Below are 43,991 nucleotides of genomic sequence, written 5' to 3'. Positions count from 1 at the left end.
GGGGGCGGCCCTGCTGCACGTCGGGGGGGGCGCCCCCCGCCGCGGGTTCCGCGGCGGAGGCCGCCCGGCCCGTGTTGCGCACCAGCCGGGTGAGGTGCTCCGTCTCGGCCGCGTCCAGCCGCAGGGCGGCGGCCACGGCGCCCACGACGGCCTCGGAGGCGTTCTCGGCGCGGCCCTGCTCGAACCGGGTGTAGTAGTCCACGCTGACCCCGGCGAGCTGCGCCAGCTCCTCCCGGCGCAGGCCCGGAACGCGACGGCGGCCACCGAAGGAGGCCACTCCCGTGTCCTCGGGGCGGATTCTGGCGCGGCGCGACCGCAGGAAGTCGCCTAGTTCTGCCCTGGGCCCTGTCCGGTTCATGTAGCAAATCCTATGCACGTCGAGGGACCGCGGACCCTCCGGGACCGGTCGGTCCCGGACCGGAGCGCGCCCTCCCACGACCATCCCCCTCCTGCCCTCCGCTCACCCTGCCGGCCCACCACACCACGCCGCTCCCGGCCGCCCCGCCCATGATCGGAGGAGCGGATCCGCGGCTCGGCCGGGCTCGCACGGTGGCGGAGGGACGGTGGCGGGTGGCAGCACCGGAACACGGGGCCCACGCGACGGGGGCGACCGAGCACGAGCACGAGCCGCCCGCCCCGGGCGGCCGGTTCGCCTTCCCCAGCGCACTGACCGTCCTGGCCCTGGTCACGGTGGCGGTGTGGCTGCTCGCGTTCCTCGTCCCGGCCGGTCAGTACACCCGGGGCAAGGACGGCGCCCCGGTCTCCGGCACCTACCACCGGGTCGACGACACCCGGAGCCTCACCGACCGGCTGAACGACCTCTTCCTGGCCCCCGTCAACGGCCTCTACGGCATCCAGGACGCCACCACCGGCGAGGTCGGGCCGAGCTTCACCGGCGCGCTGTACGGCAGCGCCGGCGTCTTCCTCTTCGTCCTGGCGATCGGCTCCTTCATCACCGTCGTCTTCGCCACCGGCGCCCTCGACCGCGGCATCGCCCGCCTGGCCCACCGCTTGCGCGACCGCGGCGCCCTGCTGATCGCCGCCGTGATGGTGGTGTTCTCCGTCCTCGGCACCGTCGAGGGCTTCGCAGAGGAGACCCTCGGCTTCTACGGCCTGCTGGTGCCGATGATGCTGGCCCTGGGCTACGACCGGCTCGTCGCCGTCGGCGCCGCGATCCTGGGCGCGGGCATCGGCGTGCTCTGCTCGACCGTCAACCCGTTCGCCACCGGCGTGGCCTCCTCGGCCGCCGGTATCTCCCTCGGCGACGGCATCCTGCTGCGCTCGGTGATGTGGGTGGTGCTCACCACCGTCACGGTCCTGTACGTCATCCGCTACGCGCGGCGCGTCCAGAAGGACCCCTCGAAGTCCCTGTGCGGGTTCCTGCCGGGCGACCGCATGCAGAAGGCCTCGGCCGACTCCGCCGAGGAGCCCGAGCTGTCGCGGCTGCACAAGGCGGTCCTCGTGCTGCTCGTCCTGGTCTTCGCGTTCATGATCTTCTCGGTGGTGCCGTGGTCAGGCGCGCTGACCGGCAAGGCGGACGCCCGACCGTACTCCTGGGAGCTGGACTGGTCGTTCCCGGAGCTCTCCGCGCTCTTCCTGTGCGCGGCGGTGCTCGTGGGAGTGGTGGCGCGGATGGGTGAGGCGCGGCTCAGCTCCACGATCATCCAGGGCGCGGCGGACTTCATGTCGCCGGCACTCGTCATCATGCTGGCGCGGGGCGTCACCGTCATCATGAACAACTCGAAGATCACCGACACCGTCCTGCACTCCATCGAGGGCGTGGTGAAGGGGACCTCGTCGAGCCTCTTCGCGGTGATCGTCTTCGTGGTCAACCTGCCCCTCGCCTTCCTGATCCCCTCCACCTCCGGCCACGCCACCCTCGCGATGCCGATCCTGGCCCCGCTCGCCGACTTCGCGGGCGTGTCCCGAGCGGTGGTGGTGACGGCCTGGCAGGCGGCCAGCGGCTGGATGAACCTCTGGGTGCCGACCACGGCCGTCACCATCGGCGGCGTCGCCCTCGCGAAGGTCGGATACGACAAGTACCTGCGCTTCGTCTGGCCGCTGCTGGCGATCCTCTTCGCCCTGATCTGCGGCTTCCTCGCGCTGGGCGCCGCGCTGTGAGCCGGGTCGGGCGGGCCCGTGGGCCCGCCCGCTCCCCCTCGTCGGCCCCGTCCGTCAGCCTCCGGCGCGGATCCCGGTGACGACGGCCCGCCGCGGTGTGCCGGTCGGACCGGAGTACTCGACCTCATGACCGACGGCCTGCCACATGAGGGCCCGGCCCAACGGCGAGGAGGGCGAGATGGTGGTCTCCTCCCCCGCCGCCAGCTCCGCCACCACGTAGCGGGAGCCGTCGTCCTCCCCGTCGAGTTCGAGGGTGAGCAACGCGCCCGGGACGACGAGCTGCGGCTCCCCGGCGTCGCCGTCCATCGAGACGGCGTCGAGGAACGCCTGGAGGTGGGTGACCCGGCGCTCCCGGCGGGCCCGCCGGTCGTTCTGCGTCTTGCGCAGGAAGACCAGGTTGGCGGCGTCCGCCCCGGCGGGCGACTCGTCCGGCCGCGCCAACTCGGCGCGCAGGAGCTGTAGTTCGACCAGTACGCGGCGGTAGCAGGCGGGCGCCACCGACCGCACCGGGAAGGACGAGCTCTGACGGTACGTCATCGCCCTGCCGAGCTTCGCGGGTCCTGGCACGGCGGGCGCGGGCGGCTCGGCATGCACGGCCGGTGCGGCCGGCGCGGCCGGCGCGGCCGGATCCGGCCACAGCACCTCCGCCCGCCCGGGAGCCGGCGGCTCCTCGGTCGCCGACACGACCGCCGACACGACCTGCGGCCGGTCCTCCGTCGCCGGCTCCGGCCCCACCGGCTCGGGCTCCGGTTCCGCGGACTCCGGCCCCACCGACCCGTCGACCGGCCCGGTGGTGAAGGCCGGTCCCTCACCGGACGGCGCCACGACCCCGCGCCCGGCCTGCGCCGGCTCGTCAGGTACCGGCTCGATGCCCAGCCGTACGAGGGCCTCCCTCAGCGGGGCCATCGCCTGGTCCCGGTCGAGGTGGAAGCGGCTGCCCCGGACGCGGACGAACGTCCAGCCCACCCGCTCCAGGTCCCGCTGGCGCTGGGCCACCGTCGAGGCGTTCTCGCCCTCCGCGAAGGTGTCGCCGTCGCACTCGACCGCCAGCCGCTGCGTGCCGCCCTCGACGACGAGGTCGATCGCGTGCCGACCGACCCGGTACTGGGGCCGCACCCGGTAGCCCTCGGAGACGAGCTCCCGGTACACCCGCTGGTGGAACAGGCTCTCGAAGGCCTCGTGGCGCTGGTCCGCGGTGACCTCCCCGACGAGCTCGGCCTCCGCCTCCTCGGCGGGCCGCGACAGGTGGTCCAGGTACTCGCGGCGCAGGTCGTTCTCGTGGAACGCCTCCGGCTTCGCGCTGTGGAATACCCACACCTGGTCCCTGGCCCGGGACGCGGCGACGTTGATGCGCTGCTCGTAGTTCTTGCCGCTGTACCCGCCGGGGACCCGACCGGACTCCGTCGCGGCGGAGTTGACGCAGGAGATGAACATGACATCGCGCTCGTCGCCCTGGAAGCCCTCGGCGTCGGCCACCCGGATCCGACGCGCCTCGCGTTCCTCGTAGGAAACGGAGGTGGCCAGCAGGTTCTCCAGTTCCTGCGTGTGCGCCTTGCTCGCGCGCAGGCTGATGACGCCCATCGTGCGGCCCGCGTAGGCGGGGTCCGCGCAGCATTCCACCAGCGCGTCGACCAGGGCCCGCGCCTCGGCCGTGTTGACGAGCTTGGTGTTCAGGCCGGTGGTCGCCCCCGCCTCGACGTGGATCCGGCGCATCGGGGGCAGCCGGTCCGCCCCGTACTGGCGCAGCGGCAGCAGGGCGCCGTTGTAGCAGAGCTGGTTGGAGAAGCCGATGATCTCCGGCATGCAGCGGAAGTGCTCCTTGAGCATGAGCGTGCCGCGCCCGGCGGCCAGTGCCTCCGTCAGGTCGAAGAAGCTGCTCTCGGGCCCGAAGAGACCCTTGCGGGCCGGGTCCAGGCCGGTGAGGAGCTTGTCCTGGAGCTTGAAGTACTCGTCGTGCCTCAGGCCGATGTTGGACGGGCTGACCTGCTTGCTGTCACCGACCACGACGATCCGGTCGGCGAGCCAGGTGAGCAGCATGGCTTCCAGACCGGACTGGCTCGCCTCGTCGACGATGACGACGTCGAACAGGCCCGGCCGGTCCATCGGGACCGTCTCCGCGACCTGGTGCAGCGGCATGATCCAGGCCGGTACCGCGCTCTGGGCCTCGCGCAGGGCGGTCTGCGCGTCACGACGGTAGCGGTGCTGGTACTTGCCCTTGATCCGGCGGACGGCGTTCTGGTACGCCTTCAGGGCGGTCGTCCGGTCACCGGTCAGCAGGGACAGCGACCCGTGCCAGGCCCGGGCCGCCGCCAGTTTGCTGAGCGTGATCCGGATCTCGTCGTCCGCCTCGGCCAGGCCCAGGGTCAGGGTGCGCTCGGCCGCGGGGTCCGTCAGCCGTTCCATCCGCTCGCGCCACGCGGACCAGGCCCAGGCATCGGGCAGGTCGGCCAGTCGGGGCTCCCAGCCGGCGTCCTCGGCGCTCGCCACGATCCGCTCCGCGAGCGCGGGGAAGGCCGCGTCGACCCGGGACCTCGCCGCGACCTGGGCGGAACGCAGGCCGGCCGCTTCCCGTACGTCCGCGAGTTGTTCGCAGGCGGCCCGGTACGCCGCGCGGTCGCGGACGCGGACCGCCTCACGGGCGGCGACGAGCGCGGGAGCGGCCGCCGGCCGGTCCGTCCACCGGCGCAGCAGCTCGGCGGCGGTGGTGAGCAGGCGTCGCGGGCGTTCGGCGGCCCGGAGGGTCTCGCCCACCCGCAGCAGGTTGCGCACGGCGGATTCCGTGGCCGGCTCGTGCCAGGCGGCGTGGGCCAGTTCGGGTACGACGGCCGCGGCGGCGAGCACGTCGGCCCGTGCGGACACCACCCGCATCAGTGCGCCGAGGAACTCGATCTCCTGGCGCAGCGCGGCCAACCGGGGGGCCTGCCCGGTCCAGGGCGCCCGGGGCCCCGACCAGTCCCCCTCGAAACGGGCCAGGCGCAGCTCCAGCCGTACCCGGGCCAGGACCAGTGCCGCGCCGTCCACGGTGTCCGGGGCGCGCCCGTCCACCTGGACCTGCTCGACGAACGGGCCGACCGCCTTCGCCAGTTTGGTGCGGATCCCCAGGGGCCCGCGGAGCTTCTGGCCCTGCCCGAGGGCGTCGTGGAGGGTGGTGGCGAGGCTCAGCGCGTCGGCGGGCGCGAAGCCCTCGATCCCGGACACCAGCGCGCTCCCGAGGACGCCGAGGGCCTCCTCGGCCGCCGTCAGGGCCTCGGTGGCGGCGGCGTGCCGGGAGCGCACCTCGTGGTCCCGGCCGCCGAGCACGTCGGCCAGGGCGGCACGTCCCGGGTCGCCGAGGGCGCCGGACTTGGCGACGGCCTCGCCCCGGGCGGCCGCGAAGGCCCCGAGCGCGTCGCCGAGGCGCTGCTGTTCCGCGGCGGTGAGGCCGTTGACGAGGCCGTCGTACGCGGCGGCCACCGGTTCGCCGCGCACCGCCGCGTACGCCTCCTCGGCCACGCGCACGCCCTCGACGGCTTCGTCGAAGTCGCCCGGTGAGGGGAGTTCCTCCGGCCCGGGAACCTCGGCCGCGAGGGCCTGCTGCGCGGGGGTGTAGGCCCGGGTCGCACGGAGCAGGGTGAGGACCCCGGCGGCCGTGACCTCGGGCCGGTTCGCGGGGACCGGGCCGATCCACTCGTAGCGGGGAGCCTCCGCGGCCAGCCGTTCGGCGATCTGCTGGAGGCTGCCCGTGTAGTCGCCGATCTCCGGCGGGAACTGCCGGGTTTCCTGGTCGCGCAGGACGCCCAGGTCCTCGATCAGGGCCGTCTGTCGACGCCGGGCCTTCGCCAGCCGGGCCGCGAGCCGGTCGATCTCGTCCTGGGCCGCCCTCGGGTCGTAGCCCGCGAAGCGGTGCAGGATCGTCTGGACGGAGGCCTCCAGCTCCCGCTGGGCACTGGTGCCGTCCTCGGTGCGGCTGACGCACAGGTCCCTGACGGATTCGGGGAGCTTGTCGCGGACCACGCGCAGGGCCCTGGGGGTGTGGCTGGTGATGAGGACGCGCTTGCCCTGCGCCAGCAGGTCGGTGACGAGGTTGGCGATGGTGTGCGTCTTGCCGGTGCCCGGCGGCCCCTGGACGACGACGAGACGGTTGCCGCGCAGCCGCTCCGCGATGGTGCGCTGCTCCTCGTTGGCGGGGAGCGCGAAGTACAGCTCGTGCGGGGTGCCGTCGGCGGCGGGTTCGTCGCCGGCGGTACGGGCGCCGTCGCCACCGGCCACGTAGCGCAGCAGTTCGGTGGGGCGCGCACCGGCGTCCACCTGGCGGGCGATCGTGTTCAGCGCCTCCAACGTGGAGCGGCGGGTCCGTTCGCGCAGGACGAGGGCCGGGGTGAACCCGACGACCGGGACGGCGAGGGTGTGCGGGGTGACCCGCTCGTCCCCGGGCAGGTAACTACCGGCGCTGTGGGCAGCGTTGACCCAACTGCGCAGGGCGGTTTCCAACTCGTCCAGTTGCTCGGGTTCGGTGGCGTCCGCGGCGCGTTCGAGGGCTTCCCGGATCTCCTCCCGGACCAGGCCCTGGACGTGCTGCTCGGCGTCCAGCATGCCCTCCTCCAGCTGGAAGCCGGGTGCGCCGGTGTCGGGCGCGGCCGAGAGGGTGCCGGTACCGGAGTCCATGCGCAGGACGGCGCGGTGGGTGAGCAGGTGCCGCTCCACGCGCCGGCCTTCCGGGGACTGCCAGGTCAGGCGCCCGAAGCCGATGACGAGTTCGTAGGATTCGCCGAGGTTCGCGGCGTCCTCGTGCATCTTGTGGAGGCGGTCGTAGAGCCTGACGCCGGGCTCGGCCTCGCGGCGGCGATCGGCCCATTGCCGCCAGGCGGCCTCCCACGTCCCGTACTGCTTCTCGATCTTGTCCCGGTCCGGGTGCGAGTCGAGTTCGAGGTACGCCTTCCGGAGCTGGATGCCGCCGGCGGCACGCTGGGCCGCGGGCTCGACGCGGCGACGCAGGTGCGGGGGGTGTTCGGCCGTGAAGTCCCGGATCCGGTCTGCCGGAACCCAGGGTTCGAGCAGCTTGGACGGCAGGGGCGGCTCGGCGCGCTGGGGCCGCCGTACGGTGAGCCAGGCGGCCTCGTCCGCGGCCACGGGGCCCTCCAGGACGGAGGCGATGCCAGGGCCGTCGGGCAGGTCGGCGAACCACACCGTCCCCTGGGCCCCGTCGAGGGTGCGCACAGCCCGGGTGCGGGACTCCTCGGCCGCGGCGAGGAAGCGGAAGATCTGGCGGACCTTGTCCTGGTCGGACGCCGTGGCCGGCGCGGTCCCGGCCGGCACGCCGCGCACGGGCGTCGGTGCGGCGGTCGCTTCCGCGAGGGGCGCGGGGGTGACTGCGGGGGCGGGCGCGGGGACCTCGGGCGCGGGGACGGTGACCGGGACCCTGACGGGCTCGGGGCTCGACGCCGGCGCGGGGGCGGGCGCGGGCTCGGGAACCGGCGCGGGCGCCGGGACCGGCCCGTAGGCCGGAGCGGATCCGTAACCCGAGAACGGAGCCGGGGCCGAAGCATGAGCCGGGGCCGGCGGCGCGGCGGGGTCGTTGACGGGGGTCTCGGCCGGGGCAGGAACCGGAGCCGGGGGCGAGCCGTAGGCCTCGGCCGGAGCAGGAACCGGGGCCGGCGCCGGGGCTGCGGGCGCGGGCGCGGGCGCGGCGGGATCGTCAGCCAGGGCCGGAGCCGGGGCCGCGGGGTCATGGGCGGGAGCCGGGGGCGAGCCGTAGGCCGGGGCCGGGCCCGAAGCCAGGGGCGAGCCGTAGGCCGTTACCGCCGCGCGGTCATGTGCGGGGGTCTCGGCCGGAGCAGGAACCGGCGCCGGGGCCGGGGCTGCGGGCGCGGGCGCGGGCGCGGCGGGATCGTCAGCCAGGGCCGGAGCCGGAGCCGAGGGGTCATGGGCGGGAGCCGGGGGTGAGCCGTAGGCCGGGGCCGTGGCGGGGTCGTAGGCGGGGGCCGGGGCGGCTTCGTACGTGGGAGCAGGTCCGAAGCCCGGTACCGGTCCCGTGCCGTGGGAAGGTGCGGACCCGTTCCCGGGGGCCGGTGCCGGTGTCCATTCCGGGGGCGCCGAAGCGGCCGGCGGCGATGCCGGCGGCTCCTGTCGGGGCGCGGGCACCCAGGGGCCCGCAGCGGTGGCCGCGACCACCGGGGGTGCGCCGGTCGGAGTGGGCGCGGGATCACCGACCGGGACCACGTCGGGTTCCGCGGGCCCGGCCGACGTCTGCGTCGCCGCCCGCAACGGCGCCTGCGACTGCGACTGCGTCACGGGATCCGTCGTGAAGGTGATGCTCTCCCGTTCGAGCCGGGACGGGAAGCACACCTCGATGTCGAGCAGGCCCGCCGTCCCCGGGGGGACGCTGTAGGCCCACGTGGCGGACACCGTGCGGCCCGGCCGCAGCGTGCCCGCCAGGTTCTCGTCGAGCACGGCGGAGTCGTCGTCCAGGATCCTGCGCGCGGCCTTGCCGTTGGCGCCGCAGCGGATCACGAGTTCGATGCCGGAGAGGTCGAACGCGGCCGGGGTGCCGTTCGTCAGCGACACGGTGCAGGCGACGACGTCGTCGTCGGCCCGGAGTCCGTACACCGATTCCGGGTCCGCCGGCCGGTAGGGGACGACGTCCCCGACCCGGACGCTCAGTCCGTCACCGTACTCGTGGGCCGAATCGACCGGTCGGATACCGTCGTCGATCGACTCGACGTCCCAGGAACTCACACGTCACCCCATGGAAGCTGCTCGCCGCTGCGTGGCAGGCCGGAGGTCTCCACGCCGCTGCCCGGCGAGCCGGCACCCCGACCCCCACGACCCCACTCAGCAGCGTGTGATCCAGCACACGAGGGCGACCCTAGCAGCGCCTACAACCGACATTTCGCCATACCCCCCTACCCGTCGGTCACCTACGGACAGCCGTTGACGGGCCCTCCCGGGCCGGTTCTTGAGGCGTGCCGACCAGCCCGGACCGGGCCGTCCGCCCACCTCCGGCCGCTAGCGCCGCCGCTGGGAACGGAGTTGCCCGCCGACGGCGCGAGCGCCGCCGATCGACGCCGCGCAGCGCCCGTACGCATGCCCATGCCCATGCCCACGCCCACGCCCGACCGCCCCGCCGCCGCCTGACCGAAAATCAACCACCGTCCCCACCAGGCAGCTTCGACCGGCGAGCCGCGCGCCCCCGACGGCCCCCGGTTCGGCGTGCCGCCCCGCCGCCGCGTACGTAGGCTTGCTCCAGCCCGCTCCACATCGCCCGCACAGAGGAGTCCCATGCCCCGGCTCGCCATCTCGGAGGAGTTCTTCGACGAGTACGACGGTCTGGAGAAGCACGTCCGCTCCGCGGTCCGCGACGCCGTCCGCATGTTCCAGCAACTCACGGTCGCGCAGCTGCACGCGGGCAAGGGGCTGCACCTGGAACAGCTGCGACATCCCCGGGACCCGCGGATCAGGACGATCCGGATCACCCAGGCGTACCGGGGCGTGGTGTTGGCCCCTGACGACGGCAGCGACACCTTCCTGCTGGTGCGGGTGGCCCACCACGACGACGCGATCGCCTGGGCGCGCAAGCGGGCTTACTCGGTGAACTCGGCCACCGGCGGGCTGGAAGTGCGCAACGTGGCGGCGCTGGAGGACATGCGGCCGTTCTTCGAGCACAAGGCGGAGACGGCGCCGGCCCGGCTGTTCGCCGCCCATTCGGACACCGTGCTGCGGGACCTCGGCATCGACGAACAGACCCTGCGCCTGGCCCGGTTGTGCGTGGACCGCGACGACCTGCGGCTGGTGGCGCCTCCCCTGATGCCCGCGGACCAGCACGAGGTGCTGGACCACCTCGCCGAGGGGTTCAGCCCCGAGGACGTGTGGGAGCAGCTCATCGCGGCCCGCCGGCCGCCCGCGACCGGCTCCGGGGCGTGGCAACCCGCCGACCTCGCCGAGGCGATCCGCAGCACACCGCACCGCATCGTCGACGTCTCCGGGCCCGACGAACTGGACCGCGTGCTCGCCGACGACTTCGCCCGCTGGCGGGTGTTCCTGCACCCGGCGCAGCGACGCATGGCCTACGTGCCGAGCTATTCCGGGCCGGCGCAGGTCACCGGTGGTCCCGGCACGGGGAAGACGGTCGCCGCCCTGCACCGGGTACGGCACCTGCTGCGCGGCGGTGGCCGGGAGGACGTCGGCCGGATCCTGCTGACCACGTACACCAACGCCATGGCGGAGACGCTGCGGCAGAACCTCGCGCTGCTCCTCGGGGAGGCCGACGCCCCCCTGCTGGCCCGTGTCGACGTGACGACGGTGGACTCGCTGGCCTCCCGCGTCATCCGCGAGGCACGGGGCCGCGTCCCCAAGCCCCTGGGGACCGCCGCGGAACGCAGTGTGTGGGCCGGCATCCGCAAGCGCCAGGAGCTGCCCTGGTCGGAGCAGTTCCTCTCGCAGGAGCTGCGGCACGTCGTCATCGCGCAGGACGTCCGCACGGCGCAGGAGTACCAGCGGGTGCCGCGCAAGGGGCGAGGGACGCCCGTCGGCCCCGTGCAGCGCGAACAACTGTGGTGGGCCATGCAGGAGTTCGCGGCGGTCGTGTCCTCCCGGGACACCGCGACGTACACGCAACTGTGCTCCATGGCCGCGGACCTGATGGCCGCCTCGGCCCCCCGGTACGCGCACGTCGTCGTCGACGAGGCGCAGGACCTCCATCCGGCCCAGTGGCGGGTGCTGCGGGCGAGCGTCGCGGCCGGCCCGGACGACCTGTTCATCGTCGGGGACCCGCACCAACGCATCTACGACTCCCGTGTCTCGCTGCGGTCCCTGGGGGTGCACGTCACCGGTCGTTCCACCCGACTGCGGCTCAACTACCGCAGCACGGAGGAGATCCTGGTGTGGTCCTCGTCGTTGCTGCACGGCCGGCACATCGGGCGGCTCGGCGAGGACGACGAATCGGGCGCGGCGGACAGCCTCGCCGGGTACCGTTCCGAACTCCGCGGCAGGGCGCCGTCGGCGCGCGGCTGGCGGAGCCAGGAGGAGGAGCTGACCGCCCTGGTGGAGCAGGTCCGCTCCTGGATCGAGGCGGACGACGTGGCTCCGTCCGACATCGCGGTGTGCGCCCGCTTCAACACCCTGGTCGACGCGGTGATCGGGCGGCTGCGGCGCGACGGGATCGCGGCGGTCGCCGTGAAGGACGCCACCGGACCGTCGGTGAGCGGGGTGCGGGTGGCGACGATGCACGCCATGAAGGGGCTCGAATTCCGTTGCGTGGCCGTCGTGGGCGTCGCGGAGGGGGTGGTGCCGTTCCCGCCCCAGGTCACGCCCGCCCAGGTGGACCCGTTGCAGCACCAGAGCGACCTGACCGCCGAGCACTGCCTGCTGTTCGTCGCCTGCACGAGGGCCCGTGACGCGCTGGCCGTCTCCTGGCACGGGACACCGTCCCCCCTGCTGGCCGCGGCGGTTCCCGACGCGGCCGTCCGCGCGTAGTGGGGTCCGTGGAGGAGGACTCCCTCGGTGACCCGCCCGTCGCCGTGTGGGGTGCGATGCGGCGCCCTCTCGCGTTCCTCGGGTCGTGGTGGCCGTGGCGCTGCTGGGCGTACCTCGGGAGCGGGGCCGTGCTCGGCTACGTGGTGCTGTTGGTGCTGGCGGCGCTCGTGGGGCTCGGGGTGTTGTTGTCCGTGGTCGGGATCGGGCTGGTGCTGCTGGTGGCGGCCGTGGCGGGCGGGGTCCCGCTCGGGGAGTTGGAGCGCCGGCGCCTGCGCTGGGTCGATCCGGCCCCGGTCGCGGATCCGCACACCTCCCTGGGCGGGGCCGGCGCGCCCGCCTGGCTGCGGACGCGGCTGCGGGAGCGCGCCACCTGGCGGGAGTTGGGGTATGCCGCGCTCCTGGGGCCCCTGTTCGGTGCGGCCGGCTTCGGGGTCATCACGCTGCTCGCGGGCTCGGCGATCCTGGTCGCCACGCCGGTCATCGTGTGGGCCATCGCCCCGGACTCGGTGATGCTGGTACCCGGCCGCGCGGTGGCGGGTCCCGTCGAGGGTCTGGCCGGTACCGCGGTGGGTCTGGTGGGGCTCGTGGTCGCCGCGTACGCGGGCGCGCTGCTCGCCGGGGCGCAGGTGAGGGTCGCCCGGTCGCTGTTGGGACCGCGCGGGGAGGACGGCAGGGTGCTGGAGCTGACGCGCTCCCGGGTCCGCCTCGTCGACGCCTTCGAGGCGGAACGGCGGCGGATCGAACGGGACCTGCACGACGGGGCGCAGCAGCAACTGGTCGCGCTGAGCATGACGCTGGGGCTGGCCGAGATGGAACTGCGCGGGGTGCCCGGAACGGCCTCGGCGGCGGCGCTCGTGAGCCGTGGGCGCGGCGAGGCGAAGCTCGCCCTGGAGCAACTGCGGGATCTGGTGCGGGGGATCCACCCGCAAGTGCTGACCGACCACGGCCTGGCGGCGGCCGTGGCCGAGGTGGCCCTGCGCCATCCGGTGCCGGTGACGGTCGACCTGCCGGTGCCCCGGCTGCCCGAACCGGTGGAGACCACCGCCTACTTCACCGTCACCGAGGCGCTCGCCAATGCCGCGAAGCACAGTGGTGCCTCGCACGTCGGTGTCGCCGGTAGGGTCGAGGACGGCCGGCTCACCCTCACCATCACGGACGACGGCCGCGGCGGGGCGGATCCCGGCGCGGGGGCGGGCCTGGCGGGTCTCGCGGACAGGGTGGCGATGTTGCAGGGCAGGCTGATGGTGTCCAGTCCGGAGGGCGGGCCGACGGAGCTCCGGGTGGAGGTGCCGTGCTCCGCGTGATACTCGCCGAGGACTCGGTGCTGCTGCGGGCCGGGTTGTCGGAGCTCCTCACGCTGGGCGGCCACCGGGTCCTGGCGGCCGTCGGCGACGCCCCCGAGCTGCTGCGGGCCGTGGCTGCCGAGCGGCCGGACGTGGTCGTCACCGACGTACGGATGCCGCCCGGCCTGCGCGACGAGGGACTGCGGGCGGCGCTGGAACTGCGTTCCCGGGACGCCTCGTTGCCGGTGCTGGTCCTGTCCCAGTACGTGGCGACGGCGTACGCGACCCAGCTGTTCTCAGCCGGTCCGGCCGCCGGGCTGGGATACCTGCTCAAGGACCGGGTCGGCGAGGTGACCGAGTTCCTCGACGCCCTGCGACGGGTCCACGCCGGGCAGACGGTCATCGACCCGGAGGTGGTCCGGGTGCTCCTCGCCCCCGCGCCGTGGGACCAACCACTCGGCCGTCTCACCCCGCGCGAACGGGAGGTGCTGGCGCTGATCGCCGAGGGGCTCAACAACCAGACGGTCGCGGAGCGCCTCTTCATCACGGAGGCGTCGGTGGTCAAGCACGCCGGGAGCATCTTCTCGAAGCTGGAGCTGGACCCCACCGAGGGCAACCGTCGTGTCCTGGCGGTCCTCGCCCACCTCCGCGACTCCGCCGGGGCCTGAGCCCGTTCCTCCGGAGGCGGCCGGCCGGTGCGCCGATCGGGACGGCGCGGGCCCTCACCGCACTTCGGCGGGCTCCACACGCGTTCGGGAGCGGGCCACCACGCGGGACGCGCCCGCCGGGACCGCCGAGCGGGCCCAGGCCACCAGCAGGACGGGCAGCGCCAGATAGCCGAAGCGGCCCGCCGGGGCCAACAGGAAGGCCAGGGTGAGGCCGAGGGCGAGCCGGTGGGCGGCGGCCACGACCGTACGCGGCGGGCGCACCACCAGCGAGACGGCGACGGCCAGTCCCCCGAGCGCCAACAGGCCCACCGTCAGGTACCAGCCCCAGGGCCCGGCACCGGCCAGCAGGTGCCCGGGCAGCGGGCTGCTCGCCGGGGTGGGTACGTCGGCGCGGCCCGTGGGGAAGGCGAACACCTGCCGCCACAGCTCCGCCGGCTGGAGCAGCAGCCCCGGCAGCACCAGGGCGGTCGTCCCGACGGCGGCGACGGCCGCGCAGCGCACGGCGGCCCGCGCACCCCGGAGGGAGCCGAGCAGCGCGACGGCCACCGCGACCGCGGGCAGCGCGGTCCACTTGAGGGCGCACGCCGCGGCGAGCGCCAGCCCGCAGGCCCCGGGCCGCCCGGATCCGGCCGCGGCGAGCGCCAGGCAGCACAGGCCGGCCAGCGGCAGGTCGACCCCGCTCACCACCATCGGCAGCGCCACCACCGGGGAGGCCACCAGCACCGGCAGCAGGGGCGAGCGGGTTCCGCCGAGGAGTCCGCGGCAGGCCCACAGCGCACCGAACAGTACGGCCGCGCACCAGATCCGGGCGTCGCCCAGCGGTCGCACCGCCCAGCTCCCGCCGGCGCCGAAGGCACCGTCGAGCAGGGCGCGGGGGACGCCGAGGAGCGCCATGCCGGGGAGGTAGGGGGTGTACTCCTCGACTCCGGCGGGCCGGTCGACGTAGACGTGTCCGGTCCGCAGCAGGAGCCGCCCGGCCCGTTCGATCACGCCGACCTCGGATTGTCCCTGGCCCGTCAGCACCAGGTACACCAGCGGTACGGCGACCGCCCCGAGCAGGGCCGCGCCGAGCGCCGCACGGCGCCGGCCGAGGACCGTGGCCCCGGCGGCCACGAGGTACCCCGCGCCGGCGCACCAGCCCCACAGCCGGTGCGGCCCGAGCGAGGAGAACAGCGGGAACGAGAACGCCCAGACGGCTGCGAGCAGCCAGCCGGCGGTCCACCGGGCGGTACGGGAAGGGATCATGGGTCCATTCCAGCCGCGCGACCCCCTTGGGGTCTGCACGCCCAAGTGGCCTCTTCGTGGTGGGGTTTCCCCTACCTCCCGCCGCCGCCCGGACGCGCCGGAGGAGCGCGTCCCGTGTCGGGACGCGCCCCTCCGGGCGGTCGTGCGCGGGGCCCTCGGGCCCCGGTGCCTCAGGCCTCCGGGAAGCCGCCGAAGCGCTCGCGGTAGGACTCCAGGTCCTCCTCGGTGATCTTCGCGAAGAGCACCGGCGGCACGGTGAACGGGGTTCCGGCCGGTACCGCGTCCAGCGCCTTCGCCTGCTCCGGCGTCACCCACGTCGCGGTGTCGTCGGCGAGGGAGAACGCGGAGCGCATGGCGTGCGCCGAGGCGGGGATGAAGGGCTCGGAGACGACCGAGTAGAGGTGGATGAGGTTCATCGCGGTGCGCAGGGTGAGCGCCGCGCCCTCCGGGTCGGTCTTGATCTCCAGCCAGGGGGCCTTCTCCTCCAGGTAGGAGTTGCCGGCCGACCACAGGGCGCGCAGCGCGGCGGCGGCCTTGCGGTACTGGAGGGTTTCCATGTGGCCCTCGTACTCGGCCAGCAGTTCGGCGATCTGTCCGCCGAGCTTCGCCTCGGCCTCTCCGGCCTGGTTGCCCGCGGGGACGTCGTCCCCGAAGCGCTTGCGGGAGAAGGACAGGACGCGGTTGACGAAGTTGCCGAGGGTGTCGGCGAGGTCCTTGTTGACCGTGGCGGCGAAGTGCTCCCACGTGAAGGACGAGTCGTCGGACTCGGGGGCGTTGGCGATGAGGAAGTAGCGCCAGTAGTCGGCCGGGAGGATGGCGAGGGCCTGGTCGGTGAAGACGCCGCGCTTCTGCGAGGTGGAGAACTTGCCGCCGTAGTACGTCAGCCAGTTGAAGGCCTTGACGTAGTCGACCTTCTTCCACGGCTCGCGGGTGCCCAGCTCGGTGGCCGGGAACATCACCGTGTGGAACGGGACGTTGTCCTTGGCCATGAACTGGGTGTAGCGCACGTCCTCGGCCTCGTACCACCAGGACTTGTAGTCGCGCTCGGCCGGGTCGGCGTCCGCCCACTCCTTGGTGGAGGCGATGTACTCGATCGGGGCGTCGAACCAGACGTAGAAGACCTTGCCGTCGGCGGCCAGTTCGGGCCACGTGTCGGCCGGGACGGGAACGCCCCAGTCGAGGTCACGGGTGATCGCGCGGTCGTGCAGGCCCTCGGTCAGCCACTTGCGGGCGATGGAGGACGCCAGCTGCGGCCACTCCTCCTCGTGCTCGGCGACCCAGGCCTCCACCTCGACCTGGAGCTTCGACTGCAGGAGGAAGAGGTGCTTGGTCTCGCGGACCTCCAGGTCGGTGGAGCCGGAGATGGCCGAGCGGGGCTCGATCAGGTCCGTGGGGTCCAGGACGCGGGTGCAGTTCTCGCACTGGTCGCCGCGGGCCTTGTCGTAGCCGCAGTGCGGGCAGGTGCCCTCGACGTAGCGGTCCGGCAGGAAGCGCTCGTCGGCGGGCGAGTAGACCTGCCGGATCGCCCGCTCCTCGATGAAGCCGTTCTCCTGGAGCTTGCGCGCGAAGTGCTGCGTGATCTCCGCGTTCTGCCGGGAGGAGCTGCGGCCGAAGTAGTCGAAGGACAGCGCGAAGCCGTCGTAGACCGCCTTCTGGGCGTCGTGGGCCTGCGCGCAGAAGTCGGCGACGGAGATGCCGGCTTCCTTCGCGGCGAGTTCGGCGGGGGTGCCGTGCTCGTCGGTGGCGCAGATGTACAGGACGTCGTGGCCGCGCTGGCGGAGGTACCGGGAGTACACATCCGCCGGAAGCATCGACCCGACCATGTTGCCCAGGTGCTTGATCCCGTTGATGTACGGAAGCGCGCTGGTGATCAGGTGTCGAGCCATCCTCGGATGCTCCATTTCGTTCATGCGGTGACGATGTGCCGGTGACGGATTGTGATGGGGTTCATCGTATCGAACCGCCGAAAGGGCACGCGCCGCATTTTGTCGGGGTGGACGTAACGCAAAAGCGAGGGTCGTGACCTCTCCGTCACGGCCCTCGCGATGGGCCCATGCTACAGGCGGTGGACCAGGCCACCGACCGTCGTCCGGGAGCCGGACGGCCGCGACCGGGGCGCCGGCGGACACCCCCGGCCGGACGCCCCGGTCGGGCCCCCGCCGGCATCCGGTCGTACCCGGCGTCTGTGCCTCAGTCGCGGCCGCCCCCGGCGCCGTCGAGTGCGGTAATCCGGCCGCCGCTCAGGAGCCGGGCCGTCAGGGAGACGGGGGCGCCCTCCGCCGCGGCCGGGGCGGTCAGGGTGCGGCCGTTCGCCTCCGCGCGGACCGCGCCGGACGCGGTGATGCCGGCGACCTCCCGGCTCCCGGCGGCGATGAGGTACCAGCGGCCCGCCGGGGAGCGCCAGCGGGTGCCCGCGAGGAGGTGTTGGCCGAAGCGTCCGCAGGCGGCGGTGGACCGGGCGCGCGTGACGTCCTGCGGCGGCCCGGCGGGCAGCCGCAGCTGGACGAGGACGTCGCCCGGTCCGGCCCATCCGGAGGCGCGGGTGCAGGTCCACACCGCCCGGCCGGCGCCGTCGGGGAGTTCCGAGGCGGCGAAGTCCCAGACGTTGACGGCCCGTACGCCGCCGCCGCGCAGTTCCCGCAGCCGACAGGCCACGGGCGCCCAGGCGGCTCGGGCGGCGGCGCCGGTCGCCTCGCGGGGCTGGCGGGCGGCGACGGCGCCGGGGCCGTCGGGGAGCGGGGTGTAGGTGAGGTGGACGGGTGTCGGCGTGCCCAGGTCGGCGAGGACGAAGGAGTGCTTCTCCACGATCCGGGCGGAGGAGGTCAGTTCGAGCGCGGGCCAGGCGTCACAGCTCCCGACGGTACGGGGCACCGCGGCCGGGGCCGTGACCCCGTCGGCGCCGACGGCCAGCGCGGTGGTGCCGTCCCCGGGGCGGAGCAGGTCGCGGGTGCCGGCCGTGGCGATCCAGGGGGCGAGCAGGTAGCGCGCGGGCTGCCCGTCGGTGGTCGGCCCGAGGGCGAGGGCGGCGGCGGTGGTGACCCCGGCCTCGTCGGTGCGGGCGAAGTCCAGGGTCCGACCGCGGGGGCCGGCCGCGGCCTCGGTGTAGCGGACGACGCGGTCGCCGTCGAGGAGCAGCACCACCGTCCGGCCCGGCCCGGCCCCGGCGTCCGGCACGTTCCCGGCGTACAGCAGTTGGGGGTGGTGCGCCGGCGGGTCGGTGACGGTGCCCGGGGCGGCGGAGACGGTGACGCCGCCGGGCCGGGCCGCCCAGGCGCCGAGGGCCCGGGCGAGGAGGGACCGGTCGGCGGTGCGCGCGCCGCGGGCGGGCCAGGCGGTGAAGTCGACGCGGGCGGTGTCGGCCCAGGCCTCGGCGGGGACCCGGACCAGTCGGGCGGGGTCGAGCACCCCGGCGGCGACCGGTCCCGCGGCGGGTGCGGTCGGGGTTCCGGCCGGGCTCCCGTCGGCGACGAGGACCCCGCCGGTAAGGGCCAGTGCCGCCACCGCGGCCCACCCGGCGCGCACCCTGCGGCGGCGGCGCAGCAGGTCGGTGGGTCGGGTGCTGACCACGCCGGCGTCGAACTCCGGTGTGGTCAGCGTCCGCAGGAGCGTCTCGTCGACGGGCACGGCCAGGGCTTCGCGGAGCCCGTCGGCCGCGTCGCCGGCGCCGGCCGCGCCGAGCAGCCGGACGACGGCCTCCTCGGGCAGGCCGTCCAGGCGGTGCAGGACGAACGCGGCCCGGACGGGCGCGGGCGCGCCACCGAGCAGGCGGGCCACCTCGTCGATCCCGCCGGCCGGGGGCCAGAGCCGCAGCCCCCAGACGAAGGGGGGCGCCGGCGGCCAACCGACCCGGACGAGGAGTGCGCGTGCCCGCCCGGCGGGGGCGAGGGCGGCGCGCAGCACCCGGACCCGTACGCCGCCCAGGGGGCCGCCCGGGCTGTCGGGGCCGCCGGGTCCGCCCGGGTCGGGGCCACCGCCGGCTCGGGGCAGGGCCCGTTGCACGACCCGGTGCGCCAGGAGCACCCGGGCGTGTCGCCCCAGGGAGTCGGGGAGGGTGACGTACGCGAGGCGGACCAGATGGGGGTAGTGCTCGACGAGCACCGCCTCGGCCTGTTCGACGGCGGTGGAGCCGGATCGCTGTGAGGTGGCCACGCTCAGACAAACGAGTGAATCATGGGATGGTCACACGCTGTGGGTGTGCCGTTGGAGGACCCCCGGAGTCGGGATCGCATCCGGCATATGCGTATGCGCTGGTCAGGCCGCCACGCGGTCAAGGTCGATCAAGAATCGATCATCACCGAACGTAATATTTCCAGGTTTCTTCTCTGCGCCCTCCGAGTGCGCCCGCGCTGGTCTGATGGCCCCCGCACCAGGGGATGAGGTGGGGAACGGTGAACGATGGCGGACCGGAGGAGTCCGGTGGGGCCGTGGGACTGCCGAGTCGGCGCCGACAGCCGACACCGATGAGCCAGTGGGATCCGACCGCGCGCCTTTCGTACTGGGCCTTCCACGCGAACCGGCGGCCCGCGTACATGCGCTTCGCGTACCTCCAGCTCGGTTCCGACGCGGCCGCGGAGGACGCCGTCGACGCCACCTTCGACTCGATCATGAACGAATGGCTCCGGATGCTCCACATGGACCGTCTCGACGCCTACGCCTGGACCGTCCTCAAGCAGCGCATCGTCGACTGGCAACGCCGCCGCGATCCCCGACGCGGGCAGCCCGAGCCCATGGACATCAGCGCCTTCGAAGCCGCCCTGAAGGAAGCGCACGCCGATCAGTACGAGGTGCTGACCGACACGATCCGCTTCTACTCCGCCGTCTCCCGCCTCGCGGAACGACAACGGGACACCGTGATGCTGCGCTACGGACTCCAGTGCACCCCCGGGGAGGCCGCCGACGTGATGGGCGTCGACGAGGCCACCGTCCGCTCGCAACTCGGCCAGGCGCACCGGCGGCTGGCCCGGCTGCTCGACGCGGCCGCCGAATCATGAGGCCGCCGGAGGGCCTCGACCGCGACGGGTACCCGCGCGCGCTGGCCGAGTTCCTGGACCGGGCCGGCGTCCGCGACCGCTACCCGCACTACGACCTCGGCGCCGCCGAGGCCCGGCTGCTGCGCGTCCCCCTCGTACCGGGCGTCGCGGCGAGCGTCGGCCGGGTCCGCCGCCGCCCCTTCGGCTGGAGCGATCCCGCCCGCGACTGCCCCCTCGACGCCGAACGGGCCCGCCGCGACCTGAAGGCCCTCTGCCTGGGCGTCGTCTGCGACCCGCGCGCGGAACACGACCTCGGCCGCTTCCTCGACGGTCGGCACACCGACCTGCCGGGCGCGGTCGTCTTCGGCTGCCTCCTGCACCTGGCCGGCCTGCGCGAAGGATCCCGGTTCTGGTGGCAGTTCGCGGCCGGCGCGGGCACCGCGCGCACCGCGCCCGCCGCCTACTGCCTCTTCCTCGACCACTCCCGGCGCGGCGAGCACCACGACGCCCGGGTCTGGGCGCGGGAGCTGGCGCTGCGCGGCTTCCGCCCGGGCGGCCGCCGCGAGCTGCGCGAGGTACGGCTGTGCGCCCAGGCAGCCGTCCTGCGCTACGTCGATCAGACGGACGATCCCGACCTGGGCCCGGTACCGCTGCCGAAGCCCGGACTGGTCCCGGTCCTGGCCGCGTTCCTGCCGCCGCCTCCGCTGCGCGCGCCCCGACCCCGCCCCGACGCGGGACCCCTGCGCCACCCGGCGCTGACCTCCGCCGCACGGGGATCGACGCCCGGGGCCGACACCGGCGAGGCCATGGCACAGGCGCGCCGGGCGCTGGCCGTCGTACGCGTCCTGGAGCGGCACCCGCTCGGCGTCCGGGTCGGCCGGCTGGGCCGGGAGACGGGCCTGACCGAGGCGGAACTGGGCCCGCTGCTCGCCATGTTGTGCGAGGAGGAGTACGCCTACCGCCCGGGAGCGGGGGTCTACGGGCGCGGCCCGGCCCTGGACCGCCTCGCGGCACCCGGCGGACAGGGCCTGGCGGGCCAGCTCCAACGCACCCTGGCCCTGGCCCGTGACAGCGCGGGCGCCGCCGTGTACCTGAGCCGGTACGCCGAGGGCGAGGTCCGGATCACCCAGATGGCGGACGGGCCGGGCGCCCCTCCGGTGCGCGAGTGGGTGGACTTCCGCGCGGCCGCGCACGCCAGCGCGGTCGGCAAGTGCCTGCTGACGCAGCTCGACCACGACGGCCGGGCCGACCACGTCGCCCGCCACCGACCGGCCCGGCTCACCCCGCGCACCATCACCGACAGCCGGGTCCTGTTCAGCGCCCTCGACGCGGTCACCCCGGGCGCCCCCGTCTTCGACCTGCGCGAGTACTCCCCCGGCGTCGTCTGCGCGGCCGTACCGATCGCCACGGGCAACGCGGCGGGCAGCCTCGCGCTGTCCCTGCCCGCAGCCCACGCCCACCGCCTGCGCCCGGCGACCGAGGCCCTGCGCCGCAAGGCCGTCCCGGTGCTGTTGGCCCTGCTGCTGTCGGGCGCCATCCCGCCGGACGCCCCGCCCGCCGACCCCGCTCCCGACGCCGGGCCCCCCTCGACCCGGATGACCCCGGAGACGCTGCGCCACCTGGGCCGGCTGTTCCGCACCCCGCTGACCCGCATCACCTGTGCCACGGCCGCCCCGGGCGGCCCCCACCTGGTCAGCGACCCCGCGGCGGCGGCGGCCTACCTCTTCGACGCCCCGTCCCTCGGCGCCCCCGACGGGCCGCGCCTCTCGCTCCCCCGCACCTTCACCGAGGTCGTCCCGGGCACCCTCCCGCCGCCCGACGGCCTGGTGGTGTTGCGCATGTGACGCCCGCCCGGCCTCCCGACACAGGGAGGCACGGGAACGCAGAAGAGCCCCACACGAAGTGTGGGGCTCTTGCTTGTGTCCGAGGGGGGACTTGAACCCCCACGCCCGATAAAGGGCACTAGCACCTCAAGCTAGCGCGTCTGCCATTCCGCCACCCGGACCAGGTGGTCGGCCCCGGTTTCCCGCGGCGACATGGACAACAATAGCAAAGGATCGGAGGGGTTCCGACCACATATCCGGGGCGCCCGTACTCCGCCACGCCGCGCTGACCTGCGCGCATGCCCGACACCGGGTGGCGGGACGGAGCGTCTCGCGGAGTGGGTGCGGTCGGCGCCCGCCCCCGGGCCGGTCCACGTGGGGACGTGACCCGGAGGGGCGGCGCCGGGCCGCGCCTACGGGCAGTGGATGACCTGGCCCGCGTACGAGAGGTTGCCGCCGAAGCCGAACAGCAGGACGGGTGCGCCGACGGGGATCTCGCGGCGTTCCACGAGCTTCGACAGGGCCATCGGGATGCTGGCCGCCGAGGTGTTCCCCGAGTCGACCACGTCGCGCGCGACGACGGCGTTGACGGCGCCGATCCGGGCGGCAAGGGGCTCGATGATCCGCAGGTTGGCCTGGTGGAGGACGACGCCGGCGAGTTCTTCCGGGGTGATCCCTGCCTTCTCGCAGACCTTGCGGGCGAGCGGCGGCAGCTGGCTGGTGGTCCAGCGGTAGACGGACTGGCCCTCCTGCGCGAAGACCGGGGGCGTGCCCTCGATGCGCACCGCGTGACCCATTTCCGGTACCGAACCCCACAGGACGGGGCCGATGCCCGGCTCCTCGCAGGCCTCGACGACGGCCGCGCCGGCGCCGTCACCGGTGAGCACGCAGGTGGCGCGGTCGGTGTAGTCGGTGATCTCGGTCATCTTGTCGGCGCCGATGACCAGGGCGCGGGTGGCGGAGCCCGCGCGGATCGCGTGGTCGGCGGTGGCCAGGGCGTGCGTGAAGCCCGAGCAGACGACGTTGATGTCCATGACGGCCGGACCGCCGACCATGCCGAGCTTCGCGGCGACGCGGGCGGCCATGTTGGGCGAGCGGTCGATGGCGGTGGAGGTGGCCACCAGGACGAGGTCGATGTCGTCGGGGATCAGTCCGGCGTTCGCGAGCGCCTTCCCGGCGGCCTGGTAGGCCAGCTCGTCGACCGGTTCCTCGGGCCCCGCGACGTGACGGGTCCGGATGCCGACCCGGGACCGGATCCACTCGTCGTTCGTGTCGACCATGGCCGCGAGGTCCTCGTTGGTGAGCACTTTCGCGGGCTGGTAGTGCCCTAGCGCCACCACGCGTGAACCGGTCATGGGCGGGGTCCCCCTCTGTACGGAAGTCAGGATTCCCCAGCTTGACCTGCTACCGGTCGGTACAGGGGCGCGTGACCCGACAGGAATCTCACACCGATGTTTGGAGAATTCCGAGCAACTTCCTGCCGGGGGCTCCGTGCGCCGCAGATCCGCGAGAATGTCCTAGTCAGGTGCACGACGAGGGACAGAACGGGTGGGCGATCGCCATGGGACGGGTCACCGAGCGGCGCCGCGTCGTGCGGATCCGGGACGGGGTGGTCGGGGTCCGCCCGGACACGCTGGTCGCCGAGGAGCCGCTGGAGATCCGGCTGAACGGGAAACCGCTGGCCATCACCATGCGCACGCCGGGCGACGACTTCGCGCTGGCCGTCGGCTTCCTGGTGAGCGAGGGCGTGATCGCGCACGCCTCGGACGTCAGGGCGGTGACCTACTGCGAGGGCGCCGCGGAGGACGGTTCGAACACCTACAACGTGGTCAACGTGCAGCTGGCCGCGGGAGTGCCGCTGCCGGACATCACGCTGGAGCGGAACGTCTACACGACCTCCTCGTGCGGTCTGTGCGGCAAGGCCAGCCTGGACGCGGTCCGTACGGCGACGCGCTTCCCCGGCATCGCCGCCGATCCGGTACGGGTCACCCCGGAGCTCCTCGCCGAGCTGCCGGGCCGGTTGCGGGCGGCGCAGAAGGTCTTCGACCGGACGGGCGGACTGCACGCGGCCGGTCTGTTCTCGGCGGAGGGCGAGCTGCTCGACGTACGGGAGGACGTGGGGCGGCACAACGCCGTGGACAAGATCGTCGGCCGGGCCGCCCAGGCCGGCCGGCTGCCGTTGACGGGAGCGGTGCTACTGGTCTCGGGACGGGCGTCCTTCGAGCTGGCGCAGAAGGCCGTGATGGCCGGGATACCCGTACTGGCGGCGGTGTCGGCGCCGTCCTCGCTGGCGGTGGACCTGGCCCTGGAGTCGGGTCTGACGCTGGTGGGCTTCCTGCGGGGCCGGGACATGAACGTGTACGCGGGCGAGCAACGGATCGTCCTGCCGGACGCGTAGCGGGTCGGGCGCCGCGGGTCGGGCGCCGCGGATCGGGCGCCCGGGGTCGGGCGAGACCTTCAGAACACGCCCTAGCGGCGGCGGCCGCGGCGGGAGGTGGGGGCGGGCTTGGGTTCCGGCGGGTCGATCCGGTGGAGGTCGAGGGTGGCCGGGAGCGGGGTGGCGCCCGGTCCGCCGGATTCGGCCCAGGCGATGATCTCGTCCGTCGCGGTGTCGTCCAGGGCGAAGCCGAACCAGACGGCGCGCGCGCCCCGGCGGCGGTTCTCGGTGGTGGGCTGGACCACGATGACGTTGGCCTGGGCGCACGGTCCGAGGCACTCGCTCGTACGGACGGCCAGCAGGCCCTCCGAAGCGGCTGCCGCCTCGCGCAGCCGGGCGAGTTGGCCCGCGTGGTCGGAGCCCGGGTTCTTGCGCGGGTCCCCGCAGCAACAACCCCGGCAGACCACCAGGGTGCAGGGGCGTGGGGCGTGGGCGGCGAGCGGGCGTATCCAGGTCACCGACGCACGTTACCGGCCCTGAGGGGCGGGGTGTTGGACGGCGCGGGAGACCTCCGCCACATCGGCGGGGGCGCCGGTGACCGGGTCCTGGGCGCGGCGTCGGGCCAGGACCGCACAGACCATCAGCTGCATCTGGTGGAACAGCATCAGCGGCAGTACGGCGAGGCCGGCCTGGGCTCCGAACAGGACGCTGGCCATGGGCAGACCGGCGGCGAGGCTCTTCTTCGACCCGGCGAACTGGATGGCGATGCGGTCCTCGCGGTTGAACCCGAGGCGCTTGGTGCCGTACCAGGTGACCAGCAGCATCACGGCGAGGAGCACGGCCTCCACGAGGATCAGCGCGCCGAGCCGCGGGAGGCTGACCTGGTGCCAGATCCCGGCCGCCATGCCCGCGCTGAAGGCGGCGTAGACGACGAGCAGGATCGAGCCGCGGTCGACGTAGCCGAGGACCTGCCGGCGGCGGACGAGGAAACCGCCGACCCAGGGGCGCAGGACCTGGCCGAGGAGGAACGGCAGCAGGAGCTGTACGACGATCTTGAGGAGGGAGTCGAGGGAGAACCCGCCCGAGCCGCTGTCGAGCAGGGCGGCGGCGAGCAGGGGGGTGAGGACGATCCCGATGAGGCTGGAGAAGGAGCCGGCGCAGATCGCGGCGGGGACGTTGCCGCGTGCGATGGAGGTGAAGGCTATGGACGACTGGACGGTCGAGGGGACCAGGCAGAGGAAGAGCAGACCGCTGTAGAGGGGTTGCGTCAGGAGGCCGGGCACGAGGAATCCGGCGGCCAGGCCGAGCAGCGGGAAGAGTACGAAGGTGCAGGCCAGCACGGTGAGGTGGAGCCTCCAGTGGCGCAGGCCCTCGATGGCCTCGCGGGTGGAGAGGCGGGCCCCGTAGAGGAAGAAGAGCAGGGCCACCGCACCGGTCGCGGCGCCGTTCGCGACGCCTGCGGCCTCGCCCCGGGCGGGGAACAGGGCGGCCAGGCCGACGGTCCCGAGCAGGGCCAGGATGTACGGGTCCAGCGGGAGCCAGGAAGGGAGTCGGGGGCGGCGCATACGGGGGCTCGCTTGCTGTCGGGGCGGTACGGGCGGGGCCGGACCGCGCCGGCGGGGTCGGGCGGAGCCGGGGGCCGGACTCGGCGCGGGCCCTCTGCCCATGGTCGCGAATCCCGGGCCATCGGGAAACCCGCATACCGCGCTGACTGTCATCACGGGACGCGATGGCCACCGGCTCGTCCCCCGCCGACGCGAGGCCGCCCTCCGGGCGACGGCGGGACTTCGACGACAGGCCCTAGCATGGCCGCATGTACGACCCCGTTCAGTTGCGTACGTTCCTCACGGTGGCCCAGACGCTGAGCTTCACGCAGGCCGCGGACCGGCTCGGGGTGCGGCAGTCCACGGTCAGCCAGCACGTGCGGCGGTTGGAGGAGGCCACCGGGCGGGCGCTCTTCGTCCGGGACACGCACAGCGTGGCGCTGACGGAGGACGGCGAGGCGCTGCTGGGGTTCGCGCGGACCATCCTGGAGGCGCACGAGCGGGCGGCCGCCTGGTTCACGGGGACCCGGCTGCGCGGGCGGCTGCGGTTCGGGGCGTCGGAGGACTTCGTCCTGACCCGGCTGCCGGAGATCCTGGAGGGGTTCCGGCACGAGCACCCCGAGGTGGACCTGGAACTGTCGGTGGAGTTGTCGGGCACGCTGCACGAGCGGCTCGACGCGGGGCGGCTGGACCTGGTGCTGGCCAAGCGGCGCGGGCCCGGGGACGAGCGGGGTCGGCTGGTGTGGCGGGACCGCATGGTCTGGATCGGGGCGGAGGGGCTGCGGGTGGATCCCGAGCGTCCGGTGCCGCTGATCCTCTTCCCGCCGCCGGGCATCACCAGGGCCAGGGCCCTGGAGGTACTGGAACGGGAGGGCCGGTCCTGGCGCATCGCCTGTACGAGCGGCAGCCTGAGCGGTCTCATCGCGGCGGCCCGCGCGGGACTGGGGGTGATGGCGCACACCAAGGGGTTGATCCCACCGGGGCTGACCCGGGTGGGGGGGCTGCCGGAACTGGGGCCGGTGGAGTTCGCGCTGCTCCAGGGGCGGCGGCCGACACCGGCCGGTGAGGCCCTGGCGGCCGCCGTCCTCGCGGGCGGGGACCGCCTCAGCAGGCCGGCGTAGACCGGCTTCGGGCCGGCCGCCGGGGGCGCCGGGGCCGGGGTGGTGTGCCGCGGGTCCGGAGCGGGGGCGGGGCCGGATTCCGGGCGGTCGGGCGGGGCCCCGGGCGGGCCGTAGGGATCTTGTGGAGGTTTGCCGGGGGCTGCCGGGTGCGGGGTCCGGTGGGGTAGCGTCGCGGCGCCCCAGGGAGAGGAGCGGGATGTTGCGCGAGTTCACCGTCCCACCCGTGGTCACGAGCGTGCCGGTCGGCGGTCTGGCCGATGTGGTCTTCGAGTACGCCGGGCAGGATCCGGACCGGGTGGTGCTCGGCCGCAAGACGGGCGGCGTCTGGTGCGACGTGACCTCGCGGGAGCTGGCCGGGGAGGTGCTCGCGCTGGCCAAGGGGCTGCTCGCGCAGGGCATCCGGTTCGGGGACCGGGTCGCGCTGATGTCCCGTACCCGCTACGAGTGGACGCTGTTCGACTTCGCGTTGTGGGCGATCGGGGCGCAGCCGGTGCCGATCTACCCGACCTCCTCGGCGGACCAGGTCCAGTGGATCCTCCAGGACGCGGACTGCGTCGGGTGCGTGGTGGAGGACGAGAACCAGGCGATGACGGTCGGATCGGGCATCGAGGGGCTGCCCGGGCTGCGCCGGTTGTGGCAGCTCGACGCGGGCGCGGTCGAGGAACTGGTGGCGGACGGCCGCACGGTGGCCGACGACGTGGTGCACCGGCACCGGCGGGCCGTCACCCCGGACGCCGTGGCGACGGTCATCTACACCTCGGGGACGACGGGCAGACCCAAGGGCTGTGTGCTCACCCACGCGAACTTCATGTTCGAGGCCGACACGATGGTGGCGCGCTGGGAGCCGGTCTTCCGGGCGGGGCCGGGCGAGCAGCCGTCGACGCTGTTGTTCCTGCCGCTGGCGCACGTCTTCGGGCGGATGGTCGAGGTGGCCGCGGTGCGGGCCCGGGTGAAGTTGGGGCACCAGCCGGTGCTGGCGGCGGCCGAACTCCTGCCGGACCTGGCCGCGTTCCGGCCGACGTTCGTGCTGGGAGTGCCGCACGTGTTCGAGAAGGTGTTCGCGGCGGCCCGCCGGAAGGCGGAGTCGGAGGGGCGCGCCGGGCCGTTCGACCGGGCGGTGGAGACGGCCGTGCGGTACGCGGAGGCCCGGGAGGAGAAGGCCTTCGGGACGGGGTCGGGACCCTCGGCCGGGCTGCGGATGGAGCACCAGCTGTTCGAGAGGCTGGTGTACGGGAAGGTCCGGGAGGCCATGGGCGGCCGGGTGCGGCACGCGATGTCGGGCGGCTCGGCGATGTCGCGGCGGCTCGGGCTGTTCTTCGACGGCGCGGGCATCAGGGTGTTCGAGGGGTACGGCCTGACGGAGTCGTCCGCGGCCGCGACCGCGAATCCGCCGGGGGCGACGAAGTACGGGACGGTGGGGCAGCCCATCCCGGGCAGTACGGTCCACATCGCGCAGGACGGGGAGGTGTGGCTGTACGGCGGGCACATCTTCTCCGGGTACCTGAACGATCCGCGGGCGACGGCGGAGGTGCTGCGCGGCGGCTGGCTGGCGACCGGGGACCTGGGCCGGCTCGACCGCGACGGGTACCTCACCATCACCGGCCGGAAGAAGGAGATCCTGGTCACCTCCAACGGGAAGAGCGTCGCGCCGACCGCGTTGGAGGAGCGGGTGCGCTCGCATCCGCTGGTGTCGCAGTGCGTGCTGGTGGGCAACGACCGGCCGTTCATCGCGGCGCTGGTGACCCTGGACATGGAGGGGGTCGCGCACTGGCTGTCGCTGCGGGGGCTGCCGCAGCTGACGGCCACCGAGGTGGTGGGGGATCCGGAGCTGGCGGCCGAGGTGCGGCGGGCGGTGGTGGCGGCCAACACGCTGGTCTCGCAGGCGGAGGGGATCCGGACCTTCCGGGTGCTCGCCGAGCAGTTCACGGAGGAGCGCGGGCTGTTGACCCCGTCCCTGAAACTGAAGCGCCGTGCGATCGAGAAGGCGTACGCACGGGAGGTCGAGGGCCTGTACCCGTCGTGACCGCGGTCTCGGGCGAGGCCACCCGACGCCTCATCCGACGCTCATCTGACGGTCCGTCATTTTACTTGGTGATTGATATTGACGGTGCGTCAGCTCGCGCACAGAATGCGGGGATTCCGACCCGAGGGGGATCCACCCATGCCTCGATCCATCCGCGCCCTGGCCGCCGTGGCGGCCGCCCTCGCGCTCGTCTCCGCCTGCAACTCCGCCTCCAACCACACCGACCCGGGCAAGCCCGGGGGCGGGGACACGGCCGTTCGCGGGGTGAGCGCCGAATCCATCAAGGTCGGCGGCATCGTGTCGATGACGAGCGCCGGCGGCTACAGCAAGAAGGACACCGACCTCGGGGCCAAGGCCCGCTACCTGCGGGCCAACGCGGAAGGCGGAGTGCACGGCCGGCGGATCGACTACATCGGGGCGGAGGACGACGGCCAGGACCCCGGCAGGAACCTGGCCGCCGCCCGCAAGCTCGTCCAGCAGGACAAGGTCTTCGCGGTCTCCCCCATGAGCTCGGTGACCTTCTCCGGAGCGGACTTCCTGGAACAGGAGAAGGTCCCCACCTTCGGCTGGGGCACCCTGCCGTCATTCTGCGGGCCCAAGCACATCTACGGGTTCAACGGCTGCCTGGTCCCGAGCCCCGGCGGCACCATCAACCAGACCTGGCCCGAGGGCATCGGACAGGTGCTCGGCGGCAAGCAGGGCAAGTCCGTGGCGATCATCGCGAACGACAGCGACGCCGGGAAGTTCGGCATCCGCACCTTCCAACAGGGCTTCACCAGCGCCGGGTTCACGGTGTCCTACGCCAAGGCGTCGGTCCCGGCGACCGCCGTGCCCAGCGACTGGTCGGCGTACGTCAAGGACATCCTCGGCAGCAACGGCGGCAAGGCCCCCGACGCCGTCGTCTCCGTCATGCAGACCCCCAACAACATCGGCCTGTTCACCGCGCTCAAGCGCGGCGGCTACAAGGGGCTGCTGTCCGACCCGACGGACTACGACCCGGGCTTGCTCGCCAAGGACGCCACCAAGCAGGCCCTGGACGGGGTGCACGTGCTGCTCCAGTTCGAGCCCTTCGAGTCGGACAGCGCCGGCATGGCCCGCTTCAAGGCGGACATCAAGGCGGCGGCGGGCGGCCAGGACGTCCCCCTCAACATGCACATGCTGACCGGGTACATGTCCGCCGACCTCTTCCTGGCCATCGCGCAGAAGGCCGGGAAGGACCTGACCGTCACCTCGTTCCAGGCCGCCGCGCAGGGCTTCTCCGACACCGGCACCCTCGTCGGCGACCGGGCGGAGCCGAAGGGGCAGAAGGACAGCTTCGGCTGCGGGGCGCTGGTGCAGCTGAAGGACGGCAAGTACGAGGTGTCCGTGCCGTTCAAGTGCCACGAACCGATCCCCTTCACCTGAGGGCCGGGGCAGCGGGATGGAAGACCTGCTCGTCTTCGTACTGAGCGGCCTGGTGTCCGGCGCCCTGTACGCACTGCTGGCCACCGGGCTGGTGCTGTCGTACTCGGCGTCCGGGCTGTTCAACTTCGCGCATGGCGCGACCGCCTACCTGTGCGCGCTCACGTTCTACGAGCTGCACTCCGGGCTGGGCTGGCCGGCCGTTCCCGCCGCGTTGCTGGTGGTGTGCGTCCTGGCGCCCGGGCTCGGATGGGGACTGGACCGGCTGATGTTCCGGCGGCTCGCCCGGGTCGGGGAGACCGCCCAGATCGTGGCGACCATCGGGCTGCTCGTCGCGCTGCCCGCCGCCGGACTGTGGACGGTGGAGCTGCTGGCCGGCGCGGGCGCGCCGGTCGAGCCCGCCGAGAACCAGTTCGGGCTGCCGGGGGTGGGACCGAGCCCGGCCAGGTCCTGGCAGCTCGCGGACGGTGTCGGCGTCGACTCCGACCAACTGATCACCTGGGTCGTCACGGCCGTCGTCGCCGTGGCCCTGTGGGTGCTGATGCGGCACACCCGCCTCGGCCTGCGGCTGCGGGCAGCCGTCGACAACCGCTCGCTGACCGAGCTGCGCGGGATCAGCGCCGACCGGCTCTCGTCGATCGCGTGGATGATCTCGTCGGGTCTGGCGGGCCTCGCGGGCGTGCTGGCGACCCCGCTGCTGGGGCTTTCCGCGCACGACTTCACCCTGTTCCTGTTCGTGTCGGCGACCGCCGCCGTCATCGGCCGGTTCGCGTCCGTACCGCTCGCCTTCGCGGGCGGGCTGGGGCTCGGCGTCCTGCAGAACCTGGTGGCGGGCTACGCCTCCTTCGCCGAGGGGATCACCGGGTTCCGCACGGCGGTACCGTTCCTGATCCTGTTCGGGGGGCTGCTGGTGCTGACCCGACGGGCCCGCGCCGCGGGGGTCTCCGCCGTCGAGGTGCCGTCCCCGGACCATCTCGCGGGCGCGTCCTGGACGCGCCGGTGGGGCGGGTGGGCGGTGGCCGCCGCCCTGCTGTGCGTGGCGTTCTACACCGTCACCACCCCCTTCTGGACCGGGTTGCTCGCGCAGGGCCTGGCCATCGCGCTCGTGTTCATGTCGTTCACCGTGGTGACCGGGCTCGGCTCGATGGTGTCGCTGGCCCAGGCCACCTTCGTCACCGGCGCCGCGCTCGTCGCGGGCCTCCTGATGAGTCGGGGCTGGCCCTTCGTGGCGGCGCTGGCGGTGGGAACCTGCGTGGCTGCCGTGCTCGGGGCGCTCGTCGCGCTGCCCGCGCTGCGGCTCGGCGGACGTTCCCTCGCGCTGGCCACGCTGGCCCTGGCCTTCCTCGCCGACCAGGTGCTGTTCCAGCTGCGGTGGCTGCGCAACGGGGACTCCGGTTGGTCCGTACCGCGTCCGGTGATCGGTCCGCTGGACCTGTCGGACGACCGCGCCTTCGGGGTGGCCCTCGTCGTCCTGGCCGCCGTCGTGGCCGCCGCACTGGGCGCGCTGCGCGATTCGCCGTCGGGGCGGGCGATGCTCGCCGTACGGTCGGCGCCGGCGGCGGCCATGGCGTCCGGGGTGTCCGTCCTGCGCACGAAGCTGACGCTGTTCATGCTGTCCGCCGGACTGGCCGGCTTCGGCGGCGTCATGTACGCCTCGTTCAACACCCGGATCACGGCGACCGACTTCACGGCCATGACGGGGCTGGTGTGGCTCGCCGTCGTCGTGGCGGCCGGGGTCCGCCGGCCGCAGTACGCGGTGGTGGCGGGGCTGGTCTTCGCCGTGGCCCCGCGGGTGCTGGCCGACTGGGTGACGGAATCGGCGCACCTTCCGGTGATCCTGTTCGGGCTGGCGGGTCTGGCCCTCGCGAACGATCCGGACGGGTACTGCGCCGCCCTTCCGGTGCGCCGCGCCCGCCGGGCGGCCGCCGCCGGTGCCGGGGCGTTCCCGGCCGGACCCGCCCCGTCGAAGAGGACCGGTCCCGCTGCGGGAGCGGAGGCCGGGGCCGGGGCCGGGGCCGGGGCCGGGGCCGGGGCGGATGCGAAGGCGGAGGTCACCGGCCGGACACCGGACGCGGTTACCGGGGTGGGCACCGTACCGCCCGCCCGAAGGCCGGAGCCCCGGACCGGGGCGAGGACCGGCGCGACACCCGGCGCGACCGCCGACGCGCACCGCGGGACGGCGGCGGGCGGCGGGGCGGACGCGCGCGGGCTGCCCGCGCTGGAGCTGCGCGATGTCACCGCCGGGTACGACGGAGGTCTCGTCCTGCACGGGGTCGGGCTCACGGTGCGTCGGGGTGAGATCCTCGCCGTGCTCGGGCCCAACGGGGCCGGGAAGTCCACCGCCTGCCGGGTCGCCGCCGGGCTGCTCCCCGTCACCGGCGGGACCGTCCTGATCGGCGGGCGGGACGCCACCGGGGACGGGGCGGTGCTCCGCTCCCGGGCCGGGGTCCTGCTGGCTCCGGAGGGACGGGGGATCTTCCCCGCGCTCACCATCGAGGAGAACCTGGCCCTGTACCTCCCGGAGGCCGCCGCCAGGACCGCCGTCTACGACCGCTTCCCGCGGCTCGGGGAACGCCGTTCGGTGGTGGCCGGGGCCCTGTCGGGAGGCGAGCAGCAGATGCTGGCCCTCGCCCCGTTGCTGGAGCGCCCGCCGCAGGTGCTGATCGCGGACGAGCCCTCGCTCGGCCTCGCGCCGCGCGTGGTGGACGAGGTGTACGGGCTCCTCACGGAGATCCGGGACGCCGGTACCGCGTTGCTGCTGGTCGAGGAGAAGGCGGCGGAGATCCTGGGGATCGCCGACACCGTGGCCTACCTCGCGCAGGGCCGGGTCTCCTGGTGCGGCCCCAGGGCCGAGGTGGAGGCCGATCGGCTGACCGAGGCCTACCTGGGGATGGTGCCATGAGCGGCGGCCACGTACTGGAGGCGACCGGCATCAGCGTGCGCTTCGGCGGGGTCAGGGCCCTGACCGGCGTGGACCTGGGGGTCCGCGCCGGGGAGGTGTGCGGGCTGATCGGGCCGAACGGGGCGGGGAAGACGACCCTGTTCGACGTCCTGTCCGGGATCCGGCGGCCCGACCGCGGCCGGATCCTGCTCGACGGGGCGGACGTCACGCGCCGCTCCCCCGTCTGGCGGGCCCGGCACGGGATGCGGCGCACGTTCCAGCGCCAGCAGCTGTTCGGGCAGCTCAGCGTGGCCGACAACGTGCTCGTCGCCCAGGAGTGGCGCGGTGGCGGGGGCGGTCTCGGAGCCGACCTGTTGGCGCTCCCGGCGCGTCGCCGCCGGGAGCGGGAGCGGCGCGAGCGGGGCCAACGGGTCCTGGCGTCCTGCGGGATCGGGTCGCTCGGGGACCAGTACGCCGGCGGGCTGCCCGTCGGCCGGGCCCGGATGGCGGAACTGGCCCGTGCCGTGGCCGACCCGCCGAGGGTGTTGCTGCTCGACGAACCGGCGTCCGGGATGTCGGCGCCGGAACGGGAACAGCTCGCCGCCGTGGTGCGGCGCCTGGCGCAGGAGGAGGGCTGCGCGGTGCTGCTGGTCGAGCACAACGTGGCGTTCGTGATGGACGTGTGCTCGCGGGTCGTCGCGCTGGACCTCGGCGCGGTCCTCGCCGAGGGGACGCCGGCCGAGGTGCGTGCGAACCCCGCGGTGAGAGAGGCGTACCTCGGTACGACGTGACACGACGCGCGGGGTCCGACGGCCGGCGGGCGTCGAGTCCGGTGGCGGGAATACGGTGTGCGGGGGGCCGGTTGTCGCCCCTCGTACACCGTGGCACGGCAACGTCCGCGCCGACCGCACCGACCGCACCGACCGCACCGACCCGAGGGAATCGACCGACGTGAACCAGGTCCCCACCGTCAAGCTCAACAACGGCACGCTCATGCCCCGGCTCGGGTACGGCGTCTGGCAGATCCCCGACGCCGAGGCGCAGGAGGCCGTCGGCACCGCGCTGGAGGCGGGCTACCGCAGCATCGACACGGCCTCCGTCTACGGCAACGAGGCCGGTACCGGGCGGGCGCTGACCACGTCCGGGGTGCCGCGCGCGGAGCTGTTCGTCACCACCAAGCTGTGGAACGGGCCGTCGCACACCTGGGACCGGGACGCGGTGCTGCGCGCGTTCGAGGACTCGCTCTCCAAGCTGGACCTCGACCACGTCGACCTGTACCTGATCCACTGGCCGCGCCCGATGCGCGAGGACTTCCTCACCATCTGGAAGACCTTCGAGGAGATCGCCTCCGACGGCCGCGCGAAGGCGGTCGGCGTGTCGAACTTCCGTCCGCAGGACCTGGAGCGGCTCCGCGAGGTGAGCGCCCTGGTGCCCGCCGTGAACCAGATCGAGCTGCATCCGCTGTTCCCGCAGGAGGAGCTGCGCGCCCTGCACGCGGACCTGGGCATCGTCACCGAGGCCTGGTCCCCGCTGGGCCAGGGCAAGGAGCTGCTGACGCTGCCGGCGGTCGCGGAGATCGCCGCCCGACACGGCCGGACCGCCGCGCAGGTGGTGCTGCGCTGGCACCTCCAGCTGGGCAACGTCGTGATCCCGAAGTCCGTGACGCCCTCCCGGATCCGGGAGAACCTGGACGTCTTCGGGTTCGAGCTGGACGCCGCCGACCTGGCCGCGCTGAACGCCCTGGGTGCGACCGCGGCCGGCCGTCGCATCGGCCCGGATCCGGCCGTCTTCGACGTCTGAGGGCGCCGGCGTGAACCTTCCCGACGGGACCTACCGGATCAGGAACGTCGACAGCGGGCTGGTGCTCCAGCTGGAGGGCGCCTCGCGGGTGCGGGTCGGCCCTGACGGGCCTCCCGCGCCGGCGGCCGCCCGCCGCTGGCGGATCTCCCCCGTGCACAGCGGCGGCGGGATCTTCCACGTCGTGAGCGAGGACAACGAGCGGCGCTTGGACGTCGCCAACGCCTCGACCGACAGTGGCGCCCGGGTGCAGGTGTGGCGGGCCAACGCCTTCGGCGCCCAGGAGTGGCTCGTCGAGCAGCACCTGGACGACCCCGGGGTGGTGTCGCTGATCGCCTGCATCAGCGGGCTGCCCCTGGAGGCGGACGACGAGGGCCGGGCCCGCCAGGGGGAGGACACCGACTCCCCGTCCCAGTGGTGGCGACTGGAGCCGGTGTAGCGCAACGGACCCTCGAACCCGGCCCCCGCGGAGGGCTCAGCTCGCGCCGTGGGCCGGGGCGAGGGTCTCGACGCGTTCGGCGAGCGCGAAGTCGGTCTCGGTGACGGCGCCGCCGGCGTCGTGACTGTTGACCGACAGCCGGACGGTGTTGTAGCCGAGGGTGAGGTCGGAGTGGTGGTTCAACTCGTCCTGGACGGAGGCGATGTGGGCGACCAGGGCACTGGCCGCGAAGTGCGTGCCCAACCGGTAGGTGCGGACGATCCGATCGTCCTCGAAGGCCCAGCCCGGAAGTTCCCGCAGGCGGTCCTCGATCTCCTTCTGCGACAGCGGCTCACTCGGCATGCACCGGCTCCTCATCCCTCGGGTACGCCCGTCGTACGTCCGTGACGTGGGGTCAAGGTTCGCACAGCACCGCGCGCGGGGGCCCCTTCGCGGCACGGTGCGTGCGTGTCCCCGGGGGCTCTCGCCGCGGCCGTCCTCGGCTAACGTCGGAGCCATGACGACGGCGACTGTGGGAACCCTGCTGCGCACCTGGCGGGAGCGGCGCGGAATCAGCCAGCTGGAACTGGCGGGCCGGGCCGACTCCTCGTCCCGGCACATCAGCTTCGTGGAGACCGGCCGGTCCCGGCCGAGCGAGGAGATGGTGCTGCGGCTCGCCGAGCACCTCGACGTACCGGTCCGGGACCGCAACGCCCTGCTCGTCGCGGCCGGTTACGCCCCCCGGTACGCGCACACCCCGCTGGACGCCCCCGCCATGGAGGTCCTCCGGGAGAGCCTGGAACGGCTGATGACGGCCTACGACCCGTACCCCGCGCTGGTGGTCGACGCCACCTACGACGTCGTCGCCGCGAACCGGGCCGTCATGATGCTCCTCGACGGGATGCCGGAACACCTGCTCACCCCGCCGCTGAACGTCATGCGGATCACCCTGCACCCGGACGGCCTCGCCCGACGGATCCACAACCTGCGCGAATGGCGCGGCCACCTGCTGGAGCAGATGGAGCGACAGATCGCCCTGGCCCGCTCCCCCGCGCTGCGCGAGCTGTACGAGGAGGTCGCCGCGTACCCGGTGGCGGACCGCCCCGGCGACACCGAGGCCCGGGAGTCGGTCCCCTACATCGCGCTGCCGCTGCGTGTGGAACACGACGGGGAGATCCTGTCCTTCGTGTCGTCCATCTCCACCTTCAACACGCCGATGGACGTGACCGTCGCCGAGCTGGCCATCGAAACGCTCCTGCCGGCCGACGCGGCGACGGCGAAGTACCTGCGCTCAACGGGCTCCTGAGCCCGAGGCGCGCAGCGCCAGCTGCTGGAGCAGCGCGAACGAGGCGACGGTCAAAGCCTGCGCCGGGATCCACACCGCACCCGCGACGGTGGGGGCCGGGCCGACGAACAGCGCCACCAGGCTGAGCACCGCCCAGGCGTAGTTGGCCTCGATCACCACCTTCACCGGGAAGGCGGTCGGCCGCGGCCGGGAGGCGAGCAGGCCCACCCCCGCGCCGTACAGGAGGAGGAAGACCCCGAGGCCGAGCAGGAGCGTCGCGTCGACGCCGAGCAGCCGGCCGAGCGGGGCGGAGAACGCCGCGTACGCCAGCCCGTTCCCGGCGGTGACCACCGCGTCCAGCGCGAGGAAGCGACGCAGGGCGGTCTGCGGGACGGTGGTACGGGCGATGTTGCCGAACAGGGTCGCGGACATGGCGGTCAGCCTCCAGCGGAGTCGGATGCACGGGGCGGATGCCGGATCCCGGAGGCGAGTGCGCGCCCCCGGAACCCGATGCCCCCACTGTGCCGCCGCCACGGAACGGGGTCGATTACCTCCCACGTAACGAGCCCGCCCCGAGCACGCGCGCGCGAGGGCCGGCCGCCCCTCGACTCCGCCTCCCGACGACCCACGCGGGGCCGCCGGATGTGGGCCGGGCCACCGGCGGCGGCGCTCCGAACCTCATCCCCAATGAGCGGGTTCGGCCTGGCGAAGGCTTCGGAACACCGCCGGGGTCGCCCATCCCCGCAACGTGGCGCGAATCGCCGATCGGAAGGCCGCCTCGGCCGTGGCGCCGTCGAGGGCACCAGCCAGTTCGAGGGTCACCAGCCCGTGCAGGGTGGCCCAGATCGACAGGGCGATCGACGTCGCGTCACCGACGAGGACGGACGCCGCCAACGCGCGATCGATGGCCGCGAGGAGCGGACGGACCGGGTCACCGGCACCGGCCTCCCCCGACGGGTCGAAGGACTGCACACCGCCGAACAGCACGGTGTACAGGTGGCTGTGTCCGCGCCCCCAACGACGGTAGGCGACGGCCAGCGCGTAGAGGTCGGCGAGAGGGTCCGCGGAGGTCCGCACCTCCGAGAGGTCCTGGAACAGGCCGGCGACGGCTCTGTCGCGCACCGCACCGATCAGCCCGTCCTTGCCGCCGAACAAGGAATACACCGCCGTCGTCGACGCCTCGGCGGCGGCGGCCACGGCGCGGACCGTGAGCGACTCCCGGGGACGGGTGGCGAGCATCTCGGTCGCGCACTCCACAAGCCGCTCTTTGACGGCGTCGTCGTTCGTTCTCGGCCTACCCACGACCGACAGCCTACCTTCTTTGATAACGTCGTTTCGGAACAGTGTTCTGAAACTGCTGGAGGCCCTCCGTGCCCACGTCCGCCATACATCTCGTCCGCTTCATGGGGCGCTTACTGCTTGCCCTCACCGCCGTCGCGGTGCTGGTCGTCGTCTTTCTTGCGCTGATCGCCCTCACCGACGGGGCGGGCTCGGGGATCGCCGCATGGTTGTCGACCCTGGGAGTCGGGGCCGCCCTCGCGATGTGGCGGGGTCGGCGCCGCGGTCGGCCGAAGCGGCTCGTGCCGTTCCTGCCGGTGGTTGTCGCGGCGGCATTGACGGCGTCGGTCTGCGTTCCGACGGTGCCGACGACCCGGCAGCATCCGCCCGCCCTGCCGTTCGTGACCACGCAGCACTGGAGCCTGTCCACCGGCAGCCGGGTCGCGGTGTACCACTACCCGCCCGCGAGCCAGGGCCCTCGGCATCCCGTCCCCCTCGTGTATCTCAACGGCGGGCCGGTCCGTGGCATCTCGGTGCTCGACCATCGGTTCCTGCAACTCCTGGCCGGCCGGGGTTACGACGTCTACGCCTACGAGCAGGCCGGCGGCGGACGAAGCGACCTGCTCCCCATGGACCAGTACACGATCTCCAGGCCGGTCGGCGACCTCGCCGCATTCATCGACCGCATGGACAAGGGCAAGGTCGACGTCCTCGGATTCTCCTCGGGCGGGACGGTGCTCACCCGAGCCCTGGCCGACCCGAGCGTCGCCGCACGCCTGCACCGGGCGATCATCGCGGAGCCCGGCCCCATGGACGGCCCGACCGCGCACATCACCGGGCACAAGGGCCGGAAATCCGCACGGGACCTCGCGCCGCCCCCGACCGGACCGCGATCGACGCACGCCCCCCGGTACGCCGTGGCATTCGGCCTCATGCGACTCGGACTCCTCAGCCCCGACACCGGGTTGATCGGACAGGCCGAAGGCGACAACGCCTTCACCGCCGCAGACCTCGGCAGCGACACCGCATCCGCCTACTGCGCTCGCGACGCGCACCGCATACCCGTCGAGGACACCGCGCAGAACTTCTCCTTCAGCCCCGCCGCAAGCCTCCGCGTACAGCAGACGGTCAAGGACTCGCCCTCGATCGCAGCACATCTGCGCCAGTCCCGGACCCCCACGATGCTGATGATCGCCGAGTGCTCCTCCCAGGTCCGTCAATGGGCGACCGCCATCCTTGCCAATGCCCCCGCCATCCAGCGCACGCAGTACATGCCCGGAGTCGGACACCGCATGTGGAACGGCCTCGACGACAACGACGATCGAGCCGCCGCCGCCATCTCCGCGTTCCTCCAGGACAAGCCGGCGCCCTTGCCCCACTACCCGACCCGCGAGGAGATCCCCACCTTCCTGCGCGACCAAGAATGACGCCGGTGCGGCCCATCACCGACAACGACCGGCAACCCCTCGAAACCGCCCACGCCCTGGGCCCGGTGACCGCACGGGCGGGGTTCGCCGCCCGCCTCGCCGCGCGGCCCTTCGGGAGGCGACCGCCCCGGGAGGCTTGCCGGCGATCGCCCTAGCGGGCGGTGCGGCGTCGGCGGCGGGCCTGTTCGAACTCGGTGACGTCCGACATCCAGGGGCCGTGCCGTTCGAGTGCGGCGCAGCCGCCGCGGGCGAAGGTGCTCACCAGGTTCCGGTAGCCGCTCATGCCGTCGACCAGCCCGTACTCGACCCGGTACTCCGGCTCCGACGTGCCGTCGCCCGCGCGCAGCGTCGTGATCCGGGCGATGGAGTCCGCGTAGAAGTGGAGCTGGATCCCTTCGCCCATCTCCTCGTCCTCGATGGTGAACACTTCGTTGTCGGCGGCGGAGCGATCGGCGACGAACTCCCAGAACTCCGCGGCGGCACCGCGCGGCCCGCCCCGGCGCCACTTCTTCTCGACGTCCTTGTCGTCGGTGAACGACAGGGCCGTCTTCCTCGCGCTCCCGTCGAGGTCGCCGCCGTGGCGGGCGGTTTCCTCCTCGTCGTCCTCCACGGGCGTGTTCCTGGAGCGGGTTGCGGCCTCCGAGCACAGCAGGATGCTCACGGTGCGCACCGCGTCGTCGACGAGCTCGGGGTGTGCACGGCGCACGGCAGCTTCGACCGCCGTCTCCATCCGGCTCCAGTCGCCCTTGTCCGTGGCGCGCTTCCCCCGTCGCGGATCGCGGCCGATCCGCATCCCGGCGCACGCCTGCTCGGCAGTGGCGATCACGCGCATGACCTCGGGCAGCAGCGCGGGGTCGACGGCGTCGGGCAGCCGCTTCGGAATCGTCGCGCCGTGCACGTACCGGCCCGTGTACCTCAGAAGAGCCGCGTCGAGTGGGCCGAGTACCGCTCCGCGCTCGGCGCGGCGTCGGTCCGCGTGGTACTCCTGTGCTCGTTTCCCGTTCGACGTCTCCGTCGCCGCGCGCATCGCCGCGCACACCCGACCGCGTTCGAGCAGACCGGTGTCGGCCCCGTGGGCGATGAGCCGGCTCCTGTCCCACGGGATGCGCCGGAAGAGGGCGTCGACGTCCGCGGGCGCGGCCAGCAGGATCGGGTCCAGGAGGGCGACGGCAGCGTCCTCGTCGAGCCGGCCGCGGGTTCCGGCGGCGTCGCACAGCGGGAGGACCGCACTCCACAGCAGCAGGTGTCTGGCCAGGTCCTCCCGGATCACCGCGAGATGGGCTTCGCCGATCGGGAACGTGAACGTGCGAGGGTCGTGGTTGGCGTCGGCCCCGGCACCGAGCGTCAGTTTCAGCTCGCCGGCCTCGCTGATCACGTTCGGTATCCAGCCGCTCCGCCGCGTGAAGACGATGTCTGCCATGGACTCAGTCCTTCCAGGAACGGCACCGGCGGGCATCACGGCGAGGTCGCGGCCCCGCCCCGCACCGTCCGTTCACGACCATCGTGCGCATTCGGCGTCGAGGCGCGGGTCGGTGCGCACCCAGACTTCGCCCCCGGAGGCCTCGGCCGGGGCGTCGACCCGTTCGAGGCCGAGGAACTCGATCAACCGGAGCAGGACCGCTCGTTCGGCCCGGTCATCGTCGACGTCGTGCGAGTCGAAGAAGACGTAGTACCGGTCACTCGGGTCCACGATGCCCGAATCCGCCCATATCCGGGCGGTTTCTTCGATCGCCGCCGATTCCGTCGTGATCGTGGCGGCGCGGGCGGCACCGCGGGTCTCCGGTGACGCGTCGAGGTCGGCGAGGTCGGAGAACCACTGGCCGAAGCGGTCGAGGCCGCCGTATCCGTTCTCGAAGAACAGCATCGCGCTCGGCAGGAAGCGGTTGCCCCGGTCGACCAGGAGGTGTTCCGAACGGGGGCGGTCCGCCACGTCCTTGGTACGGGAGATCACGCCTTGTCCGGGCATGAGGACCAGGCTCTGGCCCGACGCCTCGTCCTTGATGGCGTAGGTGTCGGAATCCCGGCCACGGAAGAACTCGGAGAACGCCACGTAGGCTTCCTGGGGGTCGCCCACGGAGACCTGTTGGTCGTCGCCCGCACCGCCGGCGAAGACGAACTGTTTCGGTCCGGGCTTGTAGGGGCGAGCCATGTGCGTCCTTCGTTCACGTGTGATGGCTCGACCAGCGTAATCGAGTCGGAGCGGACGTGGAGCTGCCGCCATCGACGTGGTGCCCGGGCCCGGACTCACGCACCTCCTGCGGGCCGCCCGCCGGACGGGCCGCGGGGCCGGCCGGTCACAGGCTCCTGAGCAGGTCGGCCAGCGGGGTCGGGACCTGCCCCGGTGCGAGGGACTCCACCAGGAGGCGGCCGTAGCGGATCTTGCGGCCCTTCCTCGTCCCGAGGAAGCGACGCAGCAGCCGCTGCCGGGGTCGGCCCTGGTGGGCGGGCTGGTGCAGCAGGGTCTGCCAGGCGCGCAGGTCTCCCTCCGCCTCGATGATCTCCTCCACGCGCGCCGTGCCGAGCGTGCGGATGAGTTCGTCCTCCAGGTCCGCGGCGCACACGAAGAAGGCCGCGCCCGGCGCCCCGGCCCGTTCCAGGCCGCGCTCGTAGAAGCCCCGCTCGTTCTCGTCGCACAGTCCGGTCAGGCGCAGGCCCAGTCCGGGCGGCCCGAGCAGGCCGGCGTACCGGGCGACGTTCATCGCCCCGCCCATCGACACGACGGACACCCCTTCGGCCGCGAGGTCACGGTCGTGCCGTTCGGCCAGGGCCTCGACGGCTTCGAGGTCGCTCGGGCCCTCCAGCAGCACCGCCGTCCGCAGCCCGAGCCGCGCGGCCAGGTCGCCGGCCGGGCCGCCGGTCCCGCCGGCCGCCCAGTTGTTCACGGCGTCCCGGAACGCCCACATGTCCACCATGCGGCGAGTCTGCCCTGCCACCGGCGGCACGGCACGGCATTATCCGGCGGCCCCTCCGCACACCGTCCGCCCGCCGCGGCTCTCCGGCCGGGTCGGGGCGGGACCGCCGGAGCGGGACCGCCGGGGCGAGCCGACCGGGGCCGGGCGGTCCAACCTTTCTTGAGACCGACCGCAGGGAATGTTGGGGTTGTGCTGGTTCGGGGAAGTGCCGAGGACTAGGCTTCACGCAGCGCGTTCCCTCGAACGTCCTGTCGACTTACGGAGAGCTTCCCGGTGCGATCCGCCGCCCGACCCGACCTCATCGCGGCCTGGGACCGCGTCGCGCAGTTGGCCGGGCAGTGCGGGCGGGATCCCGCCGAAGTCCTGTCCCTGGAACGGTTAGGCCACCTGTCAGGGGTCGAACCGGCCTTGATTCCGCAGGTGTTGGACGGAACCGCGATCGAAGTCCCGCTGGAGCGGCGGGTGCACGGGCGGTTCCTGCGCCTGCGTGCGACCCGCCGCGACAAGCACGGCCGGGAGTGGTCCCTCGCCGCCATCGCCGAGGACTTCGACGCGCCCGGCGCCTCCCTCGGCCCCCTCAACGCGGGCACCGGACTGCCCCGGCTCGGCCACGCGGCCGGTGTGCAGCGCTTCTTCGGGGTGTACGCGGGTTTCCTGCTGGCCGACAGCAAGAGCGCGGTGGAGCGGGCCCTGGCGACGGCGGGCCCGGACGGCCCCGCCGCGGACGACCTCGACCACCTCTCGTACCTCAGCGGCCTCACCCCGCAGGCCATCCGCCTCACCCTCGACGGGCATCCCCCGAGGCTCCCGCTGCGCGAACAAGTACGGCTGCGTTTCGAGCACCTGCGCCGGACCCGGCCGCGCGCCGACGGCCAACCGCACTCCCTGACCGCCATCGCGGGGTCCTTCGACGCCTCCGGACAGTCCCTGACCCGGCTGGCCCACGGGGAGGGGCTGCCCAACCTCGCAGCGGCCGCCGGCATCCAGCGTTTCTACGGCGTCGAGGGCGGCTTCCTGTTGGCCGACGACGCCGAGGCACTGGCCGGCGTACTGGGCTGCGTGGAGGGCGAGTTGCGGTCCCTGCGGGCGGACGGGACGGACGGGGAGAACCCGATGCTCGCGGTGCTGCGCGCCCATGACGTACGGAGCATCGTCACGCGCGCCGGACGGCTCTCCCCCGCGGGCTGGAAGTCCCTCGCCGACTACCTGGACGAGCTCCTCGCGCGCGAGGGCATGCCGGCTCCCCGCGAGCCCGGACCCGGCGCCACCGGTCCGGGCGCCACCGGTCCGGGCTCCGGCGCCGGGCCGACCGTTCCCGGCGGGGGCAGGGCCTCATGAGGACCACCCGGACCATGCGGAGCCTGGGCGCCGCCCTGTTGGCCGACGTGCGTCCGACGGCTCCTTGCGACTCCGCCCGGATCATCGGCGCGCTCTGCTCCGCGTTCGCCCGCCGACGCGGCGGCCGGCCGCTGGACTTCCGCCTGGTTCCGTTTCCGCCCGACACCGCCGGCGGTCTGTGGCTGGAGCCGGACGACCGCGACCTGCTCGTCATCGAGGCGCGTACCCGCCCCGAGCACCAACTGGTCATCGCCTGCCACGAGCTGTGGCACGTGCAAGAGGGCACCTGCGACGCGCACGGTCCCGGCATGGCGGTCGCCGCCCGGCTGACGGGCGGCCCCCACGGCGGCCTCGCGGAACTGCTGCGTCCGGACGCCCCGCTGGACCGGGTGGTCCGGCAGGCCGCCGCCCGCGCCGACCGGGAGGATCCCGCGGAGATCCGGGCCGAGACCTTCGGCCTGTACCTCGGCATGCTCCTCAAGGCCTTCCTTCCACCTCCCGGACAGGAGCACTTCCCGGAGGAGATCGAGCGCATCAGCACCTCGCTCGGATGGGGCCGTTGACCGCACCGCACGCCACCGCCGTCCGTCCCGGCCGCCCCCCTTTCCTCACTTACGCCGCCTGGCCCT

Annotated in this window: 31 protein-coding genes, 1 tRNA gene and 1 pseudogene; 18 read left to right on the top strand and 15 right to left on the bottom strand. The window is 73.7% G+C overall.

The features are described from left to right. Positions 1–358 (bottom strand): helix-turn-helix domain-containing protein (locus ACFVS6_RS27855; protein ID WP_389707980.1); only part of this gene is annotated, 358 nt, incomplete at its 3' end. Between the two features lie 308 nt (positions 359–666). Between ACFVS6_RS27855 and ACFVS6_RS27850 the strand changes: the two genes are divergently transcribed. Further along, positions 667–2,121, top strand: a complete 1,455-nt coding sequence (locus ACFVS6_RS27850) for a YfcC family protein (RefSeq protein ID WP_389707998.1) — start codon at positions 667–669, stop codon at positions 2,119–2,121. Positions 2,122–2,175: 54 nt separating this feature from the next. Here ACFVS6_RS27850 and ACFVS6_RS27845 read toward each other — a convergent pair whose 3' ends face one another. Beyond that, on the bottom strand, positions 2,176–8,835 hold the full coding sequence (locus tag ACFVS6_RS27845) for an AAA domain-containing protein (protein WP_389707978.1): 6,660 nt from the start codon (positions 8,833–8,835) through the stop codon (positions 2,176–2,178). 543 nt (positions 8,836–9,378) lie between these two features. Between ACFVS6_RS27845 and ACFVS6_RS27840 the strand changes: the two genes are divergently transcribed. From ACFVS6_RS27840 to ACFVS6_RS27830, 3 genes are read left to right on the top strand one after another with little or no spacing between them, the layout of a single operon-like run. Further along, the gene (locus tag ACFVS6_RS27840) at positions 9,379–11,571 is read left to right on the top strand and encodes a UvrD-helicase domain-containing protein (protein ID WP_389707977.1); all 2,193 of its coding nucleotides are present in this window, start codon (positions 9,379–9,381) and stop codon (positions 11,569–11,571) included. Between the two features lie 56 nt (positions 11,572–11,627). Next, entirely contained in the window at positions 11,628–12,875 is a 1,248-nt protein-coding gene (locus ACFVS6_RS27835) for a sensor histidine kinase (RefSeq protein WP_389707996.1), read from the top strand. Next, positions 12,863–13,522, top strand: a complete 660-nt coding sequence (locus ACFVS6_RS27830; RefSeq protein ID WP_389707975.1) for a response regulator — start codon at positions 12,863–12,865, stop codon at positions 13,520–13,522. The genes ACFVS6_RS27835 and ACFVS6_RS27830 overlap by 13 nt, the downstream gene beginning before the upstream one ends. A 54-nt stretch (positions 13,523–13,576) precedes the next feature. Here ACFVS6_RS27830 and ACFVS6_RS27825 read toward each other — a convergent pair whose 3' ends face one another. The 3 genes from ACFVS6_RS27825 to ACFVS6_RS27815 form a co-directional block, all read right to left on the bottom strand. Continuing rightward, positions 13,577–14,767, bottom strand: coding sequence for a glycosyltransferase 87 family protein (locus ACFVS6_RS27825; protein WP_389707974.1), 1,191 nt, complete (start codon positions 14,765–14,767; stop codon positions 13,577–13,579). Between the two features lie 170 nt (positions 14,768–14,937). After that, positions 14,938–16,653, bottom strand: coding sequence for a methionine--tRNA ligase (metG, locus tag ACFVS6_RS27820; RefSeq protein WP_389707994.1), 1,716 nt, complete (start codon positions 16,651–16,653; stop codon positions 14,938–14,940). A 304-nt stretch (positions 16,654–16,957) separates the two neighbouring features. After that, complete coding sequence (locus ACFVS6_RS27815) at positions 16,958–18,916, bottom strand: hypothetical protein (RefSeq protein ID WP_389707972.1); 1,959 nt, start codon at positions 18,914–18,916, stop codon at positions 16,958–16,960. 311 nt (positions 18,917–19,227) lie between these two features. Here ACFVS6_RS27815 and ACFVS6_RS27810 point away from each other — a divergent pair, with 311 nt between their 5' ends. Together ACFVS6_RS27810 and ACFVS6_RS27805 are read left to right on the top strand one after the other, a co-directional pair. Continuing rightward, the gene (locus tag ACFVS6_RS27810) at positions 19,228–19,758 is read left to right on the top strand and encodes a sigma-70 family RNA polymerase sigma factor (protein ID WP_389707970.1); all 531 of its coding nucleotides are present in this window, start codon (positions 19,228–19,230) and stop codon (positions 19,756–19,758) included. A 768-nt stretch (positions 19,759–20,526) separates the two neighbouring features. Continuing rightward, a pseudogene (locus tag ACFVS6_RS27805) lies at positions 20,527–21,263 on the top strand (IclR family transcriptional regulator C-terminal domain-containing protein); the annotation flags it as partial. A gap of 394 nt (positions 21,264–21,657) precedes the next feature. On the opposite strand, the gene ACFVS6_RS27800 reads toward ACFVS6_RS27805, so the two are convergent. Continuing rightward, positions 21,658–21,742 (bottom strand) — tRNA-Leu (locus ACFVS6_RS27800). Positions 21,743–21,973: 231 nt separating this feature from the next. Continuing rightward, positions 21,974–22,915, bottom strand: a complete 942-nt coding sequence (locus ACFVS6_RS27795) for a beta-ketoacyl-ACP synthase III (RefSeq protein ID WP_389707968.1) — start codon at positions 22,913–22,915, stop codon at positions 21,974–21,976. 206 nt (positions 22,916–23,121) lie between these two features. Between ACFVS6_RS27795 and fdhD the strand changes: the two genes are divergently transcribed. Next, positions 23,122–23,958 (top strand): formate dehydrogenase accessory sulfurtransferase FdhD, encoded by an 837-nt coding sequence (gene fdhD / locus ACFVS6_RS27790; protein ID WP_389707992.1) that lies wholly within the window; start codon positions 23,122–23,124, stop codon positions 23,956–23,958. A gap of 71 nt (positions 23,959–24,029) precedes the next feature. Here fdhD and ACFVS6_RS27785 read toward each other — a convergent pair whose 3' ends face one another. Together ACFVS6_RS27785 and ACFVS6_RS27780 are read right to left on the bottom strand one after the other, a co-directional pair. Next, positions 24,030–24,455, bottom strand: coding sequence for a (2Fe-2S) ferredoxin domain-containing protein (locus ACFVS6_RS27785; RefSeq protein WP_389707966.1), 426 nt, complete (start codon positions 24,453–24,455; stop codon positions 24,030–24,032). A 9-nt stretch (positions 24,456–24,464) separates the two neighbouring features. Beyond that, positions 24,465–25,502: a bile acid:sodium symporter family protein gene (locus tag ACFVS6_RS27780; protein WP_389707964.1), complete on the bottom strand. Its 1,038-nt coding sequence runs from the start codon at positions 25,500–25,502 to the stop codon at positions 24,465–24,467. Positions 25,503–25,750: 248 nt separating this feature from the next. Between ACFVS6_RS27780 and ACFVS6_RS27775 the strand changes: the two genes are divergently transcribed. The 7 genes from ACFVS6_RS27775 (at position 25,751) to ACFVS6_RS27745 (ending at position 35,143) form a co-directional block, all read left to right on the top strand. Continuing rightward, on the top strand, positions 25,751–26,602 hold the full coding sequence (locus ACFVS6_RS27775; protein WP_389707962.1) for a LysR family transcriptional regulator: 852 nt from the start codon (positions 25,751–25,753) through the stop codon (positions 26,600–26,602). 199 nt (positions 26,603–26,801) lie between these two features. Then, positions 26,802–28,625 carry an AMP-dependent synthetase/ligase gene (locus ACFVS6_RS27770; RefSeq protein WP_389707990.1) on the top strand — a complete coding sequence of 608 codons (1,824 nt, stop codon included), beginning with the start codon at positions 26,802–26,804 and terminating at the stop codon, positions 28,623–28,625. A gap of 138 nt (positions 28,626–28,763) precedes the next feature. Then, entirely contained in the window at positions 28,764–30,029 is a 1,266-nt protein-coding gene (locus ACFVS6_RS27765) for an ABC transporter substrate-binding protein (RefSeq protein WP_389707960.1), read from the top strand. 16 nt (positions 30,030–30,045) lie between these two features. Next, on the top strand, positions 30,046–32,928 hold the full coding sequence (locus ACFVS6_RS27760; RefSeq protein ID WP_389707958.1) for an ATP-binding cassette domain-containing protein: 2,883 nt from the start codon (positions 30,046–30,048) through the stop codon (positions 32,926–32,928). After that, the gene (locus tag ACFVS6_RS27755; protein WP_389707957.1) at positions 32,925–33,698 is read left to right on the top strand and encodes an ABC transporter ATP-binding protein; all 774 of its coding nucleotides are present in this window, start codon (positions 32,925–32,927) and stop codon (positions 33,696–33,698) included. The genes ACFVS6_RS27760 and ACFVS6_RS27755 overlap by 4 nt, the downstream gene beginning before the upstream one ends. 160 nt (positions 33,699–33,858) lie before the next feature. Then, positions 33,859–34,707 carry an aldo/keto reductase gene (locus ACFVS6_RS27750; protein ID WP_389707955.1) on the top strand — a complete coding sequence of 283 codons (849 nt, stop codon included), beginning with the start codon at positions 33,859–33,861 and terminating at the stop codon, positions 34,705–34,707. A 10-nt stretch (positions 34,708–34,717) separates the two neighbouring features. Continuing rightward, on the top strand, positions 34,718–35,143 hold the full coding sequence (locus tag ACFVS6_RS27745; RefSeq protein ID WP_389707953.1) for an RICIN domain-containing protein: 426 nt from the start codon (positions 34,718–34,720) through the stop codon (positions 35,141–35,143). A 36-nt stretch (positions 35,144–35,179) separates the two neighbouring features. Here ACFVS6_RS27745 and ACFVS6_RS27740 read toward each other — a convergent pair whose 3' ends face one another. Continuing rightward, positions 35,180–35,485 carry a 4a-hydroxytetrahydrobiopterin dehydratase gene (locus ACFVS6_RS27740; protein WP_389707951.1) on the bottom strand — a complete coding sequence of 102 codons (306 nt, stop codon included), beginning with the start codon at positions 35,483–35,485 and terminating at the stop codon, positions 35,180–35,182. Positions 35,486–35,639: 154 nt separating this feature from the next. Here ACFVS6_RS27740 and ACFVS6_RS27735 point away from each other — a divergent pair, with 154 nt between their 5' ends. Further along, positions 35,640–36,428 (top strand): helix-turn-helix domain-containing protein, encoded by a 789-nt coding sequence (locus ACFVS6_RS27735; protein WP_389707949.1) that lies wholly within the window; start codon positions 35,640–35,642, stop codon positions 36,426–36,428. Here the strand turns inward: ACFVS6_RS27735 and ACFVS6_RS27730 are convergent. Further along, on the bottom strand, positions 36,414–36,839 hold the full coding sequence (locus tag ACFVS6_RS27730) for a hypothetical protein (protein WP_389707947.1): 426 nt from the start codon (positions 36,837–36,839) through the stop codon (positions 36,414–36,416). The genes ACFVS6_RS27735 and ACFVS6_RS27730 overlap by 15 nt on opposite strands. A 246-nt stretch (positions 36,840–37,085) precedes the next feature. Then, positions 37,086–37,709, bottom strand: coding sequence for a TetR/AcrR family transcriptional regulator (locus tag ACFVS6_RS27725; protein WP_389707945.1), 624 nt, complete (start codon positions 37,707–37,709; stop codon positions 37,086–37,088). A 101-nt stretch (positions 37,710–37,810) separates the two neighbouring features. Between ACFVS6_RS27725 and ACFVS6_RS27720 the strand changes: the two genes are divergently transcribed. Then, entirely contained in the window at positions 37,811–39,112 is a 1,302-nt protein-coding gene (locus tag ACFVS6_RS27720) for an alpha/beta hydrolase (protein ID WP_389707943.1), read from the top strand. 151 nt (positions 39,113–39,263) lie between these two features. On the opposite strand, the gene ACFVS6_RS27715 is transcribed toward ACFVS6_RS27720, so the two are convergent. The 3 genes from ACFVS6_RS27715 to ACFVS6_RS27705 form a co-directional block, all read right to left on the bottom strand. Further along, positions 39,264–40,532 (bottom strand): DUF6357 family protein, encoded by a 1,269-nt coding sequence (locus ACFVS6_RS27715; protein ID WP_389707941.1) that lies wholly within the window; start codon positions 40,530–40,532, stop codon positions 39,264–39,266. Positions 40,533–40,604: 72 nt separating this feature from the next. Further along, positions 40,605–41,261, bottom strand: a complete 657-nt coding sequence (locus ACFVS6_RS27710; RefSeq protein ID WP_389707940.1) for a hypothetical protein — start codon at positions 41,259–41,261, stop codon at positions 40,605–40,607. Between the two features lie 145 nt (positions 41,262–41,406). Continuing rightward, complete coding sequence (locus tag ACFVS6_RS27705; protein ID WP_389707938.1) at positions 41,407–42,024, bottom strand: TOPRIM nucleotidyl transferase/hydrolase domain-containing protein; 618 nt, start codon at positions 42,022–42,024, stop codon at positions 41,407–41,409. Between the two features lie 273 nt (positions 42,025–42,297). Between ACFVS6_RS27705 and ACFVS6_RS27700 the strand changes: the two genes are divergently transcribed. Both ACFVS6_RS27700 and ACFVS6_RS27695 read left to right on the top strand, forming a co-directional pair. After that, complete coding sequence (locus tag ACFVS6_RS27700; protein WP_389707936.1) at positions 42,298–43,362, top strand: hypothetical protein; 1,065 nt, start codon at positions 42,298–42,300, stop codon at positions 43,360–43,362. Next, a complete protein-coding gene (locus tag ACFVS6_RS27695; protein WP_389707935.1) occupies positions 43,359–43,925 on the top strand; it encodes a toxin-antitoxin system, toxin component in 567 nt (188 codons plus the stop codon). The genes ACFVS6_RS27700 and ACFVS6_RS27695 overlap by 4 nt, the downstream gene beginning before the upstream one ends. Positions 43,926–43,991 lie beyond the last annotated feature (66 nt).

Source organism: Streptomyces sp. NPDC057939 (genome assembly GCF_042887545.1).
Taxonomy (GTDB): Bacteria; Actinomycetota; Actinomycetes; order Streptomycetales; family Streptomycetaceae; genus Streptomyces.
This window is presented reverse-complemented; position numbering and strand designations above follow the sequence as displayed.

Excerpts from the sequence above, each read along its gene's own strand:
- ACFVS6_RS27840 (WP_389707977.1), top strand. The coding sequence starts at position 9,379 with ATGCCCCGGCTCGCCATCTCGGAGGAGTTCTTCGACGAGTACGACGGT.
- ACFVS6_RS27835 (WP_389707996.1), top strand. The coding sequence starts at position 11,628 with ATGCGGCGCCCTCTCGCGTTCCTCGGGTCGTGGTGGCCGTGGCGCTGC.
- ACFVS6_RS27825 (WP_389707974.1), bottom strand. The coding sequence starts at position 14,767 with ATGATCCCTTCCCGTACCGCCCGGTGGACCGCCGGCTGGCTGCTCGCA.
- metG (WP_389707994.1), bottom strand. The coding sequence starts at position 16,653 with ATGGCTCGACACCTGATCACCAGCGCGCTTCCGTACATCAACGGGATC.
- ACFVS6_RS27810 (WP_389707970.1), top strand. The coding sequence starts at position 19,228 with ATGAGCCAGTGGGATCCGACCGCGCGCCTTTCGTACTGGGCCTTCCAC.
- ACFVS6_RS27795 (WP_389707968.1), bottom strand. The coding sequence starts at position 22,915 with ATGACCGGTTCACGCGTGGTGGCGCTAGGGCACTACCAGCCCGCGAAA.
- fdhD (WP_389707992.1), top strand. The coding sequence starts at position 23,122 with ATGGGACGGGTCACCGAGCGGCGCCGCGTCGTGCGGATCCGGGACGGG.
- ACFVS6_RS27780 (WP_389707964.1), bottom strand. The coding sequence starts at position 25,502 with ATGCGCCGCCCCCGACTCCCTTCCTGGCTCCCGCTGGACCCGTACATC.
- ACFVS6_RS27775 (WP_389707962.1), top strand. The coding sequence starts at position 25,751 with ATGTACGACCCCGTTCAGTTGCGTACGTTCCTCACGGTGGCCCAGACG.
- ACFVS6_RS27765 (WP_389707960.1), top strand. The coding sequence starts at position 28,764 with ATGCCTCGATCCATCCGCGCCCTGGCCGCCGTGGCGGCCGCCCTCGCG.
- ACFVS6_RS27760 (WP_389707958.1), top strand. The coding sequence starts at position 30,046 with ATGGAAGACCTGCTCGTCTTCGTACTGAGCGGCCTGGTGTCCGGCGCC.
- ACFVS6_RS27755 (WP_389707957.1), top strand. The coding sequence starts at position 32,925 with ATGAGCGGCGGCCACGTACTGGAGGCGACCGGCATCAGCGTGCGCTTC.
- ACFVS6_RS27740 (WP_389707951.1), bottom strand. The coding sequence starts at position 35,485 with ATGCCGAGTGAGCCGCTGTCGCAGAAGGAGATCGAGGACCGCCTGCGG.
- ACFVS6_RS27735 (WP_389707949.1), top strand. The coding sequence starts at position 35,640 with ATGACGACGGCGACTGTGGGAACCCTGCTGCGCACCTGGCGGGAGCGG.
- ACFVS6_RS27730 (WP_389707947.1), bottom strand. The coding sequence starts at position 36,839 with ATGTCCGCGACCCTGTTCGGCAACATCGCCCGTACCACCGTCCCGCAG.
- ACFVS6_RS27720 (WP_389707943.1), top strand. The coding sequence starts at position 37,811 with ATGGGGCGCTTACTGCTTGCCCTCACCGCCGTCGCGGTGCTGGTCGTC.
- ACFVS6_RS27715 (WP_389707941.1), bottom strand. The coding sequence starts at position 40,532 with ATGGCAGACATCGTCTTCACGCGGCGGAGCGGCTGGATACCGAACGTG.
- ACFVS6_RS27710 (WP_389707940.1), bottom strand. The coding sequence starts at position 41,261 with ATGGCTCGCCCCTACAAGCCCGGACCGAAACAGTTCGTCTTCGCCGGC.
- ACFVS6_RS27705 (WP_389707938.1), bottom strand. The coding sequence starts at position 42,024 with ATGGTGGACATGTGGGCGTTCCGGGACGCCGTGAACAACTGGGCGGCC.
- ACFVS6_RS27695 (WP_389707935.1), top strand. The coding sequence starts at position 43,359 with ATGAGGACCACCCGGACCATGCGGAGCCTGGGCGCCGCCCTGTTGGCC.